A 57,671-nucleotide genomic window follows, 5' to 3' on the forward strand; every position below is an offset into this window, starting at 1 on the left:
ATGGGTATCGTCGGGCAGGAACAGTTCGTCGATCAGTAAGGGAGTGTTAAGACCATGACCATGCGTTTTGTGCGGGGCCTGCTGTGTTCCGCGACTGTTTTCTCTCTTGCCGTTCCGGCGGCGTATGCGGCGGATACTCTGGGCCAGCCAGTTGGCACCGCCCTGCAGAAAGCCCAAAGCGCTTTGGGCGCGCATGATTATGCCAAGGCACTCGCGGCAGTTAATCAGGCTGATGCGGTAAAAGATAAAACAGCTTACGAAGATTATACCATTGCCCAAATGCGTGCGGCTGTTGCCTCGCAGGCTGGGAATGTGGCCGAAGCAACAGCAGCTTACGAAAAGCTGATTGCATCCCCCCGTACACCACGCAATCTGAAAAACCAGATGCTGATGTCGGAAGGGACAATGGCTTATAATGCCAAGGATTATCCCAAGGCGGCCGAAGCTATCCAACGTTACCTGAAAGAAGCTGGCCCCAACCCGCAGATGGAAACACTGCTTGCGCAGTCATATTATTTGCAAAAAGATTATGCAAATACGGTAAAAGTTCTAACACCGGGCATTGCACAGGTGGTTAAGGCCGGGCAGAGGCCGGTTGAATCCCAGTTGCAGATGCTGGCAGCCAGCGCTACGGCCCTTAAGGATTCCACAACGGCAACGCATGCTTACGTGTTGCTCGCGACCTATTACCCCAAAAAGGAATATTGGGCGCTTTTGCTGCATGAGCTGGTAGTTAACACAAAAATTCCCCCCTCCTTGCAGTTGGATGTTTACCGTATCCGTTTGGCCGTAGGGGATGTTTCCACTGCGCGCGACTTTATGGAAATGACCGAAATTGCCATGCAGGGGCATATGCCGCAACTGGCACTGGACCTGATGAATCAGGGGTACCAGCAGGGCGTTCTTGGTCAGGGGGCAGAAGCTGCACGCCAGGCTCGCCTGAAAGCACTGGTTGAAAAAACGGTTGCTGCCAAAAAGGCGTCTATTGAAGCGGATGAAAAAGCAGCACTTGCCCAGACATCGGGTAATGAACTGCTGAATGTTGGTTATAATTACGTCACCTTTGGTCAGGCCCCTAAAGGGCTGGCTCTGATGCAGCAGGCCATTACCAAAGGGGTGACCGACCCCAACATAGCCCGTTTGCACCTTGGCCTTGCCCAGATGCAGGCAGGAAACAAAGCCGAGGCCATTCAGACCCTGAAGAGTGTTGCCGGGGACAATGGCGCTTACGATATTGCCCAGCTTTGGGTGCTTAAGCTTGGTCAGCCTGCAACCACACACTAAGAGTTTTTGCAGATGTTATAAAAAAGGCCGCTGAAAAGCGGCCTTTTTTATTGGTGTGTCTTCTATCCGGCTTTTTGTGGCGTGGGGTTGATAACCCGACTTGCTGGTGCGCTGCTTTCCTTCCAGCCACCGCCCAATGCGCGGTAAATGGTGACAAGGTTCTGGTATTTTGCAACCGCAACAGTAATCTGGGACTGCTGTGCCTGAAGGTAGTAGCGTTGTGAGTCCAGTGTGGTCAGGTAGGAATCTGTCCCTGTCTCATAACGAAGTTTGGCCAGACGGTACGCATCACCCGCTGCACTGACCAGATTGCTCATCTGGTTGTTTTCGTCCAGGTAGGCTTTGCGCGCGGCAAGGGCATCGGCAACCTCGCGGAAGGCAGTTTGCACGGTTTTTTCATAGGCAGCAATTTTGCCATCCCGGGTGGCTTTGGCGGCTTTGAGGTTGCCGCTGTTCATTCCCCACGTCCAAAGTGGGATCTGGAGGCTGGGGTTAAGGCCCCATGTTGTTGCAGCCGAAGTAAACATCTTGTGGAACTGAAGGCTGGAGACACCATCTGTTGCCGTAAGCGTCAGGCGTGGGAAAAATGCTGCACGGGCTGCACCAATACTTGCCTGCGAGGAGAGCAGGTCATGTTCTGCTGCGGTAATATCTGGCCTGCGGGCCAGCAGGTCAGAGGGAAGCCCCGCAGGGAGGTCGGCCAGAACGGACTGCTGGCCCAGCGGAAGCGGGGCAGGCAGGTTCTGCGGAATGGGGGAGCCAATCAGCAGGGTGATCAGATTTTCGTCCTGTTCCACCTTGCGGAGTGCATCGGTGCGCAGGGTGGCGCTTTGTTGCACCTGCGTTTCCAGCTGACGGACGGTCAGCAGGTTTTCCTCGCCATGGTTGTATTTGTCCTGCGTCAGCTTCAGGCTGTTCTGCTGGCTGGCCAGAGTGCTCTCGGCCAGTGCCAGAGTATCCCTGTCGCCCAGCCATGTAATATACGCCATGGCGACCTGTGAGACGATGCTGATGACCATGCCGCGCATGTTTTCCTGCTGGTACAGGGCGCGTTCAGCGGCTTCCTTGGTTAGTGAGCGGATACGACCGAACAGATCAATCTCGTAAGACGAAAAACCAATCCCACCGGAGTAGTAGCGGAACGGGTTACGCGCCATACCAGAACCGGTTTTGTCGGTATCTAGCCCTGGTGCAAAGCTTAGACCTGCCGCATCAGACGGAGCCTGATACATTGGCCCCCCGGTTGCGGAAATGGTGGGGAACAAGCCTGCGTGTTGCACATCATACTGCCCCTGTGCGGTGGCAATGTTGGCGGCGGATGTGCGTAGGTCGCGGTTTTCACGCAGGGCAATGCTGATCAGGGCCTGCAGACGTGGGTCTACAAAAAAATCACGCCAGCCAATATCTGCTGCCACTTTGGGTAAGATGCTTTCCCCCGTTTTGGCATAGCCGGGCCATGTTGTGGCCAACGGCGGTGTCGGCCGCGTGTATTTGGGAATCATGGTACACGCGGAGAGTGCCTGTGTAGCCGCAACAGCCATAACCACAGAACGGAGCCGCAAGGGGCGACCAAAAAAGGACTGAGGAGCCATATCTTATTCGTTCCCGGTTGCGGTCTGGACTGAAGGTGCGACCTGTTTGCGTTCGCTCTGGCGTTTGACGTGGAAGACACGCAGAACCAGAACAAAGAAGACAGGCACAAAGTAAATGGCCAGAAGTGTTGCGGTGGCCATACCCCCGACCACGGCCGTGCCAATGGCCACGCGGGAGGCGGAGCCTGCCCCCGTAGCAATGGCAAGCGGGAACACACCGACCACAAAGGCAATGGAGGTCATCAGAATGGGGCGCAGGCGTTCGCGCGCTGCGGTAATGACTGCGTCTTCCAAGGTTTCGCCACGTTCAAAGGCGGCTTTGGCAAACTCCACAATAAGAATGGCGTTTTTAACCGCCAGCCCGACAGTGGTGAGCAGCCCGACCTGAAAGTACACGTCGTTATTCATATCCCGCCACAAGGTGGCGGCAATGGACCCCAAAATGCCCAGTGGAATCACCAGCATGACCGCAAAAGGAATGGCCCAGCTTTCGTACAGTGCAGCAAGGCACAAAAGAATAACAAGGCTGGCCAGTGCGTAGAGCGGGCCGGTGGAGGAGCCGGAGGAAATTTCCTCATAAGAAAGGCCGGTCCATTCGTACCCAATACCTTCGGGCAGTTTTTTCAGAATATCCTTGATCGCGGTAAGGGAATCCCCCGAGCTATAACCGGCAGCGGGCTGGCCCAGAATTTCAAAGGCGTTCAGGCCGTTGTAATCCTCGACTTTTTGCGGGCCAGTCAGCCAGTAACCGCGGATAAAGGCGTTAAGGGGTGCTAGTGTATTGGTGTTGGTGCGGATGTACCATTTATCCAGATCCTGCGGTAACATGCGGGAGTCCAGATCACCCTGAATGTAAACCTGTTTAACACGGTCGTTGCGGGTAAACTGGTTGACGTAGATCGACCCCAAAGCCCCTTCGATCGTTGTGTTGATGTCATCAATTGTAATACCAAGCGCGTTGGCTTTTTCGCGGTCGATGTCCAGATGGTACTGGGAGGCATCTTCCATACCATTGGGGCGGACAGCCATCAGGCGTCGGTCCTGGCTGGCAAGGCCAAGCACCATGTTACGTGCCGCCAGCAACTGCTGGTGGCCAACATGGCCGCGGTCTTCGAGTTCAAGGTCAAAGCCTGTGGCGTTACCCAGTTCCAACACTGCGGGTGGGTTGATCGCAAAAATTTGGGCGCGCGGGTCAAACCAGTAGTGCATCATAATCCGCTGTGCAATGGCGGCGGATGTCTGCGATGCCAGAGGCCGGTCTTTCCAGTCTTTCAGGCGGATAAAGAACGCGCCGGAGTTCTGGCCCTGACCAGCAAAGTTAAAGCCGCTAATGGCATAGACGGATTCAACAAGCCCTTTTTCGGATTTGAGAATGTAATCCGTAATTTCACGGTTCAGCTTTGTGGTCTGTTCCATGGGGGTGTTAGGGGGCAGGGTTACCTGACCAAAGATCAGCCCCTGATCTTCATCTGGCAAAAAGCCGCTGGGCAGGCGGGTAAACAGGTAACCAGCCAGAGCACTGATCAGCACAAAGCATAGAATGGACAGCGCTGTAGAGGAGATCAGCTTGCGCACACCGTTAAGGTAGCCATTGGTCAGGCGGTCAAAGTTGCGGTTGAACCAGCCTGCCAGCCCGGTTGTTTTAACATGTGTGCCGGGCTTGAGCATGGTGGCGCACAGAGCCGGGGTCAGCACCATGGCAACCAGCACCGAGAGCCACATGGCCGAAACAATGGTAATGGAGAACTGGCGGTAGATAACCCCTACAGAACCGGAAAAAGCCGCCATGGGCAAAAACACGGCCGTAAGCACAAGCACAATACCAACCAGTGCGCCGGAGATTTCGTCCATGGAGACACGGGCGGCCTCAATGGGGGAGAGTTTTTTCTCCGACATCACACGTTCAACATTTTCCACCACCACAATGGCATCATCCACCAGCAGGCCCACGGCCAGCACCATGGCCAGCATGGTCAGGGTATTGATGGAAAAGCCGAAGATGTTGAGCAGCCCAAAGGTGCCAAGCAGCACCACAGGCACGGCAATGGTGGGAATAAGCGTTGCGCGGAAGTTCTGGAGAAACACCAGCATGACCAGAAAGACCAGCCCAATGGCTTCGAGCAGGGTAATGACCACTTCTTCAATGGAAAGGGTAATAAACGGCTCGGTATCCAGCGGATAAACGGTCTTCAGCCCCGGCGGGAAAAACTGTTCCAGCTCGTCAATTTTGGCGCGCACCGCAGCTTCGGTCGAAATCTGGTTGGCACCCGGTGCGAGTTTGAGCGCCATGCCCGATGCCGGGTGGTTATTGTAGTAAGAGGATGTGTTGTAGGTCTGTGGCCCCAGTTCCACCCGTGCCACATCCTTGATGCGCACCTGCGAGCCATCAGGTTGGACCTTGAGCAGAATTTTCTCAAACTCTCCAGCCGATGTCAGGCGGGTTGGCCCAATAATTGTGGCATCCAGCCGGATGTCCTTGCGGGCTGGCAGGCCACCCAGCTCACCCGAGGAGACCTGAATGTTCTGGGTCTGGATGGCGGTTTCCACGTCCCGCACGGTCAGGGCGTAGTTGAACAGCTTGTTGGGGTCCAGCCAGATCCGCATAGCGTATTCGGAGCCGAACAGTGTGTGATCGCCAACGCCGGTTACACGGCTGAGCGGGTCGGAAATGTTGGAAGCAACATAATCGGCAATATCGGAACCGGTCATGCTGTTGTTGGTGGAGATAAAGGCCAGAACCAGCATGAAGTTCTTGACCGCTTTGGTAATGCTCAGCCCCTGCGCGGTGACTTCCTGTGGGAGTTTTGGTTGTGCAAGCTGGAGCTTGTTCTGCACCTGCACCTGCGCAATGTCAGGATTTGTGCCCTGTTCAAAGGTCAGGTCGATTTCCATTTGCCCGGAGGCATAGGACTGGGCCGAAATATATTCCAGATGGTCCAGACCAAACATCTGCTGGAGTATGGGGCGCACGACCGTATCGTTCACCGTATCGGCTGATGCGCCGGGGTAGGTGACGGTAATGGCGATCTGGGGTGGAGCAATGCTGGGGTACTGGGCAATGGGCAGCCGCAGGATGGACAGCCCGCCAAACAGCATGATGATCAGGCTGATCACCCAGGCAAAAATGGGGCGGTTGATAAAAAAGCGCGAGAGCGACATGGATTTACTGCCCTTTTTGCGCTGGCTGTGCGGTGGTGCCGGTGGGTGAGTCAGCCTTCGGTTTACTATCCAGAACTGTGACCTTGTCTCCGGGATTTATTTTCTGGGTGCCACTGACCACTACGCGCTCGCCTGCCTTAACGCCATCGGTTGCAAGCCAGTTGGTGCCAATGGCCATACCAATCTTGATCTGGCGTAGGGCAACCGTGCTGTCAGGCTGCACAACCCATACCTGCGGGTCCCCATGGGTGTTACGGCTTACAGCTTCCTGCGGGATGAGCAGGGCGTTGGGGTCCACACCTTCGTCCAGTTCAGCGTGGACGTACATGCCTGGCAACAGCAGCTTTTGCGGGTTGGGCATAATGGCACGCACAATAACGGTGGAGGTGGTTGTATCCACATTGACTTCGGCCAGCGCCATGTGACCCTTGAACTCGTAAGGGGAGCCATCTTCGAGTGTCAGGGTCACGGGGACTTCCCCATTATCCTGACGTTTGATCCGCCCTTCTGCCACTTCGCGCTTGAGGCGCAGCAGGGTAATGGCTGGCAGATTGACGTCCACGTAAATCGGGTCAAGTCGGGTAATAATGGCTGTGTTGCTCGTCTGCTCGGCCGTGACCAGAGCGCCAACGGTTATGAGCGTGCGGCCAATCCGCCCGGAAATGGGGGCATACATCTTGGTGTAACCAAGGTTGACCTGAGCACTTTCCACCTGCCCCTGAGCGCTTTCAATCTGCCCACGGGCCTGTTTTTCGGCAGCAACCGCATCATCATAATCCTGCTGGCTTACGGCGTGTTCGCGTACAAGCTGCTTGTAGCGTTTGACCTTGGCCAGAGCTGTGCCATCTACGGCCATGGCCTGAGCCAGTTGCCCGCGGGCGGTATCGTACACGGCTTTATAACGGGCGGGGTCGATCTGATAGAGCTGCTGGCCGGCTACCACGTCGGAGCCTTCCACAAACAGGCGCTTGAGCACAACGCCTGTAACCTGTGGGCGGACCTGAGCAATTTCAAACGCATCTGTACGGCCGGGCAGGCTGGTGTGCACGCTCACAGGTTGGGGTTGCAAAGTTACAACGCCAACAGCCTGAGGCGGCATCTGCGGTGCGCTCTGCTGGCGTTTACAGCCTTCCAGAGCAAATAGGGCAACCGTGCAGAGCAGGACCGGACGAAGAGAAAAAGTGTGTGTTGTCACTTTGGTGTGGCCCTGTTTGTTGAAGGGTTTTCTGCACGTATCAGGTTGGCCCGCTTTGGCTGGAACTGGAGTAATGCACCATGTCCAGAGCCTTGGGAGAGCTTGAGCCAGAGGCTGCCGCGTGGAGAAAACAAGAGTGGAAAATGAAGGTGAAAAAACAGTACTAAGTGTTACCTTTAAGGTGCAAGCTAAAAGTCCAGCCGCATCAAGTCAAGAGCAGATCAGCTCAAAAACACAAGCTTTAAGGCGGGTGTCAGGCGGTCTTGCTGTTGTTTTCGTCCAGCCGTGTGTCGCGATGAACCCAGGTTGAGAGCAGCAGACCAAACCCCAGCATAACGTTCAGCATGGCCGACCCCCCGTAGGAAACCAGCGGCAAAGGCACCCCTCCTACAGGGATTGCCCCCATAACCATGGACAGGTTGACCAGGCAGTAGAAGAAAAAATTCATGCTGATGCCCAGCGCAATTAACCGGCCAAAACGGTTGCGGCAGCGAATGGCCATGATCATGCCGCCCATAATCAGCAGAACAAGCAGGGCAATAACAGCTACCGCGCCAATAAACCCCCATTCTTCGGCAATCATGGTAAAAATGAAGTCTGTCTGTTTTTCGGGCAGAAAGTTAAGTTGTCCCTGCGAGCCATGCAGGTATCCCTGCCCCCACATCCCGCCCGAACCCAGCGCTATTTTGGACTGGATAATATTGTATCCAGCTCCCAGAGGGTCGTTCTCGGGGTGGAGAAAGGTGGTAATGCGGGCTTTCTGGTAATCATGCAGATGCCCATAGGCAAACTGGATAAGTGATGGCACGGGCAGGATCAGCAGCAGGATCTGCCACAGGCGCATCCCCGCAGTAAAAAACATAGTGGCGCCAATGCCGCCAATAATGACCGCTGTGCCCAGATTAGGTTCTTTCAGAACCAGTCCAACGGGCAGAAGCACCATAATGGCGGGTGGAATAAGCCACAGCGGGTTGCCCATACGGGCATAATCCATGCGTGAAAACCATGTGGCCAACACGGCAACAAGTGCGATCTTGGCAAATTCGGATGGCTGGATCTGAAGTCCGCCAACCATCAGCCAGCGTTCCGCACCTTTGCCAACGTGGCCCATGTGCAGCACGGCCACCAGCAACACCAGGGAGAGAGCATACATCCCCCATGATGCCCGCATGAGCAGGTGGGGGGGCAGCATGGCCACGGTCACCATCAGAACCAGCCCAACGGCAAAGCGTGCTGCCTGCGGTGCTGCAAAAGGGTAGGGCATTCCGCCACCGGCAGAATAGAGCGTGATGTACCCAATACCAGCCAGTGCGCAGATAAGCAGAACATACAACCAGCTGATCCGCCAGAGCTTGGCCATAAGCCGAAAGCTCGGTTCCGCCCGTAACAGGCGCTTGTGGAACCTGATGGGACTATTCAAAGCTGTCATCCGCGTTGGCCACGTTTTCGGGCGGCGGTGTTGTATGGTTGGAGGGGTCACGCAGCAGCGTATCGCGCATGATATTGCGGGCAAGAGGTGCGGCGGCATCTGCCCCGGCGTTGCCATGCTCAATTACGACCGACACAGCGTAGCGTGGAGCATCGTAGGGGGCAAAGCAGATAAACAGGGCGTGTGGCCGATATTCCCACGGCAGGTTGGCGGAATTAAAATGCCCGCTCTCACGCAGGGCGCGGGAGACATGGCGCACCTGAGCCGAGCCGGTCTTGCCCGCCATGGCCATGCCCGGCAGGTCCAACTGTGCTTTGGGGGCGGTGCCGTGGGGTTCGTTGACCACTGCAAACATGCCCGCGCGTAAAGCCTGCAGGTATTTTTCCGGCATGTTCAGGCTGGGCCAGTTGTCCGGGTTTGCCATGGGGCTAAGTTCGCCGTTAACAGCGCGCATAAGGTGTGGCTGCACAGCCCGGCCCGTAGCCATACGTGCGGTATAGGTTGCCAGTTGCAGGGGTGTGACCTGAATGAACCCCTGCCCGATACCGCTGACAATGGTGTCCCCCCCATTCCAGTGGTGGTGGTGGGCCTGCCGCCATGCAGGGGTGGGAATAAGCCCGGAGCGGGTATGCGGCAGTTCAATATCCAGCGGGACACCCAGCCCCATACGGTGGGCTGTCTGGGCTATGCGGTCCATGCCGATGCGGCGCGCTATTTCGTAAAAATAAACGTCGCAGGAGTATTTGAGCGCAAGATGCAGGTCCACGGACCCATGCCCCCAGCGTGACCAGCAATGAAAACGTGTTCCCCCCACATCCAGATGACCGGGGCAGAATACCCGGTCAGTGGGGGAGACCAGCCCCGATTCCAGTGCCGCCATGGCTACGGCGGGTTTAAAGGTGGAACCCGGTGGGTACACGCCCGCTACGGCCTTGTTGATCAGCGGCGTGTGCTGGTTGTTGGTCCATTCAATCCACTGGGCATGGCTAACGCCGCTGTCAAAAAGGGAAGGGTCGAACGAAGGGGTGCTGACCATGGCCAGCACCTCGCCATTATGGCAGTCCATAACCACGGCGGAGGCAGTCTGGTCCCCTATGTGGTTGAGCACCCTTTGTTGCAGCCCGCGGTCTATGGTCAGGGAAATTTCTTCCCCCGGTACGCCTTCTTCACGGTTCAGTTCGGAAATCACGCGGCCCACGGCGTTGACTTCCATCTCGACCGAGCCTGCGGTGCCACGCAGTTTTTCGTCCTGATTCTGCTCTATGCCTGCCCGTCCGACCCGCATTCCGGGTAGGGCCAGCAGGGTGGAGTGGGCGACATCGTTCTCGTTAGGGGGGGCAACATAGCCAATAATATGTGCCAGCAGTTCCCCCTCGGGGTAAACGCGGCGTGTCCCCACATCAATGAGCACACCGGGGAGGGACGGGGCATTGAGTTCAATGCGCGCCATCTCATCCCACGAGAGGAAGTCCCGCAGCATAACAGGCACAAACCGGCGCTGGTGGCGCAGTTCGCGGGCTATGCGGTTGCGGTCGCGTTCATCAAGCGGAATAAGGGCGGAAAAGCGCTCGATTATGCCGGTCACATCTGTTGTTTCCTCCGGCATAAGGAGGGCGCGCCAGTTTTCCTTATTATTGGCAAGGGCTATGCCATAACGGTCAACAATACGACCGCGTGGTGGGGCCAGCAGGCGTTTGCTAACCCGGTTATTGGCTGCCATGCGGGCGTAGTGGTCACCATCGTTGATCTGGATATGGTACAGGCGGCGGGCCAGTTCGCCCATGGCGCCAGCCTGCACAGCCATGCACAGCAGGGCGCGGCGGGTAAAAACACCGCGTGCCGGATCCTTCTGATCACGGATTGGCATTAAGCGGCGGTTGTCGCGTTTACGCCGCTTTAGCCACATGGGAGTACCTCCCATGCGGTCATGGCGTGTCCTTCTCGTCCAGAATATGCAGGAACCACGAGAAAGTGGCGGAAAGCAACGGATAAACCCCTATGCAGAGCAAGGCTTCAAAAAAGGCAGGTGCCGGATCGAGCAGATGAAGGCGGAACAGGCAGGCAAGTGCCCACTGCAATGCTGCGGCTGCCGCTCCTACCAGTCCGAACAGGCACCAGACCAGTAAAAAATTCAGCCGCATAAGGCCAAAACGGGCGTAGTTGCCAATTCCGTGCACCAATAAAAGAATAAAGGCGCTCACCCCCAACGGTGTAAACCCCACAAGATCCATAAAAAGTCCAAGCAGGAACACCGCCAGTGAGGGCATTCCCGATGGACGCCACACCGACCAGAAAAAAATTGTGTTGATAACAATGGCCGGGAGCAACTCTGCCGCTCCGGGAATGGTAACAGGGGCGGAGAAAAAAATAATGACCAGCGCCGTAAACACGGAGGGCAAAAGATGGCGCGCCGTACGGTCGAGTCGCTGGCGGGAGGTCAGTTGCGTTTCGGCGTTATGGTCCCAGCGGGGCTGATGAGGGTCAGACATGGCGCTATCCCTCCTGCCCCGGACCCAGCAGTGTTTTAAAAGGCAGGGTCAGGGCACGGTGCGGACGGGTGAGCGGCACATGACCGGGGGCTTCGGGGGGTTCGATTTCGGATTGTCCAAAGTCGAACACGCGGAGCATGGTCAGCCGGTCCAGTCGGGCAAAAGGCTGCACCACGGGCTGGCCGGGGTGCAGGTAATGCACACTGCCTATGGGAATGCCGGAGGGGAATGCCCCAGCCTGATCGGATGTAACAACCCGTTCACCCTCTATGGGGCGGGTATCCTGCGAGTAGTAGAGCAGGCGGGGCAGGGGGGAATTATCCCCCACCATAATAGCTGTGGCATGGCTGGATTCCAGCTCCACGGGCAGGCGGCTGGCAATGTCGGTAATCAGCAGAATACGGGCCGCGTGCGCGCCAACCTCGGTTACGCGGCCAGCCAGCCCATTGGCGGCAAGGGCAATATTGCCTGTTTGCACACCGCTGCTTGTGCCAGCAACCAGCAATACAGCGCGCGCATAAATACCACCGCTATCTGCTACAACCCGACCTGTTACAAAGGCAGGTGTGGGTTCTGGTACCCAGTGCAGTTCGGTTTTAAGGGCATCGTTCTCCCGCGCGAGGGAGACCGCAACTTCGTACCACCGCCGGAGGTTGGCATTTTCCACGCTTAACCGGTGGTTTTCTTCGGACAGGTTGCGGGCTTCCTTTAACCCGTGGACCAGACGCTCGCTGTCAGTCTGTGTACGCGAGAGCAGATTCCAAAAGGGAGCCAGCACATCGGCTACACGCATCCGCGCCCTGTCGGCCAGCGGACGGTCCGCCTGCCCGGCAATAATGATCCCGACAGACATGAGCAGCAGAACCGGAAGAACCAGTTTGCTCAGTGCCTGCCTTACCTGAATGGAAACCGGGACCATGGAAAACCGGATGCCCTTTATCTGACGGCATGAAGGACCAGACTCAGCCATGTGCCGCAAATCATGGCCATGGCGATGAGCTGGGAGTTTAGTACATGGTGGTCAGTACGTTGCGCAGACGCTTGATTTCTTCCAGTGCCCGCCCAGTTCCCAGCGCCACGCAGGACAGGGCATCTTCCGCTACGGTAACGGGCAGACCTGTTGCTAAGCGCAGCACATCGCTCATGCGGTAGAGTAGAGCGCCGCCGCCGGTCAGGACAATGCCTTTATCAACAATATCAGCCGCCAGTTCAGGTGGCGTGTTTTCCAGTGCGGTTTTGACTGCTTCTACAATCTGGCTGATCGGCTCCATCAGACTCTCGGCAATCTGGGCCTGAGAAACCTGAACCTCCCGCGGAACACCATTGATCAGGTCGCGGCCCTTAACGTCCAGCCATGGGCCGCTGTCATCCGGGTCATCAGGCGGAATGGCAGCGCCAAGGTTAATTTTAATCCGCTCGGCCGAGCTTTCCCCGATCAGCAGGTTATAGGCCCGGCGGATGTAGGAAATAATGGCTTCATCCATTTTATCCCCACCAACGCGCACCGAGCGGGCATACACAATACCCCCAAGCGAGATAACGGCTACTTCCGTGGTGCCGCCACCAATATCCACAATCATGCTGCCAGAAGGCTCTGTTACCGGCAGGCCCGCACCAATGGCTGCGGCCATGGGTTCTTCAATCAGCAGGACCCTGCGTGCACCCGCACTTTCCGCACTTTCCTGAATGGCGCGCCGTTCCACCGCCGTAGAGCCGGATGGAACGCACACAATAATCTGCGGGCTGGCAAAAGCCCTGCGGTTATGCACTTTGCGAATGAAATGTTTGATCATTTCTTCCGCAACATCAAAGTCGGCAATCACCCCATCGCGCATCGGGCGGATGGCGGCAATATTGCCCGGAGTCCGTCCGACCATCTGCTTGGCTTCTTCCCCTACGGCCAGAAGCTGCTTTTTGCCACGTATGTCCGCAATCGCCACAACCGAGGGTTCGTTCAGTACAATGCCACGCCCTTTGACATACACAAGGGTGTTGGCAGTACCGAGATCGATGGCCATGTCAGCAGACATAAGACCGAGCAGACGAGAGAACATCCAGGGCTCCTGGTTGAAGCGGCACTACGCGACTGTGCGGAGGGGGTGGGTCAACAAAACGGACCCCAACGGTCGCTTGGGTCAATATGTTTGCACGGATTACCGGGGCATAGCGAGGCAGACAAGCCCTTCGGCCATAAACTTCCGTATAATTTTCCTGTATGGGGCAGTGCCTGCCGTGCTCCTGAGGGTATTTGCCCTCAGGAGCACGGGTTTACTCAGGCCATCAGGGCTTCCGGTGCCGTGCGGGCACGCTTGACCAGCAGTTTGTTCAGTGCGTGCACGTAAGCGCGTACGGCGGAAACAACGGTATCGGCATCCGCACCCTGACCATCGACCAGCTTGCCATCTTCTTCCAGACGGACCGTGGTGCGGGCCTGTGCGTCCGTGCCTTCCGTTACGGCACCAACCGAGAACAGCGCCAGCCGTGCATCGTGCGGAAAAGCCTGCCGCAGTGCGTTAAAGGCGGCATCTACCGGACCATTCCCGGCAGCGCTGGTCTGCACAGTTTTGCCATCGACCAGAATGCTCAGATCGACATGGGAGGGCTTGCCGGAAGCGGATGTCAGGCTCAGGGCTGCAAACCGGATATGGTCGTGGTCACGGGCTTCGTCATCAACCAGTGCGACAATATCTTCATCGTAAACAACCTTTTTACGGTCAGCCAAGTCCTTGAAGCGGGAGAAGGCTTCGTTCAGGCGGATGTCATCCATGTCTGCATAACCCAGCGCCTTGAGCTTGTCGCGGAAGGCCGCACGGCCAGAATGTTTGCCCATGACCAGCGCAGAACGGCTCCAGCCCACGCTCTCGGGGGTCATGATCTCGTAGGTTGCGGCGTTTTTCAGCACCCCATCCTGATGAATGCCACTTTCATGGGCAAAGGCGTTGCGGCCCACAATGGCTTTGTTGGGCTGTACGTCAAAGCTGGTGATGGTGGCCAACATGCGCGAGACCTTGAGCAGGTCCGTGGTTTTGATGCCGGTGTTAAAGGGGTACTGGTCGTGGCGGGTGCGCAGCGCCATGACAATTTCTTCCAACGCAGCGTTGCCTGCACGTTCGCCAATGCCGTTAATGGTACATTCCACCTGCCTGGCGCCGCCCCGCAGGGATGCCAGTGTGTTGGCAACGCCCAGCCCCAGATCGTTATGGTTATGGGCGGAAAAAATGACCTGATCCGCACCGGGTACGCGTTCGCGCACCATGGAAAAGATTTTTTCCATATCTTCAGGGGTGGCGTAACCAACCGTATCGGGGATGTTGATGGTGGTTGCCCCAGCTTTGATTGCGGCTTCCACGCAGCGGCACAAAAAGTCCGGATCGGTGCGCGACCCGTCTTCGGCAGACCATTCCACATCGTCCGTCAGGTTGCGTGCAGCCGTATTCCCTGCGGTAATCAGCTCCAGAACAGTCTCTGGCTCCATGCGCAACTTGTACTTCATGTGCAGCGGGGAGGTGGAGATAAAGTTGTGAATCCGCTTGCGTTCGGCTGGGGCCAATGCCTCGCCAGCAGCGGCAATGTCTTTGGCACCACCACTGCGGGCCAGTGCGCAGATCACGACCCCTTTGGTGTTGCGGGCAATCTCGTTAACCGATTCAAAATCGCCTTTGGAGGCCACGGGAAAACCCGCCTCAATCACATCCACACCCAAGGTTGCCAGTGCTTCGGCCATGCGCAGTTTTTCGGCCAGATTCATGGAAAAACCGGGGGACTGTTCGCCATCACGCAAAGTGGTGTCAAAAATAATAACACGGTCGGGCGTCATGCGGCCAAAAGACGGGTGATTAAAGCTGGACTGATCAGCAGACATGGAAATGTTCCTGAATTATTCTGGTCTGGCGCGGCCAAAGGCTTGTCACGCCTTATAATTTGCCTGTGCTGCACACAGGCGCTCTCACTTGCAAAACCCCCTGGGCGGCGGCGGCGCGTAGCCAGCCTGATCGCTCAGGGGCAGATAAGTCGAAGGAGAAGGTCCAGACGAAAGGCCACGCCGCCCTGAGCCGCTGTTACGCGGGTCTTTAGGGAATCGGACATGAACCGGTCGGAAATCATGCCCAACACAATACCGTCCTGTTTTGTTAGCGCAACAGGAAAATGACTCGCGGCGGCATTTAAGATTTTTGCGCTTTAGCCCTGCGGTCTGCCACGCCGCAGCGTGTGCAGCACATACAGCATGACTCCAAGCAGAACCGCGGCAAAGGTCTGGTGCACAGCACCTGCCCATACCGGCACAACCAGTAGCAGAGTGGTTACACCCAGCCCATACTGGACCAACACCGCCCAGCCGAGCAGAATAATGCCATTCTGGGCCTGTGGGCCAAGCCCTGCTTCACGCCGCAGACCAGCCAGCAGAACCGCGCCAATGCTGAGTGCGGTCAGGGTTGCCAGCAGCCGGTGGTCAAACTGAATGGCGGCCTTGTTGGCTACCCAGTTCATCCAGAGTGGGGAGAGCTGGGTATAATCGGCGGGAATGAGGTGCCCGTCCATGAGCGGGAATGTGTTGAACAAAAAGCCTGCATGGGTGCCAGCCGTAAAGCCGCCCGCAATAATGGTTACGCATAGCAGCCCGATGCTCAGGCAGGCCAGACGCTTGGTCAGCTTGACACCTGGCGTAAAGGGCGTGGGTTCGGGCTGGGGCCAGCGGATGGAAAAGGCTGTCCACAAAATGGCACCGTACAGCAGCAGGGCGGCACTCAGGTGCAGTACGAGTCGAACAGGTTCAACCGCCGTGCTGTTGGCCCTAAAGCCCGAGGCAACCATAAACCAGCCAATGGCCCCTTGCAGCGCACCCAGCACAAAAAACAGGAACAGGCGGGCAGCCAGCCTGCGGGTGATCATCCCCCGGATAACAAACCAGACCAGAGGTGCTAGCAGGACAAGCCCCATAAGCCTGCCCCAGAACCGATGAATCCACTCGGCCCAGAAGATTTTCTGGAATCCTTCCAGCCCAAATCCTTCATGCTGGAGGTGGTATTGGGGAATGGTCTTATACAGCGCAAACAGTCGCTCCCACTCCGCATGGGAGAGGGGAGGAATCATGCCGCTTACGGGTTGCCAGTCCATAATGGACAGGCCAGAGCCGGTCAGGCGGGTCACGCCACCAATGGCAATCATGCCCAGTAACATAAAACACAGGAGGAACAGCCAGCCAGAGATCAGGCGGCGGTGGGCAGGCGTCATGTCTTGCTGGCGCTGGGGCGTGGTGGGCATGGCACTCTTTTGCGCTGGGGTTAAACTTTATGGCTAGGGTTTACAGCCAGCTTGCGGGCTGCGGCAAGAAGATGCTAGCGCCCAAAGGATGGAACCAGCCCCTCCTGCACCGGATCGCTCCTTCAGGGTGTTGTGCAAACCTTTGCTTATGCTGCTTATTCTGGTGGTGGGGGCTATAGGATTGCGGCATATCCCGGCCTTGCAGCATGTGCTGGACAGCACGGATATGCTGCGTGCGGGGCTTTGGGGGCGCTTTGTGTTTGTGGCGGGTGCGTCGCTCTGGTGCGCTTTTGGTCTGCCGCGGCAGGCTGCCGGTTTTGCCGCCGGGCTGACGTATGGCGTGGCCGAAGGGCTTGCCATGATCACCGTGGCTTCTACATTAGGGTGTGTGGCCGGTTTTTTGTGGGCCCGATGGGGTGGTCGTTCTTGGGCGCAGGCACGCCTTGGACCACGGTTTGGAAAACTTGATGCGTTTCTGACCCATAAGCCCTTCCTGAGTATTCTTACATTGCGCCTTCTGCCGGTTGGGTCAGCCTTGCTGCTTAATCTGCTTGGGGGCGTTTCTGGCATGGCCCTGTGGCCATTTGTTGCGGCAACCCTGCTGGGGGCTTTGCCCCAGAATGCCGTTGTGGTGCTTTTGGGCGCAGGCGTGCAGGTGGGGGCTGGCTGGCAGTATGGTGCCGGAGCCTTGCTGTTTGCGTTATCTGCCGGGTTGGGGGTGTGGTTGTGGCGCCATGCCCGTATTGCTGCGGCCAGCACACAAAGCTAGGCCCGCCAGCATGGCACTATGGGGCTGAGGGTGTGTTGCCAGCCTGTGCCCGACCTAGGTTCCCCATTACGGCTTCATTCAGTGGGATAATATTTTTGCTGTTTTTACGGTATACGACAAATCTGGAGGGCCGGGTCTGATGCCTTCTTCCATTGCACAGCCCTCTGCGGGGCAGGCTGCGACAAAGCCTGTTTTTGCCAATGGGGTGCCGGGGTGGTTTTCGCTGCTGCTGGGGTTTTTAACTGCCGTTGGCCCCATTTCTACCGATATTTACCTCCCCGCCTTTCCAGCCATGGAGCAAAGTTTTCATACTAGTGCGGGTAATGTGCAGTTTACGTTGGCAGTCTGGTTTGTCGGGCTTGCCATCGGGCAGTTGAGTGTTGGTCCGCTGGCGGACAGGTATGGCCGCCGTATGCCCCTGCTGGTGGGTAACGCACTGTATGCCGTGGCTTCTGCCATTTGCGCGTTTGCGCCGGATGTAACCACTTTTTCCGTTGCCCGCTTTGTTGCTTCGGTTGGAGCATCGGCCAGTCTGGTCGTGCCTACGGCCTGCGTGCGGGACGTGGTGTCCGACCGGGCCGCAGGGGCGCGTATGATGTCCCGCCTGATCATGGTTATGGGGGTGGTGCCTATTCTGGCTCCCATGCTGGGGGGGCTGGTTGTGGAGTTTGTCTCATGGCGGATCATCTTCTGGGCGTCTGCGGTTTATGGCGTGGTGTGTGTTGCTCTGGTCCTGTGGATTCTGCCCGAAACACTGCCGTACCAGAAGCGACAGGCTCTTTCCCCCATGACGCTGGTAACCCGCTACGTAACGCTGCTGTGGGATAAAGGGTATGGGATTTACGCGATGATGACCGCGTTCTCGACCTTCATGTCTTTTAGCTACCTTACGGCGGCTCCGTTTGTATTTGTGCAGCTTTTCCATTTTTCCCCCCTGCATTTTTCCATGCTGTTCGGGGTTATGTCGGTCTTTATGATCGGGGCATCCCAGGTCAATGGGTTGCTGGTTGGGCGGGTGGACCCCGGGCGTCTGCTGTATGGCGCGGTGGCCATGGCGGTTCTGGGAACGGTGCTTATGGTGGGGGTAAGCGTGTGGTCTGTCTGGTATGCATCTGCTGCCAGCCGCGAGTACGAGGTCTGGCTGCTTATTGGCACCATGGTGCTGGCGCTGGCGCCGACAGGTATTATTTTCCCCAATGCCATGACCATGGCTCTGGCTGACCATCCTGCCCAGGCTGGGGCTGCCTCTGCGCTGGCGGGAACACTGCAATATGTGCTGGGTGCATTGGCTGGGGTGGTGGTAGGGCAGTTTGCAGCCACATCTTCGTTACCAATGGCTGGCTGTATGTGCTTTGGTGCGGTTATGATGCTGTGTATGCATGTGTTCCGCCCGGCAGATCGGGTGGTTGCCTGATCCTGCATGGGCTGCCATGCCTTGCCCGGTAAGGATCAAGCTGTCATGCCGGTGCAGTGTGGCGGTACATAGGAATGGGGAGCGTGCCTGACATGCTACGGCATCCAGCAAGACGGGCTCATATTCTGGCTCTTATCGGGGCTGGCGTGCTGATTGTGACCTTTGGTGGCATAGGCATAGAACTTGGGAACGACATGGCGCGCCATGGCGATCTGGACCGCCAGAGCACGGCGGCAGGGAGTTATTTGCGCGGTGTGCACCATGCCACCAGCAATGCCCGGATCTGCCATTATGCGTTTGAGGCTGAGCACCGCCCGGCAGATGGCGAATGCTATTTGCAGGCCATTACCCAATTGTCCGATGCCCGTACGGGGTTTGAAGGTTTCCGTTCCGTGCAGCTGCGCGAGGGAGGGGGCCGCAAGGAAGTACTGGGAGTTGTGGAAAAGCAGCTCCAGACCATTAGCGCATGGCCCAGATCAGCCGATGCCATGCCGCAGGATGGCCCGGCCCTGTTGGCGGCGCTGGACCAGAACCTGTCGGTTTTAAGCCGTGCCAGTACGCTCGATCAGGCCGACCGCGTTGCCAATATGCTACGCAACACAAGCTGGCAGCGCAGGCTGGCAATACTGGGTATTCTCACTGGTGTGCTGGCCATGATCTCGGCTGGCTGGGTGCTGGATCGGTCCTCCCTTGCCGCCGCAAGGGCCGAGGCCTCTTCGCGAGATCTGGCGCTGAGGTTGCGGGCCACGCTGGACAGCCTGAGTCTGGGGGTTGCGGTTTTTGGCGCGGATGGCCGCCTGTGGCACTGGAACGAGCAGCTTGCAACCGTGCTTGGGCTTGGCAAGGATTTTTTGCGCACGGGTCTGTCCTACAATGCCCTGAGTGGTCGGCTTGTGGTGGATGGCGTGCCTCTGCTTGAACCGTTTGAGCATATTGAGAGCAGCTTGGCCAAAGGCGAGCTTGCTCCCCCTGTTGTGGTGGAATGCAAGGGGGGCAACGGGGCGGATCTGGAATTATGCCGCACGCTCTTTTTTGCTCCCGATGGAGCCGCTGAACGGCGGGGATTTGTGCTGACTGCGGCCGATATTACCATGCGCCTGAGGAGCGAGCGGGCATTGGGCGAGGCCCAAAAGCTGCGTGCTCTTGGTCAGTTGACCGCGGGCATTGCGCATGACTTTAAAAACCTGCTCACGGTTATTCTGGGTAATCTGGAACTCGCATCTGAGTATGACCAGCCGGATCAGGTCGAACAGCGGCAGGAATATCTGTCTGCCGCCACCCACGCGGGGCATCGTTCCGAAGCACTTACAGGGCAGCTTCTCTCCTTCATGCGCAGGCAGAGTGGTGCACCGGATTCGTTGCGTCTGTCCGATCTGTTTTCTTTTCTGGGTGGTTTGCTGGGGCGCGTTATTGGCCCGCGCATTGTTGTGGAATGCGGTATTGTGGCCGATGTCTGGCCTGTGCGGGTGGACCCCGCACAACTGGAAAGTGCGGTGCTCAATCTGGCCATCAATGCGCGTGATGCCATGCCATCTGGCGGGCGGCTGCGCATTACAGCCCGGAACGTGACTTTTTCGGTTAATTCCGATCTGATGAGCCTGCCTGTGGAGGAAGGGCGTAGCATTCGTGTTGTGTCCGACCCCTCCCCCCTTCCGGCGGGGGACTGGGTGCGACTGGATGTTGTGGATAGCGGCTTTGGTATGACGCGCGAGGTCATGGACCGTCTGTTCGAGCCGTTTTTTACCACCAAGCGTGAAGGAGCGGGAACAGGGCTTGGCATGGCCATGGTTCTGGCTTTTTCCCAGCAGGTTAACGGGCGGGTTGTGGTAGCAACAGGCCGTGGCAGCGGGACTGAGGTGTCCCTGTGGTTGCCGCGGGCCGTTACACCAACGGTGGGTGCGGGGGATGGTGCGGCACAGACTGCGCCAGCTCTTGGCAAACCTGCTCTGCCTTCAGCCGCACAGGCAGCACAGGGCCGCAGTATGCAGGTGCTGGTGGTGGAGGATGATGCGGCTATCCGGGATATCGTCGTGACCATTCTGAGCATGGCTGGCCACAAGGTGCTGGAAGCAGGGGATGGCGAGCAGGCGTTTGACACGGCGGCTGGGGTGGAAGGATCGTTGGACCTGCTGGTGACCGACATCCAGCTCCCCGGTCCGCTGGATGGTGTTACGCTCTCTCGCGTGCTGGTTGAGCGGTATCCGGCTTTGGCAGTGGTGTATATGTCGGGCGATCTGACAGCGGATTCCCCTCCGCCGGAGGGGAGCGTGCCCAATGCGCGCCTGCTGGCCAAACCATTCCGGCGTGATGGGTTGATGGAGGCCGTAACCGCAGCCCTGAGTACACGGGCGGGGGCCTGAGTCGCCAGATCTTCCCTTGCGGAACGTTCCTGCGCGGGATAGAGCGGGGCCGGTTGCCTCAGGACTGTTCGCCAGCGGTGGTTGACCTATGGGAATAAGGCAGGATGGAAAACGCGCTTGCACAGCGTTGAGCGCATGAATGAAGGATTGTCAAAAATCATGACGGGACGTCAGGACATCGATCTTAAGGATTATATCCGTCACATTCCCGATTTTCCCAAGCCGGGTATTCTGTTTTACGATATTTCGACCCTGATGCGGAACCCGGATGCGTGGCAGATTGCCATGGGCCGTCTGGCCCGCCAGATTGCCCCCTTGCAGCCCGACCTGCTGGCCGCTGTGGAATCACGTGGATTTTTGACCGCTGCCCCAATTGCAGACCGCATGGGCTGCGGCATGTTGATGCTGCGTAAAAGTGGCAAACTGCCGGGCAAGACCATCTCGCACACATACGATCTGGAATACGGCTCCGATACGCTGGAAATTCAGGCAGACGCCGTCAAACCCGGTCAGCGCGTTGTGGTCATGGATGATCTGCTGGCAACAGGTGGTACACTGGCAGCCTCCATCGAACTGCTGCGCAAGGCCGGGGCAGAGGTGGTTGGTGCGTCCGTTCTGGTGGAACTGACGGGCCTTGGTGGTCGTAACAAGCTGGATACGCCGGTAACAACCTTGTTGTCCTACGACGAATAAAAGCCAAAAACGGCTTTTTTCCTTGCCATGTCCTGCGCGTAACACTGGGTGCAGGACAGGGCATACGAGGTGTGAATACGCTTTTGAGCTTCTTTAGGGTAAGAAGAAGCCGATGGCAGTAGATCTGATCAGTTCTGACCGACAGAGCGCGGCATGAAGGCTGCGGCGTTTTCATTGAGCCAGTTCTGTCAGGCGTTCAAAACCATTGTCCGGCAGGCGCTGGAAGGGGGCGGTCCTCCACGCGACCTGAGCCGACTACGCTGGCTTTTTGCCCCGAATCTTCTGTCTTTCGGGTATGCGCTGCGTACCACCCTGTCTTCCCTGATTGCTCTGGGCATTGCCTTGTGGTGGGAACTGGGGAGCCCGCAATGGGCTGCCCTGACCGTATGGATGGTGGCGCAGGGTACACGCGGCAAATCCATTGCCAAAGCGCGCTGGCACATGTTTGGCATGGTGGTGGGGACAGTCTGCGCCCTTGTTCTTGTCGGCTCTATGCCACAGTCTCCCTTGCTCTACATCTTCTGGGTTGCGGCGGGGATTGGCGGCTTCTGCTTTGTCGGCACGCTGCTGCCGGGGCCTGCTACCATGACCAATTACCGTATTCACGGTATGCGGGCATCGGGGTTTACTTACGCCATTATTGCCCTTGATGGTGCTGCGGCTCCGGACCAGATTTTCCATATTGCCATGGCCCGCGCCACATACATTACGCTCGGCATTGTGGTGGAAACCACAATCTCCTCCCTTTTCCAGTACAGGCTTGGTTTGCGGGCCAGAAACCGGCTTGCCACCAATTTTGTGCAGGCACTCGATGGTGCCGTACCTGCCCTTGTTCGCCTGCTTGGGGGGGACCGGAGGGCCGTTGCCAATTCTCCGGGTGTTTTTACAACCATTGTCAGCCTGAGCGATCAGGTTGAATTTGCTGAAGTGGAGATGGGTGAACACCAGCACGAAGGTGATCACGCCCGTGCAGCCCTTGCTGCTATTGCAGTACTTATGTCCCGCGGGCTGGATCTGGGGGCGTTGCTGTCCATGCCAGAAAGTCAGGGAAAGGATTACCGCGAGATCGCGGGAGAAGTAGCGGCATTTTTACAGACCATTCCCCAACGCCTTTCTGATGATCTGCCTGCTGCTCCCGTTCTGCGCGAATTGATAGCCCTGCGGGCCACCTGCACCCAGCTTGCCGCCACCTGCCTTGAGCAGGAAATGATTGCCGCAACACATCCCCCCATAGACATTGCGCAGGAAAGCAGCCTCTCACGCGAGGGGCAGCTCCTGCACAAGCTGGGGGCTTTGCTGGACGAACTGCAACAGGCCATTGAACAGTTTGAGATGAGCCGCAACCCGGTTCCTCACGACCATTTCCGCTACCCCATGCGGAGCTACCGGGACTGGCGCATGGCTTTTACCAACAGCTTGCGGGCATCGGTTACCATTTTTGGGTCTGGTGTTATCTGGATCACAACAGGCTGGACGGATGGGCTGACATTTATGATGTTCGTCTCCATTGTCTGCGCCCTGTTTTCCACCTTGGAACAGCCCGCTCTGGCAACGCAGGCATTCCTGCACGGCACCATTTTTGTTGTGGGGATGTGCGGGCTGCTTGACCTGTGGGTTATGGCCCAGCCGACCATTTACGAAACACTCGCACTTTGCCTGGCCGTACCCATGCTGGTGGGGGGGCTTGCGTTTGCATGGCCGCCACTGGTGCTGGCTGCCGTTGCTTACAACCTGTTCCTGCCCATTCTTGTTGGTCCCATGAATCAGGGCCGCATGGACGAAATCCTGTATTTTAATACAGCCTTGCCCCTGTTTCTGGCCATGGTGTTTTCCATGTGGATGTACCGGCTGTTCCTGCCGTTTGACCCCGATGGCCTGCGTTGGGACCTGCGCGTGAGCATTCTGCGCCGCCTGCGCCGTTTGGCCCAGAAGCGTGCCGCCCCCCCTATGACGGAAATTATAGGGCGTGGTGTGGATGGATTTGTACGTCTGGCATCCATGACAACGGATGACCGCAACACCTACGTGCGCGACCGCTATGTGAGCGGTGTGCTGTCGGGCATGACCATAGAGCTGAACCTGCTGCGCCTGCGCGGTATTCTGGCGCGTGATATTCTGCCAGCAGATGCCCGCCACGCCACACAGGCCATGATGAACCGGATGCAGCAGTTTTCGGGGCGTTACGGAGGGCAGTATGGCCGGACCGCCCGCGCGGCTGATCTGGCGGTGGAATATCTGAGCCGTATGGAACAGGCCGAGACCAACCTGTCCGTCCGCGAGGAAATGTTACGTGTTTTGGCCAGTCTGCATGTGATTGCAACGGAACTAAAGGAAAATCAGGCGTTCTTTGATGCATCCTCTCCTTATCTGGACAGGGCATTTTCCTCATCGTAGCCGGTTATGTGCTGCATGGAGCTGCCAGATAGAGAGGGTGTTGGAACACGCCGGATGATAGGGAGAAGACTTCATGCCAGTGGCACAGGGTGTGTGGGATAATACACGGGCCAGAAGCGTGTTGCGGTCCATGTTTGATGCAGCCGTAGCCAGCGCTGACCCATTCCGCGTGTTGGCAGGGCACCTGCCCCCCAAACCCCGTGGTCGCTGTGTGGTGGTGGGGGCGGGCAAAGCCTCGGCAGCCATGGCGGCTGCACTGGAGGCCGCATGGCCCGATGTTGTGCTGGAAGGAGTGGTGGTCACGCGGGATGGACATGCCGTTCCCACCCGCCATGTGCGTATACTGGAGGCATCCCATCCGGTGCCTGACCACCGGAGTGAGGTCGCGGCAAAAGCCGTTATGCAGGCAGTGCAGGGGCTTGGTCCTGATGATCTGGTCATAGCCCTGATCTCTGGTGGAGGATCATCTTTGCTGGCCTTGCCTGCGGCGGGTTTAACGTTGGATGACAAACGGGTTCTGGGCAAACAGCTCCTGCATTCTGGAGCCACCATTGCCGAAATGAACACCGTTCGCCGCGCTTTGTCCGCGATCAAGGGGGGGCGTCTGGCACTGGCGGCATCCCCTGCGCAGGTGCTCACACTGGTAATCAGTGATGTACCCGGAGATGACCCGGCAGTTATTGCCAGTGGGCCAACTGTACCTCCACCTGACAAGGCGGAAGATGCCTTGCGCATTGTGGAGCGGTACAGGCTTGATCTGTCCCCATCTGTGCGGCAGGCACTGGAGCGTGGTGTGGCGGAGCAGAAGGCCCAAAACGGTTTGGTCGATCCGCGTAACTGCGTGGTTATGATTGCAACACCCCTTATGGCTCTCAAGGCTGCGGCCGATGTGGCGCGGCAGCACGGAATAATGCCGCTTGTTCTGGGCGATGCCCTGGAGGGGGAAAGTCAGGTTGCTGGCATTGTGCTTGGCGGTATGGCCCGTTCGGTTCATGCACATGGATTGCCGGTTCAAGCTCCTGCCGTGTTGCTGAGTGGGGGGGAGACAACCGTTACAATCCGCGCAGGGGAAACTGTGGGGAAAGGGGGGCGGAATACGGAGTTTTTGCTGTCCTGCGCGCAGTTTCTGGGGGGGGAGGCCGGTATTTGGGGGCTGGCGGGGGATAGTGATGGCATAGATGGTACGGAGGACGCTGCTGGTGCCATTTTTGCCCCCGATACACTGGCCCGCGCAGCACAAAAGGGCTACATGGCCGAATCATTCCTGCACGCGCATAACAGCTACATGTTTTTCAAGGCGTTGGATGATCTGGTCATGACAGGACCAACATTGACCAACGTAAACGATATACGCCTTTTGCTGATTGCCTGAAAAATCAGGAATCAGTCCTCCAACGCGTGGTTAACCGCGCGACGGAGGGCGGGAATAACCTCTGCTTCAAACTCGGGGGTTCGCCGTTCCCACATGCCAGTGCGCCATGAAGGGTGAGGCAGGGGAAAATAGGTTGGTAAATACTGCTCAAAATTTAAAACCCGTTCAAACACCTTACCTTTGCCCAGAATGTGGTTTTGTGCGTACGAACCGACCAGCAGGGTAAGCTGGATATTGGGGAGCTGCTCCAGAATACGCTCCCGCCAGAGTGGTGCGCATTCCGGGCGTGGTGGTTTGTCCCCGCCTTGTGGCAGCACACCAGGGTAACAAAGCCCCATGGGTACAATGGCAACCTTTTCCGTATTGTAAAAAAGAGCACGGTCCATGCCCAGCCATGCGCGCAGGCGATCGCCTGAGGCATCGTTAAAGGACAGGCCCGTTTCATGCACTTTGGTGCCGGGAGCCTGACTGGCAATTAACAGTCGGGCACGGGGAGATACGTGTAGAACGGGGCGTGGGCCAAGTGGCAGCGCATGGGCACAGGCTGTGCAGCCCCGGATCTGGCGGAGCAGGGAGTGCAAAGTCTGGTCTGTTGCGGTGTGGGGCAGGGGAAGCATCCTGTTCAAAAACAGCCTCAGGGCGAATGGAACAGATATGTGTATGCCGCCCATGGCATGGAAGGGGGCCGGTTATTCAGTACCCTTAACCCGTTAGGGCATGGTGCCATAAAAAAACACCGCAGTGTTGCCACTGCGGTGTTTTTTGACTTCGCCACTCAGATGAGAGGCAGAGAAAAGGTCAGGGAGACCTTATTGCTCTGCATCAACCCCTGTGTGGGTCTGCGGGGCAAAGGTCCAGCCAGCGCCGTAAGGCTGTGGCATAAACAGGCCCCATGTGGAGGTAGCGGACGTTGGGTCAGCCCAGCCGGTGGTCGGGATCGGAGCGTGGTCCAGACGGAGTTTCTGGATATCAGCAGCGGTCACGTTAGCCGGAGCCTTGTTGCCCCAAGCGGAGCGGATGAAGTTGACCACATCAGCCATCTGCTGGTCGGACAGAATGCTCTTGTAGTCCGGCATGGCAACGGCGGAAGGTGCCCAGTTGGTCGGCGGCAGTACACCACCAGCCATAACAATATGGGCAATGGAGGTCGGGTCATCCGTTACGACAACCGAGTTACCAGCCAGCGGCGGGAACATGCGGGCAACACCACCACCATCATTTCTGTGGCAGGCGGCGCACTGTTCAACATAAATCCGTGCGCCCGGGTTGTTGGCCGTATTGCCGGAATCCAGAGCCTGAGCCGTGGACGGATCGTACGTGTATTCCCCGCGTGATGGTGGAACCGGCGGCAGGGCCTTCAGGTACTTTGCAATGGCGTGCAGATCGGAATCCGTGAAGTACTGGGTGCTCCAGCCAACAACGTCGGCCATGCCACCAAATACGGCGGAATGATCGGTACGGCCGGATTTGAGGAACAGGTAGAGATCGTCTTCAGACCAGCGGCCCAGGCCAACAACCGGGTCGTTGCGCAGGCTGGGCGCAATCCAGTTGTCGATCGGTGCACCACCGGCAAGGAAGTCCGGACCACCGGAAGCATCCAGTGCTTTTTCCTGCATGGCAAAGCCGCGGGGTGTATGGCACGCACCGCAATGGCCTGCGCCAGTTACAAGGTATTCACCACGCGCCACATCTGCATCCGTGCCCGGAGGAGGTGTAAAGTCCTTGGGGGTGGGCGCAAACATGGAGCGCCAGATTGCAAGCGGCCAGCGCATGGACATGGGCCAGCTAATGCCGACTTCACGGTTTTTCTGCGCAACAGGGGCCACACCATGCATGAAGTATGCGTAAAGTGCCTTCACATCGTCCTGAGACATGCGGGCAAAGGACGGGTACGGCATGGCCGGATAAAGCGTGCTGCCATCCTTGCGGATACCGTGGCGCACGGCTTCATCAAATTCCTGCAACGTATAGGTGCCAATCCCGTAAGTGGGATCAGGCGTGATGTTGGTGGAATAGATCATGCCGATGGGGGTTTTGATTGCCAGCCCACCTGCAAATTTCTGACCATTCAGTGCTGTGTGGCAAGCCACACAGTCACCAAGACGGGCAACATATTCGCCCTTTTTGATCAGGCTTTCATCCGCTCCCTGCGCATGTGCCAGGGAGGTTCCTGCCAGAAGCCCGACAGTGACCGCTCCAAGAGCGGCTTTTAGTCTGTTCATCATCATTTTTACCACTGTATCGCTTGTGTACCGAATGACGTCATGACTGCCGCTTTATTGGGGCGTAATACCCACGACCGGGGTCTGGGGGACTCCCTGATCGTTCTTTCGGGCGTCCACTTCGCGCTGATAGGAGTCGTTCGCCCTCTTGATGAGGTACTGACGAATGGATTCGATTTCTTCAGGCTTCATGCTCGTGTCAAAGCGGTCCATGCCATAAGCGGTCAGGGCACCGCGGCCTACAACGTTGTAGAATGCGTCCTGATGGCGGATGGAACCGGACCAACGCAGGTCGGGGAGCACGCCAGCTCCTTCGCCATTGTCACCGTGGCAGGTCTGGCAATAGGTCTGATACTGGAAGTAACCCTTGGCGGCTTCCTTGGTATCATATTCCGCAGGGGGCTTAACGGGCAGGAAGCCCAGAGCGTTCATGGTTGGCAGCTTGGCTTTGCCATCGAGCGAGAACACGGCCACGTAAGAGTGGTTGACGGTCCAGCCGGATGTGCGGCCCATACCACCCATGGAAATCGGGTAGATGCCACCCCAGCCCACTTCAACCGCAACATACTGCTTGCCGTTTACGCTGTAGGTCACAGGCGGTGCAATAATGCCGCTCTGCGCATCAAACTTGTAAAGGTCGGCACCGTTGGTTGCATCGTAAGCGTGGAATTCGCCGTTTGCCAGGCCCTGGAACAGCAGATCACCACCAGTTGCCAGAACACCACCGTTCCATGGGCCTTTGTGGTCGATCTTCCACACGGTTTCCATTTTGACCGGATCCCATGCCAGCAGTTCGCCGTGCAGGTCTTTCAGGTAAGCGGAGCGTGCATCTGCGGAGTCAGGCAGACCGGTTTTGGTCATGTCCAGACCAAGGTTCCAGGCATCGGGGTGGGCTTTAAAGCCACCGACCTGATTCTGGTAACCAAATGGGATCTGGTGCGCAGGCAGATAGACCAGATGGGTCTTCGGGCTGTACGCCATGGCCATAAAGTTATGGGCACCCAGCGGGCCGGGAATACCGTACCAGAAGTTGCCGTTCAGGGTCCACAGACCTTCCGGCTTGTAAATCGGACGACCGGTCAGCGGATCAAGGCCACTGGCCCAGTTTTCGTACACGTAGTTCTTGCCAGCCAGGAATTCACCCGTTTTGGCATCCAGCATGTAGAAGAAGCCGTTTTTGGGAGCCTGCACAACAACGTGGCGCATCTCACCATTGATCGGCACGTCAAGTGTCATGACCTGCTGGACGGATGTGTAGTCCCACTGGTCCATGGTGGTTGCCTGGAAGTGCCAGACATATTCGCCAGTTTCCGGCTTGACCGCAACAATGCTGCCCAGGAACAGGTTGTTGCCGATCCCTTCGGAGCGGTATTTGTAGTTCCACGGAGAACCGTTACCGACGGCCAGATAAACCAGATCGGACACCGGATCATAAACAATGGAATCCCAGACGGTACCGCCGCCACCCTGACGGACCCATGCGCCGTTGGGGCCCCATGTGCGGTAGGCTTTGTTCATCAGAACATTATCCGACGCAGCATGGTCGGGTTCGTTCTTGCTGTTGGGAACCGTGTAGAAGCGCCATTTGAGCTTGCCGGTTTCCGCATCAAAAGCGGAAACAAAGCCGCGTGCGCCAAATTCTGCGCCGCCATTACCAATCAGGACCAGGCCCTTGGCAATACGGACTGCACCGTCAACCGTGTAGGAACGCTGTTTACCCAAAGAGGCTTCGGCGGGAATGGTGTTGATTTCCCATACCTTTTTGCCGGTCTTGGCGTCCAGGGCGATCAGTCGGCCATCAAACGTGCCAAAGTAAACCTTGCCGTTCCAGTAGCCTGCACCACGGTTAACCGTATCGCAGCAGCCTTTGTCAGCAATGTTGCCGGGCACCTTGGGGTCATATTCCCACAGCAGCTTGCCGGTTGCCGCATCAAGGGCCTTCATTTTGGACCAGTTGGTCGTGGCATACATAATGCCGTCCACAATCAGTGGCGTGCCTTCCTGACCGCGGTTGCTGTCCAGTGTAAAGTACCAGGCCAGCTTCAGATTACCGACGTTGGAGCGGTTGATCTGATCCAGCGGGCTGTAGCGCTGTTCAGAGTAGGTGCGACCATAGGACAGCCAGTTTTCGGGGTGATCATCGGCATGGATGATGGCTTGTCCCGTGTCTCCCTGACTGTCAGCACGGGCAGGGGCTGCTGCGTAAGGTAGGGCAGCGGCACAGATTGTTCCAGCCGCGAGAATTCCTAGCAGCGAACGTCTCTTGGCGGAGGCGGGGCGGGTCATGCGTTCATGTCCTCGACTGTGTATCAAGATGAGGAAAAATAGAGCCGGAAATCCGGTTTCTCACACATCAGCCAAGGCGGGCGCTGTATGTCAATCACGCCAAGAGAATAGCTGCATCCCCACGTCTTCGTTCCTTGCGGGGGTCGGATGCGTAAAAGGAGCGCTCCATGGTGTGGGGCAGATGGAACCGCCTAACGAAAAATCAATGTTATAACAATTCTGACGGGGGGGTAAACAGATCGGCAAACTGGTAGTCTGACATCACTTCCTGAAAAGTGTTTTCACGGTTTTTTCCAGTCTTGAACACGGTGAATTCGCAAACTTCTTCTGTTGAGGCAAAGCGGTGGCGGTGGGTTGCAAGCCACAGGTTGCACACGCTGGGGTCAACATCGGTTATGTCGGCCAAAGGGATGCCCGAGGGGAGCAGGAAGCGGGTTGCGCTAACTCCCGCACGCTGTGCGAGGTTCCGTATTTTCACGGAAAGGTGATCAATAACAGAGGCTTCCATTGTGGCCTCCAGGATGATTCGGTTCCGTTTCAGAGTCACATCAAAGCCGGTGTGTCGGAGCGTGACCGGCGTGGGCAGGTGCAGGGTGTACAGGCTCTGGTCGAGTTCCTCCCACTCCATGGGCGTCATGCGCCCGAAGGCGACGAGTGGCAGGTAAAGGACGGGAGTGCGCTGCCATGCTTTGGACGGAAAAAAGTCCTGAAAACCATGTAAAAACAGACGCATATCCATAGGGGGCTGAAGACCGGCAATAAGGTACATATCAGGCCTTAAGACTGGGGGCGTGGCGTGGGGCGTATTGTTACGCAGCAGATTGTCGGTAGGCGCTTATTATATGACGTGCCATACCCTTGACGGAAAGACAGGGCAGCCACAAGTATAAAGCAAAGCCAGCTTGTCTGGATAAGGAGAGTAGAAAACCATGTCGTTTAGTCGCGACTACCGTTCCCCCGCATCAGCGTCAGGCTGGAACGATCAGGCCAGTCTGGACGCTGGACTGCGCAGCTACATGCTGCGTGTTTACAACTGGATGGCATCTGGTCTGCTACTGACCGGAATTGTGGCGTACGCCATTGCCAATACCGGGCTGAGCAGCCTGTTTTTTCAGGTCTTTCAGACGGCTGCGGGTCCTGTGCCGCGCCCGACTTTGCTGGGTGACCTGGCTATGCTGTCCCCGCTGGCATTTGTGCTGGTGATGTCGTTCGGGATCAATCGCCTGTCCCTGCAGGGTGCGCAAGCGCTGTTCTGGGCATTCTGTGCCACCATGGGAGCAAGCCTTGCGAGTGTGTTTGTGATTTATACAGGCACCTCCATTGTGCGGGTCTTTCTGGTAACGGCCTGCATGTTCGGGGCGACCTCCCTATGGGGGTATGTGACCAAGGCAAACCTGCTCCAGTTTGGATCGTTCCTGATGATGGGGCTGTTTGGGCTGGTTATTGCCGGGCTGGTTAACCTCTTCCTTAAAAGCCCAACGGTGTATTACCTCTACAGCATTGTGGGTGTGTTCATTTTTACAGCGTTCAGCGCTTTTGATGCACAGCGGATTCGGGTAACCTACCCGCAGCTTGCGGCTTATGAAGGGCCGGAAATGACTGCCAAGCGCAGTGTGTATGATGCGCTGAGCCTCTACCTGAACTTTATTAATCTGTTTCAGTTTCTGCTGCAGTTCATGGGTGTCCGTAATTCCAGCGACTGAGGCACGCAGCCAGAGTCCTTTACGGCACTTAGTGCCAGCCAACAGAAAGCCCGGTCCAATATGGCCGGGCTTTTTTGTATGGGCAGTTATGCTTGAGCCGAATGATGGCATGAAAATCAAGAATGGGTGCTAAAATGGTCCTGATTTCAATTCTTTAAGTTGTAACGCGGATGTGAGATTTTGTGTGATCTCTAACAATATGAAATTTCAGACTAAATTTTGCCATTATTGGAAAATTTGTAATATTTTGTAATATTCCGTGATCATCCCTTTTCGCCGTTCAGACACCCCAAAAGTAGGCAAATGCCATGCTTAAAATGGCTAACTGATTGTGACGAAAGGCAGATGGAACTTTTCTGACGTTTGAGAATCCGCGCGTAGGGAATAAAGTAGGCGCAATGCGTTTCCGCCGAGCTGAGGGGGTCGCGCCGTATGCAACATATTTGGGCCATTCATTCTGGGTGGCCAAAATGTGTTGCGGGGGCGGAACATAAAAGGCTCTCCTGGCTGGGACGCGGTTTTTCTTGCTGTTGTCAGGCATCTGTGGCAGCAGGGCAAAAGTCTTTGTGAGGCTAAGTTGATGTCAGAACCAAGAGGCGTGCGATGAAAAACAAGTTACTGGCGAGAATGGCGCGATTGGGCGGCCTATCGTCAGCGTTGCTGCTTGCCGGGTGCGAACTAGACGTTCTGGACCCGAAAGGCCCGGTGGGAGAGGGGGTTAAAACTCTTATTACCACCTCTGTGATCGCAATGCTGATCGTTGTGGTTCCGACCATTATTCTGACACTTTGGTTTGCCTGGCAGTACCGCCAGTCCAACACAAGTGCCGAATATCTGCCGAAATGGAGCCACTCCAACAAGATCGAAGTGATAATCTGGGGCGTTCCGTCACTGATTATTCTGTTTCTGGCAGTGATCACCTACCAGACTTGTCATTCTCTGGACCCCTACAAGCCGCTTGAGGCAGAAGCCAACACCAAGCCGCTGCATGTTCAGGTTGTGGCACAGGACTGGAAATGGCTGTTCATTTACCCTGAACAGGGAATTGCAACAGTTAATCAGTTGGCAATGCCGGTCAATACGCCTGTTGATTTCGACATCACCTCTGATTCCGTGATGAACTCTTTCTTCATCCCGCGTCTTGGTTCCATGATTTATGCAATGGCAGGCATGCAGACCCAGCTTCATCTGCTGGCAAGCGAGCCGGGCGATTACATGGGTGAATCCGCCAACTATAGTGGGCGTGGCTTCTCCGACATGCGCTTCCATGCTCTGGCGATGAGCAATGATGAGTTCAATGCTTGGGTCGAAAAGGTGCGTGCATCTTCCGAACAGCTGGATAGCCAGACCTATCCTAAACTGGCAGCACCAAGCGAAGCGAACCCCGTCGAATATTTCGCGCATGTTGAACCCGGCATGTTCAACACGATCGTTGCCAAATACAACAACGGCATGGTCATGGACAAAAGCACTGGCAAGATGATTCAGGTGCAGCAGTCCGCGATGTCCGGCATGAATTGAAGGAATAGGATCTATGCTAGGGAGACTATCGCTTTCGGCCATCCCGTTGGATGTGCCGATCCTAGTAGGTACGTTCATCGGCGTTCTTATTGTCGGTGTCGCGGTACTGGGACTGATTACCTATTACGGCAAGTGGGGCTACCTCTGGAAAGAGTGGTTTACCTCTGTCGATCATAAACGTCTGGCTGTCATGTACATTGTACTGGCGCTGGTTGCTCTGGCCCGCGGTTTTGCGGACGCCATCATGATGCGTACCCAGCTCGCGCTGGCTTACGCAGGTAACCCCGGTTATCTGCCTCCGCATCACTATGACCAGATCTTCTCCGCTCACGGGACGATCATGATCTTCTTCCTGGCCATGGCGTTCATGACCGGTCTGTTCAACTTCATTGTGCCGCTGCAGATTGGCGCACGTGACGTGGCTTATCCGTTCCTGAACAACCTGAGCTTCTGGATGACGGCTGTTGCGTTCATGCTGGTGAACATCTCCCTGTTCATTGGTGAGTTCTCACAGTGCGGCTGGCTGGCTTATCCCCCGCTGTCCGAAATGCAGTTCAGCCCAGGTGTGGGTGTTGACTACTATATCTGGGCAATCCAGATCTCTGGTGTTGGCACGCTGCTGACCGGTGTGAACTTCTTTGTCACCATTGTTAAGATGCGCGCTCCAGGCATGACCTGGCTGAAGATGCCCGTGTTCACATGGACGGCTTTCTGCTCTTCCATTCTGATCATGGCGACCTTCCCTGTACTGACGGTTGCTGTTGCCCTGCTGGGTCTGGACCGTTACTTCGGTATGCACTTCTTCACCAATGATGGTGGCGGCAACCAGATGCTGTACCTGAACCTGATCTGGGCTTGGGGCCATCCGGAAGTTTATATTCTTGTTCTGCCTGCCTTTGGTGTGTTCTCCGAAGTTGTGCCTGCTTTCTCTGGCAAGCCGCTCTTCGGTTACAAGACCATGGTTTATGCAACCTGCTCCATTATGGTGCTGTCCTTCCTCGTGTGGGTGCATCACTTCTTCACCATGGGTGCAGGTCCGGACGTGAATGCCTTCTTCGGCATTGCGACCATGATCATCTCCATCCCGACCGGTGTTAAGCTCTTTAACTGGCTGTTCACCATGTATAAGGGCCGCATCCAGTATCATGCTTGCATGTATTGGGCTGTTGGCTTCATGGTGGTGTTCACCATCGGTGGTATGACCGGTGTGATGATGGCCATTCCCGGTTCTGACTTTGTGCTGCACAACAGTCTGTTCCTGATTGCTCACTTCCATAACGTGATTATCGGTGGTGTGTACTTCGGTTACGTCTGTGGCATGAACTTCTGGGCTCCGAAGGTTCTTGGCTTCAAAATGAACGAAGCTTGGGGTATTCGCGCCTTCTGGTTCTGGCTTGTCGGCTTCTTCTTTGCCTTTATGCCGCTGTATGTTCTCGGCTTCGAAGGTATGACCCGTCGTATGAACCACTATGACAACCCGGCCTGGCATCCCTGGATGCTGATCGCCGAAGTTGGCGCAGTGCTCATCCTGTTCGGTGTTGTTTGCCAGCTGATGCAGATTTACGTCTCCATCCGCGATTGCAACAAACCCGAAAACCGCGACGTAACGGGCGATCCCTGGAACGGCCGTACTCTGGAATGGTCCACCTCTTCTCCTCCTCCGGTGTATAACTTCGCCATTGTCCCGCATGTAAGCTCGCTCGATGCCTACACGCATGACAAAGAAAACGGCATTGATACCCGTCAGGCTGGCGGCAAGTACGAAGCAATCCATATGCCGAAAAACACGGCTTCTGGTATTGCATGTGGTGCCTTTGCCCTGATCTTCGGTTTTGCCGCTGTGTGGTACATCTGGTGGCTGGCAGCTATTGGCCTTGTGGGCGTGATCGGTACGGTCATTGCACGCAGCGCTAACAAGGATATTGACTACTATATCCCTGCTGAAGAGGTTGCCCGGATCGAAAACGAGCACACCCGTAAACTGATGGCACAGGCAGCAGAATAATGGCACAGAACACAACTGTTCCGACCGCAGGCCACGACGAACATCACCACGAAAATACGGTGGTGTTCGGGTTCTGGGTCTATCTGATGACGGACTGCATTATCTTTGGCTCTCTGTTCGCCACGTTTGCAGTCCTGCGTAACCAGTTCAATGGTGGGCCAACCCCACACGAACTGTTTGAGTTTGGTGGGCTTGGGCTGGAAACAGCCCTCCTGCTTCTCTCCTCCATTACTTATGGGTTTGGCATGATTGCCGCCCATAAGTCCGAGATCAGCAAGGTTATCCTGTGGCTTGCCGTCACATTCCTGCTTGGTCTTGGATTTGTTGGTCTGGAAGTGCGTGAATTCGCACACATGATCGCTGAGGGCGCTGGCCCGGATCGCAGTGCATTCCTGTCTGCGTTCTTTACGCTGGTGTCCACCCACGGTCTGCACGTGACGTGTGGTCTGATCTGGATTGTTACCCTGATAGTTCAGCTGATGGGAACAACTGAAATTCCGGAACGCATGATGAACAAGCTCACTTGCCTGAGCCTGTTCTGGCACTTCCTGGATATCGTCTGGATCTGCGTTTTCACCTATGTCTATCTGGCGAGCATGATCTGATGAGCAATCCGAACACATCCTCCTCGGGCGAGAGCCACGGTAGCGTATCTTCGTACCTTATCGGCTTTGTTCTTGCCGTTATTCTGACGGTTCTGTCGTTTGGTGTGGTCATGAGCCACAGCCTTGCGCCAGCCGGCACGTTGGCAGCACTTTCTGTTCTGGCACTTGTTCAGGTTCTGGTGCATCTGCACTACTTCCTGCACATGGGTAGCGGTTCGGAAGCACGTTGGAACAACATTGCGTTTGTTTTCACCGTTGCATTCGTATCCATCCTGATTGTCGGCACGGTATTCATCATGTCCAACACCTCCATGAACATGATGTCTCGCTGAATGTGATGCATGGCTCTGCTGCTCTGGCTTAGGTCAGGGCGGTGGTCAGCAACAAAAAACCCCCGGTGCTTTGGCTCCGGGGGTTTTTTGTTGGCCTATGGTCTGGCGGGGTGTTGCTTGTGGCCTGTTCTCCAGTGTTTGGTGAAGGAGGTCCTATGGCTGGACTTTAATCCGACCAACAAAAAAGGCACCGGAATGATCCGGTGCCTTTTTTGTATGAAAACCTGATGTTGGTGCAGGTTCAGTCTTTATGCGGCTCGGGGGAGAGCAGGTCAGCCTTGTTCGGCTTGTCTTTCCATTCTTCTGCATCAGCCGGAGCAGTGCCCTTGCGGGTAATGTTAGGCCATTGGCTGGCGTATTTTGCGTTGATTTCTGCCCACGCTGCTGAACGATCATCACTGTCGGGGAAAATCGCTTCGGCCGGGCATTCAGGTTCGCACACGCCGCAGTCAATGCACTCATCGGGGTTGATAACCAGAAAATTTTCACCGGCGTAGAAGCAGTCAACGGGGCAGACTTCCACACAGTCCATGAATTTGCAGCGGATGCAGTTTTCAGTGACCACGTAGGTCATTGCCATCTCCGAAATTATCTGGCGGTCGAGTGGGGCTCGCCGCGTGGGGTCAGGTGGTCAACCAACTGGCCGTACCACCAAGGATGGCGCAGATATGATGGGCTTTTTGCCCTATGGCAACCCGCTTGGACGAAAGGGGGCACTTCTATTCTAGCAGAGCTGCGTTTACATCCGGTTCCGTAGTGTGCCTAAAATCGCAAAAGGACTGTTGTTTTGGGCATTTTGCAGAGATTTGCGCAAAGCTGGTCGTGATTGGTGCTGTTTTCTTTTTTCTGCGCGTCGTGTTGGTAAAACCATAAAAGGGGCAGGGGGGCCAGCATGTGTGTGGGGTAAGGGGGCTGGGGATTGCAGGCGGATTCCAAGCCCTCTGAGCACATCTGGCAGGTCTTTTTTGCTTACGCCAAGGTGGGATGCGAGCGAAAAAGGGAGTGGTTTGGGGGTGCGGGCACATAATGCGTGCATATCCTGCACAATGTTGCTGGCGATATCGACTCGAATCAAAAGGCCATGGCTGGCCACCCAACCCACGTTGCGCAGGAGTTCCTGCGCGGGTTGCGGCAGAGGAGCGGTCAGCCGCATGGAAACAGCGCCCTCTGGTGGCAGGGGAGTGGGGGGCAGAGCCTTGTAAAGGCGCAGGAGCAGGCTGCGGAGCGCCATGGCCTGTGGTTTGAGCAAGGGTGTGCAAAAAACCAGAGGGCCGTGGAGTCGTATTGCCTGCCGGCGTAGGAATTCCGCCTCTTTGGGAGGGAGCGAGGGCGGAGCAGCCAGGGTAACAACGCCCCCATTCTCCATAACGCTGTGCACAATCCCGCGCAGGAGCGGATGGTTGGCTACGGCCTGTTCGGCACGGAACAGGGGGGCAAGAGTTTGCTGCAACAGGGTGTTCAGGAATTCCGTCAGCCGTTGGCGTATTTTGCTTTTGTGGGCTGTGTCCAAAAACTCGGCATCTTCAACATGAATAACCGGGTGCAGAACGCTCTCCCCTTTGCGTAAATGCGCAATCTGTTCGCCTAACCACAGAATATGGCCTGTCTGCTGGTTCAGCGTTATTGTGCTTTCTGGTGTTTGCAAAAAACGGGCAACAAGGCGCGGGATCTCGCTGCGTGCCGCGCGGCGTGCGGCTTTGAGAATAAGAGTCTGGTCAGAACGGGCGGCTTCGGGGTCTGGCACAAAGGTAAAGCCGCGCATGTGGCCCACATCGTGCCCTTCCACCCGCACATCGCCGGATTTGCTAATGGCGCATAGCAGCGGGGTCCCATCGGCCTCCTCCAGCCTGCGGGCCAGACTGGCTGCGCGCTTGTCTACAAATCGGCTTGCCAGCCTCTCATGCAGGGCATCGGACAGGGTATCTTCCAGCATTCGGGTGTGGCGTTGCCAGTGCTCTGCATTTTCCACCCATTCCGGGTGGGCAGAAACATAAGACCATGTGCGAATGCCCATCAGGCGGTGCATCAGGTCTTCTATTTCGCCGCCTGTATGCTCCAGATTGGCAAGGCGGTTTTTGAGCCATGAGGATGGCAGACGGCCATCTTTTGCCAGAATGCTAAAGAGTTGGCCGCATAGGCGGATATGGCTGTCTATTCCCAGTTTACGAAAATCAGGAATCTGGCAGATTTCCCATAACAGACGGGTATGGTCGGGTGTTGTGGCGAGGGTACGGACAGCGGGTGTCTGCATAAGAGCGCTGAGTGTTTGCATGTCCGATGCAGGCTCGGCGGGTCTTAGGCTAGGGTGTGGGGTTTTCTGGCACAGGCTGTCATACAGGGCCTGAGGGGAGGCAAAGCTGAGCTTGCTGCTCCGCCACCATAAAAAGGAAAGAGGTTCGAATTTATGGGTTTCAATGGCTTCGGCCATTGCCTCAGGTAAAGAGGGGCACTCCCCGGTTGTGCCAAAGGTACCATCCCGCGTGCCGCGGCCTGCCCGGCCTGCGATCTGGGCAATTTCAGCCGGGGCCAGCATACGGTGCCGCTGGCCATCAAACTTGGAAAGACCAGCAAACGCCACATGATCGATTGTCATGTTCAGACCCATGCCAATGGCATCGGTCGCGACAAGGTAGTCCACCTCCCGGTTCTGGTAGAGAGCGACCTGTGCATTACGGGTGCGGGGGGAAAGCTGCCCCATGACCACCGCACACCCACCACGTTTGCGGCGGATAAGCTCGGCAATGGCGTACACCTCGGCCATGGAAAAAGCGACAATGGCAGTCCGTGGTGGCAGGCGGGACAGACGCGTATGCCCCGTATAGCCCAGACTGGACAAACGGGGGCGTGTTTCTATCTCTATGCCCCGGATCAGCGCCTTCATGAGGGGGGCAATCGTATCTGCACCGAGGAACAGGGTCTCGGATAATCCCCGTGCGTTTAACAGGCGGTCGGTAAAGATATGACCGCGCTCGGGGTCCGCGCAAAGCTGGATTTCGTCCACGGCTATAAAGTCCACCGGGCGGCTCATGGGCATGGCTTCCACCGTGCATGAAAACCAGCGGGCCTGAGGGGGAATAATTTTTTCTTCCCCCGTAATCAGCGCAACCGACCGGACGCCTTTCAGGCGCACCATGCGCTCATAATTCTCACGTGCCAGCAAGCGTAGGGGAAAACCGATAATACCGGAGGAGTGAGCAAGCATCCGCTCAAGTGCCAGATGCGTTTTTCCCGTGTTGGTCGGGCCCAGAATAGCCCGTACAGGGGCCTGATCTTCAAGGGGGGAGGTGCGCAGGGCAGGTGTCATCTGGCGGCTAGAAACCTTCATGCCGCATATGGTCCGCTGCCCGGCACCGAAAAGCAAGATGGCAATGTGCATGGGCTCCCCGTTGCATGATGGAAAAGGGAGGCGCAGGGTGCGCTCAGTAAGGAGGAATGCCATGCCCGTTCATGATCTGGATTGCCTGAGTGTTGCACGCAGGCGGAAGACCCTTTGCACCGTTTACGCCGTGCGTGCGGGTGAACGAGAGACATGGGTGGCTATGGCGGGGGAGGCCGCGGTTACTTTTGCCGAGCAGTGCGGCTTTGGCGGTCAGCCGGGGCAACTGGTCATGGCGCCTGCTCCGGCAGGTCAGGTGCAGGCATTATTTGGTCTGCCAGCCCGGAATGAGCGTGACCCTTTTGTGTTTGGCAAACTGGCTGTGGACCTGCCCGCTGGGGAGTGGACCGTACAGGTGCCACAGGATGTGGCGCGTGATGATGTTATTTTGGGATTCTGCCTGGGCGCATATCGCTACAGCCTGAAAACAGGCGATAAGGATGCTGCGCGTCCGCGTTTGGTTGTGACGGCAGGGGAGCGCAAGGGGCTGGCAGCACAGACTGCACGGTCGATCTGCTTTGCGCGAGACCTGATCAACATGCCCGCCAATCTGCTTGGGCCTTCAGACCTTGCGCGCGAAGCCAAGGCGGTACTTCGCCCATTGGGTGCGGACGTGGAGGTTATCAAAGGGGCTGCACTGGATGAGGCTTACCCTCTGCTGGCGCATGTGGGGAATGGGTCTGACCGTAGCCCACGCGTTGTGGTGGCACGGTGGAGTGGTTCTGGTGCAGGCAAGGATGCCCCGCTTGTATCCCTGGTTGGTAAAGGCGTGTGTTTTGATAGCGGGGGGTATGACCTCAAACCCTCCAGCGGCATGTTGCGCATGAAAAAGGATATGGGAGGGGCGGCAACCGTACTGGCTCTGGCGCATCTGGTTATGGTGCAGGATTTGCCAGTACGTCTGGAACTGCGTCTGGGCTGTGTGGAAAACAGTGTTTCTGGTCATGCCATGCGGCCTTTGGATGTTATTCGCAGCCGTGCAGGACTTACAGTGGAAATTGGCAATACGGATGCCGAGGGGCGGCTGGTGCTGAGTGATCTGCTGTCCGAGGCAGGTGAAAGCCAGCCTGACCTGCTGCTGGATGTGGCCACACTGACCGGGGCTGCCCGTGTAGCCCTGGGGCCAGACCTGCCTGCCCTGTTCTGTAACCATGATTCCACGGCCGATCTGTTTGCAAAGGCGGCTGCGCGTGAGGCGGACCCCCTCTGGCGTCTGCCACTATGGCGAGGGTATGCGGGCTGGCTCAAAAGTACTGTGGCAGACCTGAATAATATTGCCTCCCGCCCTATGGCAGGGGCCATTACTGCCGGTCTGTTTTTGGAACATTTTGTAAAACCAGACCAGCGTTGGGTGCATGTCGATAGCTATGCGTGGAACGATTCAGGCCGACCGGGCCGACCAGAAGGTGGCGATATCCCAGGGTTTCGCACACTTTTTAGTGTAATCCGTTCTCTTTGTGCAACGAATGACACGAAAAAGACTTAAAGACGATACAGGAAGAAGAAGCGTAATAATTTTTTGTTACAACGCTTTAAAATTTCGTTTCGGTGTCTATATAAAGCCCATCAGATTCATTCCGGTTTGAATATGGGCCGGAAAAACATCGCCGGGCGGGTCATCTCCGTGGCCCCCGGCAAACAAGAAAGTTGGATGTCATGGCACAGGCCGCAGAAAAGGCAGAGGATCTGGTCAAGACCCTGCGGGATACCATTGTTGCACTCGTGCGTGGGGAAGGGCCGGACCTGTCCGCCCGTCAGCTCGCTGTGTTCCTGACCTGCTATCTGGAAGAAAGCGGGCATACGGTGCGTGGTCTGGCCGCAAGCCTGAACGTGTCCAAGCCTGCCATTACCCGTGCGCTTGATCGCCTGAGCGAGCTGGATCTGGCCCGCCGTAAGGTGGACCCGCTGGACCGCCGTTCCGTTCTGGTGCAGCGCACCCCTAAGGGAGCCGCTTACCTGAAGGAAATCCGCTCCATTATGGGAACAACCATGCAGGATGCTGCACAGAACACGCAGCCGGAAGAAAAGGTGGCAACAGTGCGCCGCCTCCGCCGTGTCGCTGCGGCCTGATAAAGCGCTTTTCTTTAGTTTTTAAAGCACAGAAGTTGCCGTGTGGTGCCCGTGGACTGTTTTTACAAATGGTCGCAGGGGTGCCACCGGCAACTTTTTTGCGTTTGGGGCGTTGTTTTCTTTAACCGTGTCAGAAATGACAGAGAGATAAAGGAAACCATTCCATGCGTTTTTCTTCTGTTGTTGCCGCTGCTGCTCTGGCAGTGTCGTTCGGGGCTGTGTCTGCTGCTCATGCGGCTGATGCGTTGGGCGCCCCGACTGCCAAAATTACCCTTACCGCCAAGTCCGCCGATATTGGGGTGGGCTATACGTGGGGTGAGGGCAAACTGACGTATGGTGGCAAATCTCACACGTTTTCCATTACCGGCGGAACCATTGCTGCGGTTGGTTTTTCCAAAATCGAGGGGACTGGTACGGTCTACAATCTGCACCGCCTGAAGGATTTTGATGGTACTTATGCCGCTGCTCATGGGGAAGCCACGCTGGGTCAGGGACTGGGCGGAGCAGTGCTGGAAAACAAGAATGGGGTGCGGATTAAAATTGAAACCATCTCGCAGGGGGCAAGGCTTGCCGGTTCCGCGCAGGGGTTGACGTTTACACTGAAATAAAAAGCCGCTGTGTGCAGGCGCCGTGTGGATTTACCACCGGCCCACCTGCTGTTTGTGGGCGCGTAGCACGGTTAGGGCAGTCCATGCCAACTGGGGCAGCATAAGCAGGGTTATTCCGCTTATGCTGCCCCAGATGTTTGTAGCGGATGCAACCAGACAGGCTATGGCTCCACCCCATATGGTCATGCTCCATTCCAGCATGGAAACAGCGGGAACGGGGACAGCACTGCGGTGGAGGATCTGGTACAGATGGCCTCTATGGGCCTGAATGAGCGAATCGCCCATATATTTACGCCGTACAAGAGTAAAAGCCACGTCATAGATCAGGGGGAACAGCAGGGCTGGCCCAAGCAGCCATCCTGTAGGCTGAGTTGTGTGTGCCGCAATATACAGCGCGGCTGTGCCAGCCAGCAGCCCGCAACCCTGACTGCCAACATCGCCCAGAAAAATACGGGCATGGGGGAAGTTGAACGGCAGAAAACCCATAAGGCAGCTTGCCAGCAGCAGGGCTGGCAAAACAAGTTCCGGGACACCCATAAATGGGGCCGCAACAGCCAAGGCAAGGGCCGCACAGCATAGGCAGCCCGCAATAAGGCCGTTTAGCCCATCCATGAAGTTGATGGCGTTGGTAATAAAAATCAGCCAGAGGAGGGACAGGGCAGCACCTGCCAGTGGTGTTGGCCAGCTCAGGCTGACGCCTCCACCCACGATCAGGCCTGCGGCAACGACCTGTGCGGTAAATTTGATCAATGGAGACCATTGATAAAGGTCATCCAGCCAGGAAACACCACATAAGAGCAGCAGAGCGCAAAAGGTCATCAGGTATGAGAAAGAAAGAACCTGCTGACCTGCCAGAATTTGCACAATAGGAAAAAACAGCCCGAACGCGACCATAACTCCGATTCCGCCGCCCTTGGGTGTGGGTACGGCGTGGGCGCTGCGGTGAACCGGATGGTCCAGAACGGCCAGCCCGATCATGTGCCGCACAAGTAAGGCTGATAATCCACCCGCACAGAGCAGGCTGGAAAAAACCAAAGCAGAGGAAAAAAAAGACATGAAAAGGGCGGTTGTCCAGTTAGGCTGCTTCTAGGATGTCTGGTGCTAGGCTATAGGTGCAAGATCATGGTATCGCAACGCTCTCGGCTCCAGCATTATTATCCAAGGTTTCGGCCATTGAACAGAATCGCTGTCAATGTTCTGCTGGATGGCGCCTTGGCGGCTCTGGCGGCTCCTCTGGCACGGTGGCTGGCGGCCCCGCAGGATGGTCTGCTGCACCCTTTGTGGTTTTTGGCGGGGGGAGGCATCTCACTGATAGTGAGCGGGCTGCCGTTTAGAATACCGCAGCAATACTGGCGGTTTTCCGGTGTTTCTGACCTGCTGGGTATTGCTGGTGCATCTGTTGCCAGCGCGTTCCTGTTTTCCATAGGGCTGGTGTGTGCCGGGTTCCCCCTGCCAAGCGTGACTTTTCCCATTATTTACGCGCTTGTTTTGCTTGTTCTGCTGGGTGGATTGCGTGTGTCCTACCGTCTGGCGCACAGGCTGGCTGCGCGGCAGGCAAACCAGCAACGTGTGGTTCTGATCGGGGCGGATACGGTGGCCGACCTGTACCTTCGGGCGCTGGAGCGGAGCCGGGATACAAATATCCGCATTGTTGGGCTGGTGGGGCAGGGCACGCACCAGGTCGGCCGACGGATTCAGAACGTGCCCATACTGGGGCATGTAGACGAGATATCCCTTATTCTGGAACGCATGAGCAAGGCCGGAACCCTGCCTGAAGCACTGGTTATTACCGATGCCGGCTTCAGGGGGCGTGCACTCGGTCAGGTGCTCAATGTTGCGGCAGATTACGGCATTTCCGTTCTGAGAACCCCGGTGATGACGGACCTAACCCCTGCTGATCAGGTGCAGTTACGGCCGATCCCTCTTGAGGATCTGCTGAACCGTCCGCAGGTTCCGCTGGATCATGCCGGTATGGAACGTCTGATCCGTAACCGCACTGTGCTGGTAACTGGAGCGGGGGGGACTATTGGTTCCGAACTGGTGCGCCAGATAGCCCGGCTGGGTCCGGCGTGCCTTGTTCTGCTTGATCACGGGGAGTTTGAACTGTGGCAGATTGATGTGGAGCTGGCGGATTGTGTGCCGGATATTCCACGCAGGATGGTGGTGGCTGATGTAAGGGATGAAGCGCGGATTGAGGCTGTTATGGCCCACTTCAAGCCCGAGCTGGTGTTCCATGCGGCAGCCCTTAAACATGTGCCAATTGTGGAAACCAACCCGGCTGAAGGTCTGCTGACCAACGTACATGGCACGCGCGTGGTGGCCGATGCCGCTGCACGGCATGGTGCCGCCGCCATGATTGTGATTTCGACCGACAAGGCGGTTAATCCATCCAGCCTTATGGGAGCGTCCAAGCGAGCGGCGGAAATGTACTGTCAGGCACTGGATATTCAGGCCCGCGCATCCGGGCAGGCTCATGCCATGCGCTGCATTACTGTTCGTTTTGGTAATGTTCTGGGCTCTACCGGGTCGGTTGTTCCGCTCTTCCGGCGGCAACTGGAGCGGGGGGGGCCGCTTACGGTTACACACCCGGAAATGCGCCGCTACTTTATGACCGTGCCCGAGGCGGTAGGGCTTGTGTTGCAGGCCAGTGTGCGCGGCACAGCCGGTAAGCTGGCGACAGGTACGGATGACCTGTTACGCCACGGTGGTATTTTTGTGCTGGATATGGGCGAGCCGGTTAAAATTGTTGATCTGGCCCGGCAGATGGTGCGGCTGGCAGGCCTTAAGCCGGACGAAGATGTGGCTATTCACTTTACTGGCCTGCGTGCGGGAGAAAAACTGTACGAGGAACTGTTCCACGGGCGTGAAGCGCCGGTACCAACCGATGCACCGGGGCTGCTGATGGCAACTCCCCGTGTGGTTGAACTGGCGGACGTACGCGCCGCCGTGGACCAGATTACAACATATGCCCGCAATGGCGATGTGCAGGCTGCCCTGCAGACTCTGGTCTTGCTGGTGCCTGAGTTCGACCATAACCCCAATGGGGAGGTCCGGGCTCTGGCTCCGACTGGTGCAAAACCTTCCGGTGTTGTACAGGATGAACAGATAATGGCCGATGGTACGGAGCAAATGGCACCATGAGCAGTTCAGACAACAGGCCCATTGCATTTCTCGATCTTGCAGCCCAGCAGAAGCGGATAGAACCCGTTTTGCGCCAACGCCTGGAAGCCGTGCTGGCCCATTGCCGGTTTGTGATGGGGCCAGAGGTTGGAGAGCTGGAAGAGCGTCTGGCAGCATGGTGTGGTGCGCGTGAATGCGTAGGCGTTTCCTCCGGAACGGATGCTCTTCAGATTGTCATGATGGCAGAAGGCATAGGCCGGGGCGATGCCGTGTTTTTACCCGCCTTTACGTACACAGCTACGGCGGAAGTGCCATTGGTGCTGGGTGCTACACCCGTTTTTGTAGATGTTGATCCAAAGACATTTCAGATTGATCCATCCCACCTGCGCAGCCGTATTCAGGCTGTAAAGGCAGCGGGTAAACTGCGGCCAAAAGCCATTGTTGGGGTTGATCTGTTTGGTCAACCCGCCCCATGGCCAGAGCTGCGGGCTATTGCTGCAGAGGAGGGGCTGTTCCTTATGGCTGACTGTGCTCAGTCCTTTGGGGCAGAACTGGCTGGCAAGCCGCTTGGGTGTGAGGCAACTGCTACCACCCTGTCCTTTTTCCCATCCAAGCCCTTGGGCGGGTATGGAGATGGCGGCGCAATTCTGACGGATGACCCCGAACGTGCCGCACTCTACCGTTCCTTGCGCACGCATGGTGAAGGCACAAGCCGGTATGAAGTGCTGCGGACTGGCATGAACGGTCGGCTGGATACGTTGCAGGCGGCAGTGCTGCTGGCCAAGCTGGAAAACTTTAAGGATGAACTGGCACGGCGGGATGCCATAGCAGCACAGTATGATGCCGGGTTGGCTGGTTGTGTGCAGGTGCCTGTGCGTGTGGCGGATAGCCGGAGTGCCTGGGCTATTTATGCCATTCTGCTCAAGGATGCAGCCGAACGGGATGCCCTTCAGACCCGGTTGAAGGATAAGGGTGTGCCTTCAGCCATTTACTACCCTCTGCCGTTGCATAAACAGCCAGCTTACCGCGACCACCATGATGGGGCAGCGCTCCCGGTCTCCGAAGATCTGGCCCAGCGTATTTTGGCATTGCCGATCCATCCAGAACTGACAAATGAAGATGTAGCGCGCGTGATTGCCGCAGTAAGAGGGTAAGAAAGAAGAAAACTATGCGGAAAGAAACAGCGTTTATTATTGGTTTTCTGGTTTTGACTGTTAGTACATCGGTCGCGATCTGGACCTTTGCCCTTCCTAACTTCAAACCTGTTTCGTTTCCGCAGGTTGTTAGTGGTGTTATTGATGTGGGACCAATGCACCACCAGCGTCCGCTGGATAAGGATGAAGTGGCGGATCTGAATAAATGGCTTTCTGCGCATAAGTCTGGTTGGGGGCCGCTCAGCCGTACCCCGCCATCTTCTGGGGATTCGCACATTTTTCTCAAGGATGAACAGGGTAAGGATGTGCTGACCCTGACGTTATGGACAGGTATTAGTGCTGCGGACTGGAATGCAACCGTATTTGTGGAATCCCCCGATGGCTCATGGGTCCGCTCGGAAACATTCCCTAATAAAGAGTTCGCACCTTTGCGGATGATGGTGGATCGTTATCCGTTTAAACATTCCAGTTTTCCTTAAGTATTTGTGAAATGTGTAATATTGATATATTTATACCATTTCAGTTAGAAAACGAATAAATATCATAAGGCCAGCGTATCTGGTTTTTCCCGGCAGGTATTTGTGGGTCATGCAAATATCTAGCCGGGAGTGTAAAATCTGTAAAAAAATCGATAATTTGTAAAATTTCAGGGGATTTTAGAATGAGTCGTCCTTATTTATAGGGATAAAAAACGCATTCCATTTGGTGGATATGTATGAAAATCAAATTAAATATGTTTTTTAATGCATAATTACTTATTATTTTTTAATATTTTCCAAAATTATTATGTATTTTTAAAATTTTACTGGATATTTTATAAGGTGTATAAAAGAAATAGAAAAAATATTTCTCTATTTTATCGGCCTGTTTCAATATAAAACAGATATCAAGAGTTGCTCTTGCACCTGCCTCGGAGATTATGTTCAGTTCTTTGTAAACTGCTCGTGATGAGTTATTGTTGACCATAATATACGCAGAGGTTTTTTGAACAAATCCTATGCTGCGTTACGGTAGGATATAGGAGATGGTCATGGGTTTCCCTCTTGTAGACGCGGTCCTTGCGAATGTTCCCAGTCAATCCTCCAGTGATGCGTGTGATATTTCTGGTCTGAGAGTCGCGGTGCAGGAACCGGATCTGAAGTATAAAGAATTTGATAATCTCGCTACTCTGCCGGATGTAGAGCCGCCTGTTGGCCGGAAGGAAAAAGCTGCTCCCAAACCAGCAGTTACACCGTCTAACAAAGATGCTCTTGCGGACATATTGGCTTCGGTCGAAACAGAGCCCCCTGTAGAGCCGGAGGTTCGTCAAAAACCCGTTAATCCGCCTTTGCGAATGGCTAAACCGAGCGATGTAAAAACAAAGCCGGAACAACAGTCCTTGCGGGACGTTTTTGCGTTTCTGGCAGGAAAGCAGGACAAGCCCCAGCCTGTTTCCAGTCTGTCTGATATTTTCCGTTAAGTGGTCAAATGTTCGTTCGGCACTTTATGATAGAGTATTTTGCATGCCCTTGATTTGTTGTGTTTCACCAAAAGGGGGCGTGGGTAAAACCATGATCGCGGCTAATCTGGCTGCCGGTTTGGCCAAAAACCGACACCTTGAGGTGATTGCCGTTGATCTTGACCCGCAAAATATGCTCCGTCTCCACCTTGGTGGCGATGTGGCGGATGGGCATGGTTTTGTAAAGTCGGTCGGGAATATAGAATCCTGGGGTGGCGCGCTCAAAGAAGACAGCAATAGTGGCGTGATCATCTTACCGTATGGTCAGCTTTCATCGGGGAAAAGTATTAAAAAAGATAGTGTTATACGACAAAAGCCGGAACTGCTCTGGAAGCCGCTGGTCAGGATGGCTGCATCTCCGGGCATGGTGGTCGTGGTGGATACGCCTCCGGGGCCATCGGTTATGTTACAAGCTATTTTGCCCCATGTGGATTTGCTACTGACTGTTCTGGCCGCAGATGCCGCATCGGCTGTTCTGTATTCCAATATTGCGACTGGAAAAATCTATTCGGAAGTGCGTAATGTACGCCGAGGTTATGTTTTAAATCAGTTTGATCCCATGACCCGACTGGGGCGTATTATCTGCTCTGGGCTGGCAGAAAAAATTGGTGATTCTCTGTTTGGCATCGTGCATCGTGATGAGTATGTGGGAGAGGCGCTGGCCATGCAGCAGCCTGTTGCAGACTATGCTCCCCTCTCACGTGCTGCCATTGATCTGAATAACCTTTCTGATCGTGTCAGTCGTTATCTGGAATCACTTACATGAAATTGTCTGATCGGCTGAACAGTCTGTTCCGTGTTGATCAGAATGTTCATAAAATTGTTCCTCTTTTTATTCTATTTTTATCTGTCATCAGTTTTTTTATTGTTACCCTGTCTTTTCTGTCTGCTGGCGGGCAGCTCATTGTTGGCGTTGCAGGGATTGTTGTTTTTTTTCTTCTTAATCGCCGTAAGGATGAGACAGCAACACTGTATTTGAAGATTCTTTCACTCGCTGTGTCATCTCGCTATCTGCTCTGGCGCATGATTGACACGCTGGTTTTTCAAACAACCTTTCAGGCTGTTCTGGGCATCATTCTTATTCTGGCAGAAGCTTATGCTTTTATGATGCTGCTGTTGATTTATTTTCAAACAGTGCATCCGCTGGAAAGAAAACCCGCTCCCTTGCCAGATAATTCCGACGACTGGCCAACGGTTGATGTTTACATTCCAACGTATAACGAAGATCTGAGTATTGTAAGGGTTACGGCACTTGCCTGTGCATCCATGGATTGGCCACCTGATAAGCTGAACGTTTTTATTCTGGATGACGGTCACCGTGTGGAGTTCCAGCATTTTGCGGAGGCCGCAGGTATTGGCTACATTAGCCGAGCCGATAATGCCCATGCCAAAGCCGGGAATCTGAACCACGCTCTCCAGCTGACAGATGGAGAACTGATTGCCATTTTTGACTGTGATCACGTTCCGTGCCGGGCGTTTTTACAAACGACGCTGGGGTGGTTTGTGGCAGATTCAAAAATCGCTCTGTTACAAACGCCACATCATTTTTATTCGCCCGATCCGTTTCAGAGAAATCTGGCGAATGGTATGCGGGTTCCTCCCGAAGGCAACAGCTTTTATGGCCTGCTGCAACCGGGCAATGACTTCTGGAATGCGTCATTTTTCTGTGGTTCATGTGCGGTTATTCGTCGCACCGCCCTTTTGGAAGTTGGTGGGATTGCAACGGAGACCGTAACAGAGGATGCGCACACAGCTCTCAAGCTGCAACGGCGTGGCTGGTCCACTGCGTATCTGAGCCTGCCTCTGGCTGCGGGGCTGGCAACGGAGCGGCTGATCCTGCATATTGGTCAAAGAATGCGCTGGGCGCGTGGAATGATCCAGATTTTACGTACCGATAACCCATTCTCAGGGCCGGGATTAAGACTTCCGCAAAGGATCTGCTATTTTTCGGCTATGGCCGGATTTTTGTTTGCAATCCCCCGGTTGGTTTTTTTAACGTCTCCCCTATGTTTTCTGGTTTTTAACCAGACGCTTATTGCGGCATCGCCCATGGCGCTCTGTGCCTATGTCATACCGCACTTTTTCCACTGTATCTGCACATCGGCCCGTATGAATGGGAGCTGGCGCTATTCATTCTGGGGTGAAATATACGAAACAACGCTGGCAACCTTTTTGGTGCGCGTCACACTGGTAACAATCCTTTTTCCCAAACTGGGCAAGTTTAACGTTACGGACAAAGGTGGAACAATCAAACAGGCTTATCTGGACTGGCAGGCTGTTTATCCCAACGTTATTCTAAGCGGGTTTTTGTTTATGGGCATGTTATACGGCTTTTACCGGCTGTTCATGTTCCATAACTCACAGGTTGTCTTTAATGCGCTGTGGCTGAACGAAGTCTGGATTGCCATTAGTCTTCTTACGCTTCTGCTGGCTATTGCTGTGGGGCATGAATCCCGTCAGGTCCGTGGTAAAGCGCGTATTCAGGTCCGGCTGCCAGTAACGCTGCGTTCCGAAGGAGGGCGGCTGCTTCCAACCCAGATTATGGATGTGTCCACAGGGGGCTGCCAGGTTGAAATTGCCGAAAGCACGGTCGATGAGTGGCAAAAAGGTCAGATCGTCCATGTCCTGACGGAAGAGGGGCGACTGAAGGGCGAGATTGTATGGGTTGGCAAGCGTTCAATCGGGCTGGATTGGCGTTATGATTCCCTGAGGCATGAGGCTGAGGTCGTCCGGTTTGTTTTTGGGCGGGCAGATGCTTGGGTGGACTGGGGGCGTTACCCGCCAGACCGGCCATTGCGGAGCCTGTGGCTTGCATTAACCAGTATAACAAGCCTGTTCCGGTTTGAGAAAAATCCTGGTGCAGTCAACCAAAAACTTCCACCAGTAAAACCGATGGCTCCGCCGCGTAGTCTGCCTGGCGGCAAAAAAAAGCAGGAAAGAAACGCCGTGATTGTCGCTCCCAAGAAAAAAGCAGCGACATTCTGTTTTTTTCTCCTTGGTATCATGCTTCCCGCCTCTTCCTGGGCACAGCAGGCTGCGGATGCTTCGCCCGTGCCGCAACCGGCTGCTCAAGCCGTCGCAGCACCTCCAGCGGGTGTTCCACCACAGGATGGAGAGCCGCCACTCCCCACATCCGATGCAACGGCTCCAGCGACACCAGACCAGCCCTCGCAAACGCAGGGCCTAACCCTTGGTACGCCAATAACAGATGCCGCACCGGCTATGGTTGGGGTGCATAAAAAAAGCTGGACCCTTAAAGAGCTGGGCGCAGGAGATACTCTGATGATGACGCCTTTTGCGTCTATTCAGGGTTTGTCATTCGGGCTGCCAAAGGCGAGCTTGTGACCGATGCAGAGCTTGTGCTCTCTGGTGCATTGTCTCCCGCTTTGTTGCCGAATGTGAGCAGCATTACGATCCGGCTGAACAACCAGTACGTGGGAACAATACCGGTAACGCCGGGTAAATCTGCATTCGGTCCAATAAAATTTGCTGTTAACCCATTCTTTTTTCTTTCAAAGAATGTTGTCAACTTTACCTTTGCAGGCCAGTACACAGCCACATGTGGGAACGAGATAAGCCCCGTTCTATGGGGGCAAATTTCCGGGCAGTCACAACTGTCCATTACAACGGCCCCATTGCCACCCAAGCGTTATTTGTCTGCTCTGCCTTCGCCTTTTTTGGATACAGATGCGGTTGACCGCAGTGTTGTACCGTTTGTGTTGCCTGAGCAGGTTGCATCGGGGAATGTTAATGGCCGTATTCTGCTTAAATCTGCGGGTATCGTAGCATCGTGGTTTGGCAAACAGGCGGATATCCACCACGTAACCTTCCCTGTTTCGTATCATGTAGCGGAAACAGGGAATGCTGTTGTGGTCGGGACAGCCGCAAACTTGCCAGATAATCTGGGAAAAAGCCTGACCATAGCCGGACCTCTTGTTGCGGAGCTTGCTAATCCATCCGACAGTAATGGAACCTTGCTGGTTATTACCGGACGCACTGCAACGGAAGTTCTGCAAGCAGCGAACACATTGGCTTACACTTCCAACAGTTTTGGCGATCTGTCTCAGGTTGGGGGAGCAGACATATCGCTTTCTCCTCGTCAGCCATACGATGCGCCAGCTTTTTTGCCAACGGATAGGGTTGTACGGTTTGGGGAGCTGGTTAGCCAGAGCGCTCTAACCGGGCATGGGTATGTGCCAGGAACACTGGCCATTCCTTTCCGCATGGCACCAGATTTATATACGTGGCGCGGGCGACCGTTTTCTTCGAGCTTCAGCTTTCATCCACCCTTGGCGGATAATCTGGATCTCAAGCATTCGCGTGTGGATGTGAGTTTGAACGGGATTTATCTCAGCAGTTTTCCCTGGTCACAATATGAAAAATTACCTGCGTGGCTGAGGTATTTCCTGCCTGAGCGTTCGACAGTTCAGAAACATCACGTCGAATTGCCAGTCTGGGCTGTTTATGGCCAGAACGAACTGGATTTTTATTTTGATGGACGCCCCATGGCGCGGCGGGACTGTAGCGCCATGGCACAGGATATTTCTTTGGAGCTGGACCCGGATTCCACACTGGATATGCGGCGTGCTTACCATCTGGCGGTTATGCCTAATCTGGCACTTTTTGCTAATAGTGGCTTTCCGTTTACCAGAATGGCGGATTTGTCCGAAACAGCGATTGTTCTGCCAGACCATGCTGGAACAGGTGTGCTCACAACGTATCTGGATGTTGCCGGGCTGTTAGGGTCTTATACGTGGCTCCCTATATCTGGTGTGGAAGTGGTTTCTGTTCATGATGTGGCAACCGTCAAGGACAGGGACATTATGATGATTGGTCTGGCAGCGGGTGGTATGCAAACGCCCAGCCAGGCAGCAGAACTGCTCAAAGGGTCGCCTTACCAGATTGAAGGGGGGCGGCTCAGGTTAAAAGAGCGCAGCGTACTCGATGGTATCCGTTATATGTTTGCGGATAACGCCTTACAGGGTGCACAGACTGTAACTTTTCAGGGGAGTGTTTCCCTGAGTGGTGGTGGTGCCCTTATTGGTACGGAGTCCCCCTTTGCAAAAGGACGCTCGGTTGTTGTTCTTGTTGCAGGAATGCCGCAAGGGCTGGATAATGTGATTAACACCATTGAAAACCCTACGCTTGAAAGAGGGATTCAAGGTGATCTTACTTTTGTTTCCGGGCATAAAACCATTGCTTCGCGGAGTGGAACAACGTTTACAGTTGGTAATGCTCCATTCTGGATTTGGAGTGACTGGTATTTTAGTGAACATCCCTGGCGTATTCTTATGCTGGCAGGCTTAGGTATTCTGGGTAGCGGAAGTGTATTGCGAAAAATGTTGGCAGCCCGGGCCGCCAAACGGCGTTCATATTTGAAGAAGAATGAAGGGGGCGAGTAGTCACCAGAATGAGGCGTTTAGCAGCGATAAAACTTGGGGTGACGGGGGTTGCGGCATTTGTCGTGCCTGTTGCTGTCTATGCCCAGTCGCTGGAAACGGCTCCCTCTTCTGCGGTTGATGTGGGGACTCTGCTGCTCCAGAAGGCACAATACTGGCACGATCATTACGAAATGGATCAGGCATGGCAGACTCTGGCTCAGGCTGCTCATCTGGCGCCTGATAATCCGCATGTACTGGAACTGCAGGGCTTGTGGGCGCATGAGGGGGGGGATGGTGCCGCTGCCGATGCCGCCCTGCAAACATTGACCCGGCGCTTTCCCGATGCGCCAGAAACACAAAGGTTGCAGGCAGCTCTTGCGCATGGGCATACGCAGGAAGTGGATGTTTCAAGCGCACGTAGTCTGGCCAAGGCGGGGGAGACAAGTGCTGCCGCCGCTGCGTACCGCAAGCTTTTTCCTAACGGTCCTCCACCAGCCTATGCTGTTGAATATTACGAAACCATGGCAGGTGCCGTTGGGTATAGGGATAAGGGGCGGCTTGGCCTTAAGCAGTTACTAGAACAGAATCCCAATAATATTGATGCACAAATAGCCTACGCACAGGTTTTGACCTGGCGACCCCTGACCCGGTTGGACGGGCTTCAGCGTTTACAGCAACTGGCGAATATTAAAGGTTTAACGGCTACGCAGCGGGATTCCATTGATCATGCGTGGAGTGAAACACTGCATTGGCTGGCGCCCACGCCGGAAAGTGTGCCAGCTTATGACGCATGGCTAAAAGTGCACCCACAGGATACGGAGATGCAGGCGGTTAGAGATCGCGCGATGGCAGCAGAGCCGGAGAGCGCCTTGATTAATCGTACGCAGGGATATCAGGCACTTTCCAACAATAATCTGCCTGATGCTGACAAATATTTTTCACAGGCGGTGGTTGATCGTCCTACCGATGTCGATGCCCTTGTGGGGCTTGGACTTGTTCGTATGCGGCAAAGTCGTATGCAGGAAGCCATCGATTTGTTTGAAAAAGCTACTAAAATTGACCCTCAGGGTTCAAGCCGATGGGCTTCGGCTTTGGCCGCGGCCAAAGTTGCGGGAACCTATGCGCGCATAAGGCCGCTTATGCAGGCAGGCAATTACGAAGCTGCTAAAAACGAAATTCAGCAGGCTTTAGCACTTGATCCCAAACAGGCAGGGCTTATTGCGCTCTCTGGCGATGTGGCAGTTAAAGAAAAAAATCCGCGTGAGGCAGAAGACCTTTACAGGCAGGCTCTTGCAATAGAACCGGAAAACGCAACGGCCTTGCAAGGGTTATATAGTCTGCTGCGAACATCTGGCAAAACAGCAGAACTTGCCGATGTTGAACGTCGGCTGCTTAAGATTTCGCCTAATTTTGGCAAGCAGATTGCGGTAGAAGATCTAAGACGGCAGATCGCGACGACCGCTAATCTGGACGAGAAAATAAACCTGCTGCGCAAAGCTGTTGGGGAAGAGCCGAGTAACCCATGGTTGCGGCTCAATCTGGCGCAATCGCTGGTAACCGCCGGGAATCAGGGGGAAGCTGCCGAGGTTATGGACCCGATTTTATTGGCGTCCAGGGCCGGTTCTCTGGCTAATGTGCAGGCTGGCATTTATTACGCCAATCAAGTTCACGATACCGCTTTGCTGGAGCGGTTGTTTAAAGTTTTGCCCCGTCAGGGTATGACAGCAGACATACGGCAGATTTCTGATCGTTTGAAATTTCAAAAACTGGTTGCTGCCGCACCAGATGATCCACAGGACGCCAGAATATATTTTAACCGTATTGCCCAGCAGGATAGCGAGGATACAAGCGGTGTTCATGGCCAGCTTATGGGGCAGGCACTTTTAAAACGTGGTGATGCAGCCGGAGCTGTTGGGCTGTTGACCGAAATGCTCCGGCGTGCCCGGGCGCCATCGGCACAGCAACGCATTGCTTACGCCGGGCTTATGCTGGAAGCGCAAAAACCAGCAGCTGCACGCCGGATTGTTGCATCCCTTGAAGGGGAGCAATTAACAGATGAACAGCAGACTTTTTTGAAAGGCATCAAGGACGGGCTTGCCATTCAGGCATCCGATAGGCTGAATGATGAAGGCCGGCGTGCAGAAGCCTATGATGCTCTGGCCCCGGCTTTGCAAACGGGCCAGTCGCCCGGTCAGCTTGCTCTCTCCCGTCTGTATCAGTCAGATCATAATGTCAAAAAAGCCCTGTCTATTACACGGGCTGTTCTGAATGAGAATCCGGATGATCTGGATGCGCGGTTGCAGGCCATTCGCCTGAGTGTTGAGCTTCATGATATTGGGCAGGCCAGGCAGGATCTGGATATGATGCGTGAACGTGCACCGTCCGATCCGCGTACATGGGTTGCAGGCTCGGTGGTTGCTAAAGCTGCAGGCAACTGGACCGAAGCCCTGAATAATCTGGCTCAGGCCCGTATGCTGCGGCTGGAAAGTGTGGGTACGCCCGTGGAGGTGGAAGATGGTGAAAATCCGTTCCGCCATGGGGTTTCTCAGGCTGGTGCTACCAAAACCACAGACCCGATGCTGGCTTCGATTGACCGGGAAATTGAGGTAACCGGTAAGGCTTATGCACCCTATCTGGATGTTGGGCCGGTGTTTAATACCCGCAGCGGATCGGGGCTTGGCAAACTGGCCAATGTGGAAGTGCCAATTCTGGGGTCCATGCAGGTGGGGGAAGGACGCCTGAATGCTTCACTCACCCCGGTCTCTCTTTCCGCCGGGGATGCGCCATCGCAATATTCAGGACATGATGCAGCGGGTGTGGCGCTGAATGCCGGATATGAGTGGAACTGGCTTAAAGGAGATGTGGGTACAACCCCGCTTGGTTTTGCTACTACGAATGTTGTCGCCGGTGTGCAGTTTTTCCCACAGATTACGGATAATCTGCATCTGAGCTTTTTAGCGGAGCGGCGTGCCTTAACGGATAGTGTGGTTGCCTATTCTGGCATGAAAAACAAAACCACTGGCAAAACATGGGGTGGCGTGATCAAAAATCATGTACACTTGCAACTAGCTTATGATGGCACGGGTTTTACCATTTATGGTGGTGGTGGGTATGCCTACCTGGATGGTCAGAACACCCGGTCGAACGAGGAGTATGAGGCCGGTGTGGGCGGTATGGTTACCGTGTACAAAAACCATAATCATGAAGTGCAGATTGGTTCAAACCTGACGTGGTTCCGGTTTGATAATAACCAGTATGTTTTTCCTGATCATACCTACCCGAGTAACAGCTATGGCTATGGCGGGTATTTCTCGCCCCAGTCTTTCTTTTCTGTCACTGTGCCCGTTACTTATACCGGTCAGATTGATAAGTGGATGTGGGATGTTGGTGGTCAGTTGGGTTACCAGAACTATCACTCACAGGCACTGCTTAATCTGGATGATACGTCCCAGCCTATTGGGGCGGCGCGTCCCACCAATCACCTGATTGGTGGCGCACATGGTAATTTCTCTTATCAGGTCTCTCCCGCTTTGCGTGTAGGTGCGAACTTCCAGTTCCAGAAGGCAGGGCCATGGAACCAGTTTATTGCCGGGCTGGCAGCACGCTACACTTTTCTGGATACCCAATGAAAGTTATCGGAATGTCACTGTTTTTGCACGAGCTGGCCCGTAGTTTTGATGCGCAGGTGGGAAGTGTAGGCCGCGACAGGTTCTTGCAGGATGTGGGGCGCCAGATGGCGGCCCGTCTGGGGCTGCCTCCATGCCAGACGCTTGAGATGCTGGAAATGGAGATGAACGCGGCTCTCGCTCTTCTGGAGTGGGGGCACGTTACTCTGGCGGTTGATACTTTGGATAAAAAGCTTGTGCTCCGGCACGGGGGACTGCCTCTTGTTGGCAGTATGGGAGACCCGCCGGGTTGGTGGCTGGTGCCGGCATTGGCTGGTCTTTATAGTGCATGGTTGGAACAGCAGCCGGATTCTCTTTCGGATGCACGCATGAACTGGTCCGTGGAGAAAAATTCAGAAGCGACCCATGTCGTTGTGTTGACTTATGGACATTAGAACTGTCACTTGCTTATCTGTAATAATGGGAAGGGTTTTCGATAATGCATCCTTTGCTTGCTGGTCTTACAATTCTTATGATCGGGGATAGCCACCTGACGCATAAGAACACTCTTGTTGCCTCTTTGCCAGAAGCGTTTGTTGCGCAGGGTGCCAAGGTCGTAACCTATGGTTTGTGTTCGTCCAAACCGGAAGACTGGGTGGATGAAAAACCCCTGAATGCGTGTGGTTACACAAAACGGATTGGCACCGAACGCATTAATGTCTCCATGGACAAGAACGATGCTCCTCCGAACATTCAGACACTGATGCAGCAAT

General features: G+C 55.6%; 42 protein-coding genes (1 of these 42 running past the window's edge). 25 read left to right on the plus strand and 17 right to left on the minus strand.

What is annotated here, in order from left to right:
- The first annotated feature begins 54 nt into the window (after window positions 1–54).
- Window positions 55–1,284: a tetratricopeptide repeat protein gene (locus tag Absy_RS09860; RefSeq protein WP_048854591.1), complete on the plus strand. Its 1,230-nt coding sequence runs from the start codon at window positions 55–57 to the stop codon at window positions 1,282–1,284.
- Window positions 1,285–1,346: 62 nt separating this feature from the next.
- On the opposite strand, the gene Absy_RS09865 is transcribed toward Absy_RS09860, so the two are convergent.
- From Absy_RS09865 to Absy_RS09910, 10 genes are all read right to left on the minus strand, one after another.
- Window positions 1,347–2,825, minus strand: a complete 1,479-nt coding sequence (locus Absy_RS09865) for an efflux transporter outer membrane subunit (protein ID WP_048854715.1) — start codon at window positions 2,823–2,825, stop codon at window positions 1,347–1,349.
- Between the two features lie 54 nt (window positions 2,826–2,879).
- Complete coding sequence (locus Absy_RS09870) at window positions 2,880–6,035, minus strand: efflux RND transporter permease subunit (RefSeq protein WP_048854592.1); 3,156 nt, start codon at window positions 6,033–6,035, stop codon at window positions 2,880–2,882.
- 4 nt (window positions 6,036–6,039) lie between these two features.
- Window positions 6,040–7,230 carry an efflux RND transporter periplasmic adaptor subunit gene (locus tag Absy_RS09875; protein WP_048854593.1) on the minus strand — a complete coding sequence of 397 codons (1,191 nt, stop codon included), beginning with the start codon at window positions 7,228–7,230 and terminating at the stop codon, window positions 6,040–6,042.
- Between the two features lie 253 nt (window positions 7,231–7,483).
- A complete protein-coding gene (rodA, locus tag Absy_RS09880) occupies window positions 7,484–8,638 on the minus strand; it encodes a rod shape-determining protein RodA (protein WP_048854716.1) in 1,155 nt (384 codons plus the stop codon).
- A gap of 4 nt (window positions 8,639–8,642) precedes the next feature.
- Window positions 8,643–10,565 carry a penicillin-binding protein 2 gene (gene mrdA, locus Absy_RS09885; RefSeq protein ID WP_048854594.1) on the minus strand — a complete coding sequence of 641 codons (1,923 nt, stop codon included), beginning with the start codon at window positions 10,563–10,565 and terminating at the stop codon, window positions 8,643–8,645.
- Between the two features lie 19 nt (window positions 10,566–10,584).
- Window positions 10,585–11,148, minus strand: a complete 564-nt coding sequence (locus tag Absy_RS09890) for a hypothetical protein (RefSeq protein ID WP_048854595.1) — start codon at window positions 11,146–11,148, stop codon at window positions 10,585–10,587.
- A gap of 4 nt (window positions 11,149–11,152) precedes the next feature.
- Window positions 11,153–12,067: a rod shape-determining protein MreC gene (gene mreC, locus Absy_RS09895; RefSeq protein ID WP_048854596.1), complete on the minus strand. Its 915-nt coding sequence runs from the start codon at window positions 12,065–12,067 to the stop codon at window positions 11,153–11,155.
- 88 nt (window positions 12,068–12,155) lie between these two features.
- On the minus strand, window positions 12,156–13,202 hold the full coding sequence (locus tag Absy_RS09900) for a rod shape-determining protein (protein ID WP_048854597.1): 1,047 nt from the start codon (window positions 13,200–13,202) through the stop codon (window positions 12,156–12,158).
- A gap of 218 nt (window positions 13,203–13,420) precedes the next feature.
- Entirely contained in the window at window positions 13,421–15,010 is a 1,590-nt protein-coding gene (locus Absy_RS09905; protein WP_048854598.1) for a 2-isopropylmalate synthase, read from the minus strand.
- Between the two features lie 317 nt (window positions 15,011–15,327).
- Entirely contained in the window at window positions 15,328–16,380 is a 1,053-nt protein-coding gene (locus Absy_RS09910; RefSeq protein WP_181015901.1) for a COX15/CtaA family protein, read from the minus strand.
- Window positions 16,381–16,498: 118 nt separating this feature from the next.
- Here Absy_RS09910 and Absy_RS09915 point away from each other — a divergent pair, with 118 nt between their 5' ends.
- The 6 genes from Absy_RS09915 (at window position 16,499) to Absy_RS09940 (ending at window position 25,412) form a co-directional block, all read left to right on the plus strand.
- Window positions 16,499–17,179, plus strand: coding sequence for a TVP38/TMEM64 family protein (locus tag Absy_RS09915; protein ID WP_245614798.1), 681 nt, complete (start codon window positions 16,499–16,501; stop codon window positions 17,177–17,179).
- Between the two features lie 139 nt (window positions 17,180–17,318).
- On the plus strand, window positions 17,319–18,593 hold the full coding sequence (locus tag Absy_RS09920; RefSeq protein WP_048854600.1) for a multidrug effflux MFS transporter: 1,275 nt from the start codon (window positions 17,319–17,321) through the stop codon (window positions 18,591–18,593).
- Between the two features lie 92 nt (window positions 18,594–18,685).
- Window positions 18,686–20,953, plus strand: coding sequence for an ATP-binding protein (locus tag Absy_RS09925; RefSeq protein WP_048854717.1), 2,268 nt, complete (start codon window positions 18,686–18,688; stop codon window positions 20,951–20,953).
- A 159-nt stretch (window positions 20,954–21,112) separates the two neighbouring features.
- Window positions 21,113–21,646: an adenine phosphoribosyltransferase gene (locus tag Absy_RS09930; protein ID WP_048854601.1), complete on the plus strand. Its 534-nt coding sequence runs from the start codon at window positions 21,113–21,115 to the stop codon at window positions 21,644–21,646.
- Between the two features lie 153 nt (window positions 21,647–21,799).
- Complete coding sequence (locus tag Absy_RS09935; protein WP_052945742.1) at window positions 21,800–24,040, plus strand: FUSC family protein; 2,241 nt, start codon at window positions 21,800–21,802, stop codon at window positions 24,038–24,040.
- A 73-nt stretch (window positions 24,041–24,113) separates the two neighbouring features.
- The gene (locus Absy_RS09940; protein WP_048854602.1) at window positions 24,114–25,412 is read left to right on the plus strand and encodes a glycerate kinase type-2 family protein; all 1,299 of its coding nucleotides are present in this window, start codon (window positions 24,114–24,116) and stop codon (window positions 25,410–25,412) included.
- An 11-nt stretch (window positions 25,413–25,423) separates the two neighbouring features.
- On the opposite strand, the gene Absy_RS09945 is transcribed toward Absy_RS09940, so the two are convergent.
- The 4 genes from Absy_RS09945 to Absy_RS09960 all read right to left on the minus strand — a co-directional run bounded on the left by Absy_RS09945 (window position 25,424) and on the right by Absy_RS09960 (window position 30,659).
- Window positions 25,424–26,029, minus strand: coding sequence for a uracil-DNA glycosylase family protein (locus Absy_RS09945; protein WP_048854603.1), 606 nt, complete (start codon window positions 26,027–26,029; stop codon window positions 25,424–25,426).
- Window positions 26,030–26,221: 192 nt separating this feature from the next.
- Window positions 26,222–27,640 carry a c-type cytochrome gene (locus Absy_RS09950; RefSeq protein WP_048854604.1) on the minus strand — a complete coding sequence of 473 codons (1,419 nt, stop codon included), beginning with the start codon at window positions 27,638–27,640 and terminating at the stop codon, window positions 26,222–26,224.
- Between the two features lie 48 nt (window positions 27,641–27,688).
- Window positions 27,689–29,920 (minus strand): PQQ-dependent dehydrogenase, methanol/ethanol family, encoded by a 2,232-nt coding sequence (locus tag Absy_RS09955; RefSeq protein ID WP_048854605.1) that lies wholly within the window; start codon window positions 29,918–29,920, stop codon window positions 27,689–27,691.
- Window positions 29,921–30,128: 208 nt separating this feature from the next.
- Entirely contained in the window at window positions 30,129–30,659 is a 531-nt protein-coding gene (locus Absy_RS09960; RefSeq protein ID WP_146802534.1) for a hypothetical protein, read from the minus strand.
- 190 nt (window positions 30,660–30,849) lie between these two features.
- On the opposite strand from Absy_RS09960, the gene Absy_RS09965 reads away from it, so the two are divergent.
- The 5 genes from Absy_RS09965 (at window position 30,850) to cyoD (ending at window position 36,086) form a co-directional block, all read left to right on the plus strand.
- Window positions 30,850–31,623: a Bax inhibitor-1/YccA family protein gene (locus Absy_RS09965; protein WP_048854607.1), complete on the plus strand. Its 774-nt coding sequence runs from the start codon at window positions 30,850–30,852 to the stop codon at window positions 31,621–31,623.
- 603 nt (window positions 31,624–32,226) lie between these two features.
- Window positions 32,227–33,144, plus strand: a complete 918-nt coding sequence (cyoA, locus tag Absy_RS09970; protein WP_048854608.1) for a ubiquinol oxidase subunit II — start codon at window positions 32,227–32,229, stop codon at window positions 33,142–33,144.
- 13 nt (window positions 33,145–33,157) lie between these two features.
- Window positions 33,158–35,149: a cytochrome o ubiquinol oxidase subunit I gene (cyoB, locus tag Absy_RS09975; RefSeq protein ID WP_048854609.1), complete on the plus strand. Its 1,992-nt coding sequence runs from the start codon at window positions 33,158–33,160 to the stop codon at window positions 35,147–35,149.
- On the plus strand, window positions 35,149–35,754 hold the full coding sequence (gene cyoC, locus Absy_RS09980) for a cytochrome o ubiquinol oxidase subunit III (protein ID WP_048854610.1): 606 nt from the start codon (window positions 35,149–35,151) through the stop codon (window positions 35,752–35,754). The genes cyoB and cyoC overlap by 1 nt, the downstream gene beginning before the upstream one ends.
- Complete coding sequence (gene cyoD / locus Absy_RS09985) at window positions 35,754–36,086, plus strand: cytochrome o ubiquinol oxidase subunit IV (RefSeq protein ID WP_048854611.1); 333 nt, start codon at window positions 35,754–35,756, stop codon at window positions 36,084–36,086. The genes cyoC and cyoD overlap by 1 nt, the downstream gene beginning before the upstream one ends.
- A 241-nt stretch (window positions 36,087–36,327) precedes the next feature.
- Here cyoD and fdxA read toward each other — a convergent pair whose 3' ends face one another.
- Window positions 36,328–36,660 (minus strand): ferredoxin FdxA, encoded by a 333-nt coding sequence (fdxA, locus tag Absy_RS09990; RefSeq protein ID WP_048854719.1) that lies wholly within the window; start codon window positions 36,658–36,660, stop codon window positions 36,328–36,330.
- 165 nt (window positions 36,661–36,825) lie between these two features.
- The gene (locus Absy_RS09995) at window positions 36,826–39,411 is read right to left on the minus strand and encodes a helicase-related protein (RefSeq protein WP_052945751.1); all 2,586 of its coding nucleotides are present in this window, start codon (window positions 39,409–39,411) and stop codon (window positions 36,826–36,828) included.
- A gap of 112 nt (window positions 39,412–39,523) precedes the next feature.
- Here Absy_RS09995 and Absy_RS10000 point away from each other — a divergent pair, with 112 nt between their 5' ends.
- The 3 genes from Absy_RS10000 to Absy_RS10010 all read left to right on the plus strand — a co-directional run bounded on the left by Absy_RS10000 (window position 39,524) and on the right by Absy_RS10010 (window position 42,140).
- Window positions 39,524–40,948 carry a leucyl aminopeptidase family protein gene (locus Absy_RS10000; protein WP_048854612.1) on the plus strand — a complete coding sequence of 475 codons (1,425 nt, stop codon included), beginning with the start codon at window positions 39,524–39,526 and terminating at the stop codon, window positions 40,946–40,948.
- 170 nt (window positions 40,949–41,118) lie between these two features.
- Window positions 41,119–41,532, plus strand: a complete 414-nt coding sequence (locus Absy_RS10005) for a MarR family transcriptional regulator (RefSeq protein ID WP_048854613.1) — start codon at window positions 41,119–41,121, stop codon at window positions 41,530–41,532.
- A 164-nt stretch (window positions 41,533–41,696) separates the two neighbouring features.
- On the plus strand, window positions 41,697–42,140 hold the full coding sequence (locus Absy_RS10010) for a hypothetical protein (RefSeq protein ID WP_048854614.1): 444 nt from the start codon (window positions 41,697–41,699) through the stop codon (window positions 42,138–42,140).
- A 30-nt stretch (window positions 42,141–42,170) separates the two neighbouring features.
- Here the strand turns inward: Absy_RS10010 and Absy_RS10015 are convergent, their stop codons facing one another.
- Window positions 42,171–43,196: an MraY family glycosyltransferase gene (locus tag Absy_RS10015; protein WP_048854615.1), complete on the minus strand. Its 1,026-nt coding sequence runs from the start codon at window positions 43,194–43,196 to the stop codon at window positions 42,171–42,173.
- A 66-nt stretch (window positions 43,197–43,262) separates the two neighbouring features.
- Between Absy_RS10015 and Absy_RS10020 the strand changes: the two genes are divergently transcribed.
- The 10 genes from Absy_RS10020 to Absy_RS10065 all read left to right on the plus strand — a co-directional run.
- Window positions 43,263–45,281 (plus strand): polysaccharide biosynthesis protein, encoded by a 2,019-nt coding sequence (locus Absy_RS10020; protein WP_048854616.1) that lies wholly within the window; start codon window positions 43,263–43,265, stop codon window positions 45,279–45,281.
- Window positions 45,278–46,414, plus strand: a complete 1,137-nt coding sequence (locus Absy_RS10025) for a DegT/DnrJ/EryC1/StrS family aminotransferase (RefSeq protein ID WP_048854617.1) — start codon at window positions 45,278–45,280, stop codon at window positions 46,412–46,414. The genes Absy_RS10020 and Absy_RS10025 overlap by 4 nt, the downstream gene beginning before the upstream one ends.
- A gap of 14 nt (window positions 46,415–46,428) precedes the next feature.
- Window positions 46,429–46,893 (plus strand): hypothetical protein, encoded by a 465-nt coding sequence (locus Absy_RS10030; RefSeq protein WP_048854618.1) that lies wholly within the window; start codon window positions 46,429–46,431, stop codon window positions 46,891–46,893.
- A 551-nt stretch (window positions 46,894–47,444) separates the two neighbouring features.
- Window positions 47,445–47,873: a hypothetical protein gene (locus Absy_RS10035; protein ID WP_143221434.1), complete on the plus strand. Its 429-nt coding sequence runs from the start codon at window positions 47,445–47,447 to the stop codon at window positions 47,871–47,873.
- 43 nt (window positions 47,874–47,916) lie between these two features.
- Window positions 47,917–48,678: a cellulose biosynthesis protein BcsQ gene (bcsQ, locus tag Absy_RS10040; RefSeq protein WP_084597090.1), complete on the plus strand. Its 762-nt coding sequence runs from the start codon at window positions 47,917–47,919 to the stop codon at window positions 48,676–48,678.
- On the plus strand, window positions 48,675–51,257 hold the full coding sequence (gene bcsA / locus Absy_RS10045) for a UDP-forming cellulose synthase catalytic subunit (RefSeq protein ID WP_084597092.1): 2,583 nt from the start codon (window positions 48,675–48,677) through the stop codon (window positions 51,255–51,257). Before bcsQ ends, bcsA begins: the two co-directional genes overlap by 4 nt.
- Window positions 51,254–53,314: a cellulose biosynthesis cyclic di-GMP-binding regulatory protein BcsB gene (locus Absy_RS10050; RefSeq protein ID WP_048854622.1), complete on the plus strand. Its 2,061-nt coding sequence runs from the start codon at window positions 51,254–51,256 to the stop codon at window positions 53,312–53,314. Before bcsA ends, Absy_RS10050 begins: the two co-directional genes overlap by 4 nt.
- Window positions 53,315–53,322: 8 nt before the next feature.
- Window positions 53,323–56,922, plus strand: coding sequence for a cellulose synthase subunit BcsC-related outer membrane protein (locus Absy_RS10055; RefSeq protein WP_048854623.1), 3,600 nt, complete (start codon window positions 53,323–53,325; stop codon window positions 56,920–56,922).
- On the plus strand, window positions 56,919–57,353 hold the full coding sequence (gene bcsD, locus Absy_RS10060; RefSeq protein WP_048854624.1) for a cellulose biosynthesis protein BcsD: 435 nt from the start codon (window positions 56,919–56,921) through the stop codon (window positions 57,351–57,353). The genes Absy_RS10055 and bcsD overlap by 4 nt, the downstream gene beginning before the upstream one ends.
- Before the next feature lie 44 nt (window positions 57,354–57,397).
- On the plus strand, window positions 57,398–57,671 hold the 5' portion of the coding sequence (locus Absy_RS10065) for an SGNH/GDSL hydrolase family protein (RefSeq protein ID WP_048854625.1). Its footprint extends 374 nt past the window's final position; only the first 274 of its 648 coding nucleotides appear in the window; its start codon is at window positions 57,398–57,400; its stop codon lies beyond the right edge, outside the window.

This window comes from Acetobacter syzygii, from assembly GCF_000964225.1.
Classification (GTDB): Bacteria; Pseudomonadota; Alphaproteobacteria; order Acetobacterales; family Acetobacteraceae; genus Acetobacter; species Acetobacter syzygii.

Coding starts and splice junctions, on each gene's coding strand:
- Absy_RS09860 (WP_048854591.1), top strand. CDS start 55: ATGACCATGCGTTTTGTGCGGGGCCTGCTGTGTTCCGCGACTGTTTTC.
- Absy_RS09865 (WP_048854715.1), bottom strand. CDS start 2,825: ATGGCTGTTGCGGCTACACAGGCACTCTCCGCGTGTACCATGATTCCC.
- Absy_RS09870 (WP_048854592.1), bottom strand. CDS start 6,035: ATGTCGCTCTCGCGCTTTTTTATCAACCGCCCCATTTTTGCCTGGGTG.
- mrdA (WP_048854594.1), bottom strand. CDS start 10,565: ATGTGGCTAAAGCGGCGTAAACGCGACAACCGCCGCTTAATGCCAATC.
- Absy_RS09890 (WP_048854595.1), bottom strand. CDS start 11,148: ATGTCTGACCCTCATCAGCCCCGCTGGGACCATAACGCCGAAACGCAA.
- mreC (WP_048854596.1), bottom strand. CDS start 12,067: ATGGTCCCGGTTTCCATTCAGGTAAGGCAGGCACTGAGCAAACTGGTT.
- Absy_RS09900 (WP_048854597.1), bottom strand. CDS start 13,202: ATGTTCTCTCGTCTGCTCGGTCTTATGTCTGCTGACATGGCCATCGAT.
- Absy_RS09905 (WP_048854598.1), bottom strand. CDS start 15,010: ATGTCTGCTGATCAGTCCAGCTTTAATCACCCGTCTTTTGGCCGCATG.
- Absy_RS09910 (WP_181015901.1), bottom strand. CDS start 16,380: ATGACGCCTGCCCACCGCCGCCTGATCTCTGGCTGGCTGTTCCTCCTG.
- Absy_RS09915 (WP_245614798.1), top strand. CDS start 16,499: ATGGAACCAGCCCCTCCTGCACCGGATCGCTCCTTCAGGGTGTTGTGC.
- Absy_RS09920 (WP_048854600.1), top strand. CDS start 17,319: ATGCCTTCTTCCATTGCACAGCCCTCTGCGGGGCAGGCTGCGACAAAG.
- Absy_RS09925 (WP_048854717.1), top strand. CDS start 18,686: ATGCTACGGCATCCAGCAAGACGGGCTCATATTCTGGCTCTTATCGGG.
- Absy_RS09930 (WP_048854601.1), top strand. CDS start 21,113: ATGACGGGACGTCAGGACATCGATCTTAAGGATTATATCCGTCACATT.
- Absy_RS09935 (WP_052945742.1), top strand. CDS start 21,800: ATGAAGGCTGCGGCGTTTTCATTGAGCCAGTTCTGTCAGGCGTTCAAA.
- Absy_RS09940 (WP_048854602.1), top strand. CDS start 24,114: ATGCCAGTGGCACAGGGTGTGTGGGATAATACACGGGCCAGAAGCGTG.
- Absy_RS09945 (WP_048854603.1), bottom strand. CDS start 26,029: ATGCTTCCCCTGCCCCACACCGCAACAGACCAGACTTTGCACTCCCTG.
- Absy_RS09950 (WP_048854604.1), bottom strand. CDS start 27,640: ATGATGATGAACAGACTAAAAGCCGCTCTTGGAGCGGTCACTGTCGGG.
- Absy_RS09955 (WP_048854605.1), bottom strand. CDS start 29,920: ATGACCCGCCCCGCCTCCGCCAAGAGACGTTCGCTGCTAGGAATTCTC.
- Absy_RS09960 (WP_146802534.1), bottom strand. CDS start 30,659: ATGGATATGCGTCTGTTTTTACATGGTTTTCAGGACTTTTTTCCGTCC.
- Absy_RS09965 (WP_048854607.1), top strand. CDS start 30,850: ATGTCGTTTAGTCGCGACTACCGTTCCCCCGCATCAGCGTCAGGCTGG.
- cyoA (WP_048854608.1), top strand. CDS start 32,227: ATGAAAAACAAGTTACTGGCGAGAATGGCGCGATTGGGCGGCCTATCG.
- cyoB (WP_048854609.1), top strand. CDS start 33,158: ATGCTAGGGAGACTATCGCTTTCGGCCATCCCGTTGGATGTGCCGATC.
- cyoC (WP_048854610.1), top strand. CDS start 35,149: ATGGCACAGAACACAACTGTTCCGACCGCAGGCCACGACGAACATCAC.
- cyoD (WP_048854611.1), top strand. CDS start 35,754: ATGAGCAATCCGAACACATCCTCCTCGGGCGAGAGCCACGGTAGCGTA.
- fdxA (WP_048854719.1), bottom strand. CDS start 36,660: ATGACCTACGTGGTCACTGAAAACTGCATCCGCTGCAAATTCATGGAC.
- Absy_RS09995 (WP_052945751.1), bottom strand. CDS start 39,411: ATGAAGGTTTCTAGCCGCCAGATGACACCTGCCCTGCGCACCTCCCCC.
- Absy_RS10000 (WP_048854612.1), top strand. CDS start 39,524: ATGCCCGTTCATGATCTGGATTGCCTGAGTGTTGCACGCAGGCGGAAG.
- Absy_RS10005 (WP_048854613.1), top strand. CDS start 41,119: ATGGCACAGGCCGCAGAAAAGGCAGAGGATCTGGTCAAGACCCTGCGG.
- Absy_RS10010 (WP_048854614.1), top strand. CDS start 41,697: ATGCGTTTTTCTTCTGTTGTTGCCGCTGCTGCTCTGGCAGTGTCGTTC.
- Absy_RS10015 (WP_048854615.1), bottom strand. CDS start 43,196: ATGTCTTTTTTTTCCTCTGCTTTGGTTTTTTCCAGCCTGCTCTGTGCG.
- Absy_RS10020 (WP_048854616.1), top strand. CDS start 43,263: ATGGTATCGCAACGCTCTCGGCTCCAGCATTATTATCCAAGGTTTCGG.
- Absy_RS10025 (WP_048854617.1), top strand. CDS start 45,278: ATGAGCAGTTCAGACAACAGGCCCATTGCATTTCTCGATCTTGCAGCC.
- Absy_RS10030 (WP_048854618.1), top strand. CDS start 46,429: ATGCGGAAAGAAACAGCGTTTATTATTGGTTTTCTGGTTTTGACTGTT.
- Absy_RS10035 (WP_143221434.1), top strand. CDS start 47,445: ATGGGTTTCCCTCTTGTAGACGCGGTCCTTGCGAATGTTCCCAGTCAA.
- bcsQ (WP_084597090.1), top strand. CDS start 47,917: ATGCCCTTGATTTGTTGTGTTTCACCAAAAGGGGGCGTGGGTAAAACC.
- bcsA (WP_084597092.1), top strand. CDS start 48,675: ATGAAATTGTCTGATCGGCTGAACAGTCTGTTCCGTGTTGATCAGAAT.
- Absy_RS10055 (WP_048854623.1), top strand. CDS start 53,323: ATGAGGCGTTTAGCAGCGATAAAACTTGGGGTGACGGGGGTTGCGGCA.
- bcsD (WP_048854624.1), top strand. CDS start 56,919: ATGAAAGTTATCGGAATGTCACTGTTTTTGCACGAGCTGGCCCGTAGT.